Here is a 57,671-nt window from a genome sequence, read left to right as displayed (position 1 = left end):
GAGGTCGCCGCGATCGATGGCGTCGGCCAGGCCGTGGCAGGCGACGCCGGTGATGTCGGCGCCGTCGCCGAAGCGGGCGATGAGGTCGGCCTGGTAGGCGCTGGCGGTGGTGGCGGCGGTCGCCCAGACCGCGATTTTCCGGCAGGCCGCGGCGGCGGGTTTGATGGCGGGCACGGTGCCGATGACCGGCACGCCGGGACCGACCATGCCGCGGACGTGCTCGAGGGCGGTCACGCTGGCCGTATTGCAGGGCAGCACAATGACTTCGGCGCCTTCGTCGAGCGCGAGGCGCGCGGTATCCAGCACCCGGTCGATGACCCACTGCTCCGGTTTCGGCCCCCACGGTGCGCCGTCGGGATCGTTGAGCAGCAGCAGGTCGAGATCGGGCCGCAGCTTCCGCAACCAGGCGGCAGTGGGCAGCAGCCCAAATCCGGAGTCGATGAGCGCGACGATCACACCCTGCACGGTAGTGAAAGCCCCCGCCGGATCGCGAACCGCGGGGTCGAAAGGACCGGCGGCCGGGGCCCGCGGGAGCGGCCCGCCGAGTTGCGGGCCGAGGGTGGCTACGCCTGGCCGACCGTGGCCCGGGGGTGCAGGGCCGCGGCGAGTTGGGCGCGGGCCTTCATGACCTTGCCTGCCATGCCGGCGCCCACGACGGCGACGAGTTCGCCCCCGCGCAGGTAGTGGGCGAGGAACTTGCGTCCCTTGTCCTCGACGATCTGCACCTCGTCGGCGAGCGCCGGGATGCCGAGCACCTGGATCTTCATGTCGTACTGGTCGCTCCACACGTAGGGCACCTGTACCTCGGCGGCCTGGTCGGCGCCCAGGAGGGCGGCGGCCAGCAGCTGGGCCTGTTCGCCGGCGTTGGTCCAGTGTTCGACGCGCTTGTTGCGTCCGGCGGCGTGTGGCCAGGCCGCGACGTCGCCGACCGCCCAGACGCCGGGGACGCTGGTGCGCCCGGTGGCGTCGGTGCGCACGCCGCCACCCTCGGCGGGCGGGATGAGCGGGATGCCGGAGTCGTTGAGCCAGCCGGTGACCGGCACCGATCCGATGCCGACGACGACCAGGTCGGCGTCGATCACGGTGCCGTCGGTGAGCCGAACCCCGTGGACCGAATCATCTTCTGTGACAAGCGATTCCACGCTGATCCCGCAGCGCAGCTCGACGCCTTCGGTTTCGTGCAGCCGGGCCACGAGCGTCCCGACCTGTTCGCCGAGTGCGGCGAACAGGGGAGTGGGCTGGGGTTCGACGATGGTCACCGAGAGTCCGCGCGCGCGGAAGCTGGCGGCCAGTTCGCAGCCGATGAAGCCGGCGCCGACGATGACGGCGTTGCGCGCGCTGTCGAGGTGTTCGCGCAGGGCCTGGGCGTCGGCGTGCGAGCGCAGGACATGGACGCCGGAGACTTCGGGGAATCCGGGGATCCGGCGCGGCCGCAAACCCGTGGCGATCACGAGGGCGTCGTATCCGGCGGTGCTGCCGTCGGAGAGCCGGACCTGCCGGGCGGCGGTGTCGACGCCGGTGGCGGCGACGCCCAGGCGTAGCCGGATGTCGTGCTCGGTGAAGAATTCGGCGGGCCGCAGGGCGGTGTCGTCGACTTCCCCGCGGACGTACTGCTTGGACAGCGGCGGCCGGTCGTAGGGCGCGCGGTTCTCGTCGCCCAGCAGGGTGAGTTCGCCGGCGTAACCCCCACGTCGCAGCTCTTCGGCCGTGCGCAGTCCCGCGAGCCCCGCGCCGACAATTAGAACGTGTTCTACCGAGTGCGACATGCGCCAACTTTAGCGGTTCCCGGCGTCGCCCGCCGACGTGTCGACTGTCACACCCGAGATGCGGCCCAATCGTATCCGGGCATTCATTGATCGGGCGGTCAATCAGGAATACAACGGGATCAGGACATACTCCCTGGCCTTTAAGGAGGCATTCCATGTTCACCGTGAATCGCGCGGAGCAGGCCCTGGCGGTCGTGCTCGGCGCAATCGCCGCGCTCTCTCCGATCTGGGTGGCGCACAACGACCGTGCACTGTGGACCCTCGTGGTGCTCGGCGTGCTGATCGCGCTCGCGGGCCTGGCGCAGATCGCGGACATGGCGACCGGAATGGTCGGCTACGCGCTCGGCGTGCTGGGCGTCCTGATGTTCATCTCCCCGTGGGTGATGAACTTCCACTCCTTCAGCGGCGCTTCGTGGGTCGCGTGGATCGTGGGTGCGTTGACGGTCGTGGTCGCGCTGGCGGAGATGCCCGAGGTGTCGGGCCGCTTCGGCGCGGCGGCACATCACTGACCGATTCGCGGCGGGTCGGCCTCGGCGCTCCGTGACCACCGGCGCACAGCCCCGGTGGCCGCGGAAGATGCGGCGAGGTCGGCGCGTCCGCGCGTTATGCTGGTCGTCTACGTCCGCCCGGCCGGTGGCGGCCGCCTCCGCGTCATAGCGTGAGGAGGAAGTCGAGCAGTGCCCACACCACGGCGTCGTCGCAGCAAGAAGGTCGACGGGGACGCTCGCCAGCTCATTCTGGATGCGGCCGAAAAGCTTTTCGCGGCACATGGTTTCGACGCGACCGCCACGGCGTCCATCGCCGGGGCGGCCGGCGTGCCCAAGGGCCTGATCTTCTACTACTTCCCGACCAAGGACGCGATTCTGTCGGCGCTCATGGCCGAGCGCGTCCCGTCGCAGCCGCTGGACGACATCGAGTCCGTGGTGGTGCCAGGAGATCCGGCCAAGAGCCTGGTCAATATGGATGCCGCGCTGAATCTGCGCGAGAACAATTCCTCGGTGCTGCGCGTGATCATGTGGCGTGAGGCCGATACCCATCCGGATGTGCGGAAACAGTTGCGCCGCATGCGAGATCAGCTGCTGGACGCCACGGCGCGGGTGCTGGCGGCGAGCGCGCCGGTTCCGGTGCAGCCGGGGACGTTGCGGGCGTGTGCGGCGGCGTGGGTGTCGGCGATGCTGGCCATCGCGAGTACGGATCGGTTGCACGCCCTGGACGGGGTGCCGCTGCCGACGGCCGACGAGATTCTGAATGTGGCGCAGGTGGTCGCGGCGGGCATGACCCACCTGGGCTGAGCGCTCACGAAATGTTTGCTGGCGTGTCGCTGTGTCTTCTGGCGAGCTCTCGGACCACACTCTTTTGGGGCAAACGTGTGATTCTCACTGCGATGTGCGTGGAGGAACCGTTGAAGGCCAAATTGTTGCTGCGTGGTTTCGGAATCCTGGCGGCGGGTCTGACGATCGCGGGCGTGACGCCCGCGGCGCACGCGGATCCGATCTATCCGGCCCCCGACCCGGACCCGTTCTACGCGCAACCGGGCGACATCGCCGACCACGATCCGGGCGACATCCTCGCGGTACGGCCCATGCCGCCGCTGCTGATGTTCCCCGAGACCACGGTCACCATGGTGAAATTCCGTTCCACCAATTCCGAAGGCGGCCCGATCGCGGCGGTCACCACCGTGCTCACCCCGCGTGAGCATCAGCCGGACGGGCCGCTGCTGTCGTATCAGCACATCATCAACGGCCTGGGCGCGGAATGCGCGGTGTCGCGGGTGCTGTACACCAACGACCCGAATCTCCAGGTGCGCGAGGCGGTTGCGCTGAATGTGGCGCTGCGGCGCGGCTGGTCGGTGGCGCTGCCGGATCACCTGGGCCCGAATTTCTCCTACGGCGCCGCCCGATTGGGCGGGATGATCACCCTCGACGGCATTCGGGCGGTGAAGCGGCTGCCGGAATTGGCGGTGGCGAACAGCCGGGTGGCGATGGCCGGATATTCCGGCGGCGGCATGGCGACCGCGTGGGCGGCGGCGCTGCAGCCGAGCTACGCACCGGAATTGGATATCGCGGGCGCGGCCACGGGCGGCGTGCCGATGAATATGGTGTCGATGGTGAGCGCGCTGGGCTGGCAACCGCATCCGGCGTTCGGGCTGGCGATGGCGGCGGCGATCGGATTGGAGCGAGAGTATCCGGACCGGTTGCCGATCAGTTCCCAGATGAACCCGGTGGGGCTGGCGGCGCGCAATGCCATGGCCAATGGCTGCACCAACGAGATCATGGCGATCGGGGCGGGGCACAGCGCGCGGGAATTCGCGGCCAGCACCTCGATGATCGACGATCCGACGGTGCTGTCGGTGCTGCAGGAGAACAGCCTGGAACTGTACGACGGGGTGCCGAATATGCCGATCTTCGAATGGCATTCGTCGAGTGATCCGCTGATTCCGGTCGACGCCATCGTGAATACCGATCGTCGCTATTGCGCGGCCGGGGTGCGGCTGGAGATGGATATGAATCCGTCGCCGGAGCATCTGTCGGCGGCCGTGCTGGGGATGCCGTCCGCACTGGCGTGGGTGGACGCGCGGCTGCGCGGAGAGCCCGCTCCGAGCAATTGCTGAGCGGCGTCAATACCCCAATACCGTTGATCGTGAGCCGGTTTCGCGATGACCTTGTTCACGCCTTCATCACAACCCGAGTCGCACCCGCTCCCGCCGGCCGGTAAGAATGTCGGCCATGGATGCCGATTTCACCACCGGCTCGGGGGATTCGCGCCCCGCGCGCCAGCCGGGCTACCGACTCACCCACCCGGACACCCCCTCACCGGGCACGTCGCCGAACCCGGTGCTGACCGGCATCGACACCGGCGGCCAGGCCGTGCAGTGGTCCACCGCGCCCGTAACCCTGCGCGCCACACCGGAACCCGATGCCCTGCCGCGCCGGATCGCTCCCGATCTGCCGCAGCGCACCGCGGACCCGGAGGCGGTGGCCGCGCGGCTCGCCGCCGAGGGTGAGCCGTTCTCGGCTCGGATCACCACCGACAGCGAAGTGTTCGCGATGCCCGACACCAATGGCGAGCCGTTCGGTGGGCGCAACGGCGAGTCCTACGCGGGCCGCAACGGCGAGTCCTACGCGGGGCACTCTGTGACGAACGGGTCGCCCTATGCCCGCTCCGTGCCGGAGAGCGCGTCGTTCAGCAATGCCGCCCTGGACGCCGAGATGTACGCGGCGGCGCCCATGGTGGACAACGAGACGATCGCGGTGCGGCCCGCCGTCAACGGCTCGGCGTACGCCCATTCCGGCGTGCACGAGGATGTGCTCGCGGCGAGTGCGGCCGGCGCGGCCGTCGACGTCGAGGCTCCCACCGGTCGCCGGCACGCGCCGGATCCCGAGCCGCCCGCCCGTGTGGAGAGTCCCGCCCGGTTGGAGGCTCCGGCCCGGCTGGAGAGCATGGAGGCCGTCGCGGCGTCGTTGCGGGACAGCGTCCAGGACGCGGCGCGGGTGTCCGAGCGGCCGGCGAGCGCCCCATCCCGGCGTCGCGCGGCTCCGGAACCCACTGTGGCGCAGCCCGACCCGGTTCCCGTCGGGGCCCAGGCCAAGGCCGAGGGCGAGACCAAGGCCGGCGCCGAGTTCCGCACCTCCGACGCCACCATCGATCTGCACCACATCATGCGGCTGCTGGTCGCCAGCCACGATCTGGAGGTGGCGGCCGCGGCCGTCGAGTCCGGTGAGATGACGGCCGCCGAATTGGCGGAGACGGCGCGCCGCACCCGCACGGCGGCGGTGGAATTGGTGGCCGCCTGGTACGGCGGAGCGGATCACATGCGCAAGTTCGGCGAGGTGCTGTTACAGGCCGCGGCTGAAACCGCTTGAGGGAGATTCAGGATTCGATCGGAGGACTCTCCGGCTCACGGACGCGGGAGGCGCGATGAGCGGAACCGGCGTGCCGGCGCGGGACCTGACCGCGGCTGCGGTGCAGGCGGATCTGGCGGAACTCGCCGATCCGGCCGACGCGGTGCAGTTGCAGCGGTTCTTCAAGACCGGGCCGGGGGAGTACGGGGAAGGGGATGTGTTCATCGGAGTCCGGGTCCCGCAGACCCGGAAGGTGGTGAAACGCTTTGCCGGCCTGCCGCTTTCGGAGATCGATGTGCTGCTGGACAGTCCGGTGCACGAGCACCGGCTGGCCGGGCTGGTGATCCTGAACGGTGAAATGGCCCGGGCGACAAGCAAACGCGGGGCCGATGCGGCGCGGCAGCGGGAGATCGTCGAGCTGTATGTGGCGGCGGTGCGCCGCGGCCGGGTGAACAACTGGGATCTGGTGGATGCCTCGGCGGAGTTCGTTCTCGGCCCGTGGCTGTTCGAGCGGCCGCGGGAGCTGCTCGACCAATTCGCGGCGGGGGATTCGCTGTGGGAGCGGCGGGTGGCCCTGCTGACCACGTTCGCGTTCATCAAGCGGGGCGATACCGCGACCACGCTCGCGCTCTGTGAGCGCCTGCTGTCGGATCGCCGTGATTTGATCCAGAAGGCGGTGGGCTGGATGCTGCGGGAGATCGGCAAGCGGGTGGATCCCGCGATTCTGACCGGGTTTCTGGATGTGCACGCGGCCGATATGGGCCGCACCGCGTTGAGTTACGCGACGGAGCAGCTCACCGGCGAACAGCGGGCGAAATATCGCGCCCAGCGCTGATCGGCGCCGAACCCGGTGCTGATTCGAAGGGTGAAACGGCTACGCTGCTGGGTTGCTGTGACCAACCACTCGAGTTTTTCGCACTAATTGTTCACCTTGTGTTGTGTTTACGTTCATTTGGCGAGATCAGTCTGTGATCAGTCGGCGATGGCCGATACCAGCTCGAAACGATCTGGTGACCCGCACGCGGAGACCGCCGCCTTCGGCGAGAGCGTCAATGAACGGTGATAGCTGGGAAGTCTCCCGGATCTCGTTCTGCCACTTGCACATCACAACCCATGCAGCGCATCGATGGGTCCCTCCGGGTACCCGTCGTGGTCAGCACTGCGCCTGTTATCGCCATGAGCAAACGCAGCATTTTCTCCCAGCCCGTCAAAACCATCACCGGTGCCGCCGCCGCGGCCCTCGCTGTCTCGGCCGTGATCGCCGCCGGCCCGGCCTCCGCCGATGTCAACGGAGTGCCGCCGGAATTCCAGGCCACCGCCCAGCAGGTCCAGCAGCAGGCCGTCCAGCTCAACAACGGCCTCCCCGCCCCTGCGCAGGACCAGGTCCGCGCCGCTGTCCAGGGCCTCCCGGCCCCCTTCAATCAGGTCCTCCCGCCGGCCTTCTCCAACGACCTGAACGGGTGGATCCAGAACGCCCTCTTCGTCATGGGCCAGCACGGCATCCCCGGCAGCTACGACGGCATTTTCCGCAATATTCAGCGCGAGTCGGGTGGCAATCCCCGGGCCATCAACCTCTACGACTCGAATGCCGCCAAGGGCATCCCGTCCAAGGGCCTGCTCCAGGTCATCGACCCCACCTTCCAGGCGTACCACGTCGACGGTACCTCGTGGGACATCTACGACCCGGTCGCCAACATCTCGGCCGCCTGCAATTACGCGGCCCACCGTTACGGCTCCATCGACAACGTCTTCTCGGCGTACTGACGGACTCTCGGTCTTCAACGATCGATTCCCGGTGTCCGGCGGGTCCCATCGGGACTCGCCGGACACCGGACCCATCTAGACCGAAACCTGCTGGCAGCCAAGCGAAGTCGTGAACCATGACTACATGCCGGCTGCCGGGGTGACACCACCTTTACTCGCCGTGGATGGCTGTCGTACGACGAGTTCGGCGACGATGAAGAAACACTCGGCTTCAACCCTTGGTCCGGCCGCAGCGAGTGGACGCACATCAAAGCCATCCGATACTTCGATGACGCGGAGGTCTGGTGTATCGGCAATACGCACTGGCGAGTTCGTTCGACACCCGATCAGCTCTGGATCTCCGATACGCGGGTCGAACGGAGCCCCGAACTCTTGACGGCCTGCCCGGAATGTGGCCGATCGGGTACGCCCCGCGGGATCTCAACCCACCGCGGCCGCATGCACAGTGTGCGGAAACAAGGGGTGACGACTTTTGAGCGCACCCAGTTCATCCGGACGCGGGATCTGGGCCACCGACATCGCCTTCGCACCTCGGCTCCGGCGCGTACCGGCGAGACAATCGACATCAGCGGTAACGAGGCGGCCATCCCCGGCCGGCTGATGGGGGATGGCAATCTGCGTCGCGATCCAGCCACCCGCCGATGGGACGGGTGCATTTATCGAGCCAAGCCCGCTCGGATCCGAGAGCTACCGGCCGGAATGGAATTCGGCGAAGGCGTCCGTGATCGCGGCGGGAACAGGCAGGGGCCCGAGCATGCGTTCCGATTGCGGCGTGCCTATGTGACCGGGCTGTTGATGCGAGCGAATCTCGATAGCGGTGCGGCCGATCTCGAAGGATGGATCGCGGTGCTGAATCCGGTTCAGCGTCGGGAGTGGTTGCGCGCGATCATCGACGCCGAAGGTCATACCAGGGACGGCTTTACCTGAATTACCCAGGTGGAAGGCAACCTTCAGGACGCGATACGGCTCGCCGGGTATTCGGAGGGGAACCGGCCGACGTATTCGCGGCTTCGGGCAGCGGAGCGCGGATACCGCCCTGCAGGGAATGTGGGAATTGCACGGGCGCACGTCGTGCCCTCGATGTTCCCTGCGCCGAAGGAACTCGAACGGCAGTCGGTGTGGTGTGCGGACATGGTTCTGGGTTCCTGGACGATGCGGCAGGGACACCTTGTCATGCTGACCGGTTCCGGTAATGCCGGTTCGGTGCCGGCGGCTGGTTGTCCGGTCCGAACGCCGGTCGGCGCAACCCCAATGCGATCGGCCGCCGCGTGAACCATGCGGCGGCCGGATCGGTTACGAGATCTCTCTCAGAACTGGATCTTGAGGTGGTCGGTGACGGGGCGGGCCTGGCAGCCGAGGATGTAGCCGTTGGCGATGTCCTCGGGGTCGAGGATTTCGGCGTTTTCCATTTCGACTTCGCCTTCGAGGACGGTGCAGGCGCAGGAGCCGCATTCGCCTTCGAGGCAGGAGTAGGGGACGTCGAGGCCCTTGGAAAGCATGATGTCGACCAGAGTTTGGCTGCGGGGCCAGGTCATTTCGTGGGTTTCGCCGTCGAGTTCGACCTCGACGCTGGCGGCGTCGGCGGCTTCCTCCGCGGTGATCTCGGTGGGGGCGACCTCCGCGAAGGGGTCGCCGGAGAGCGAGTTGAAGACCTCGGCGTGGGTGCGGTTGCGGGGCATGCCGAGCTGGCCGAGGGCGTCGTGGACGCGGTCCATGAACGGCTTGGGGCCGCACATGAACGCCTCGTGGGACGCGTAGGGGGCGACCAGGGTGGCGAAGGCGTCCGCAGTGGGCAGGCCCTGCAGATGCTCGAGCCAGTGGATGACGACAAGTCGCTGCGGGTGCTTGTCGGCCAGTTCGCGCAGTTCCCGGGCGAAGATGACCGAGTCGTGGTCGCGGTTGGCGTAGACGACCACGATGCGGCCGCTGCCGCGGGACAGCGCCGACTTGAGGATCGACATCACCGGGGTGATGCCGCTGCCGGCCGCGAACAGCAGCAGGTCCTCGTCGAGGTTCTTGGGTGTGAAGACGCCCGACGGCGGCAGCACCTCGACGGTGTCGCCGGCTTTCACGTTGTCGCACACCCAGTTCGACGCGTAGCCGTCGACGGTGCGCTTGATGGTCACCTTGGGCTTGTCGTCGGTGTGCGGCGAGCTGGCCAGCGAGTAGCAGCGGGCGACGGACCCGGTGAGGTCGCTGGGGATGCGCAGGGTCAGGAACTGGCCCGGCTGGTAGGTGAAGCGCTCACGCAGGTCCTCGGGCACGTCGAATACCAGCGAGCAGGAGTCGGCCGTCTCGTTGATGACCGCGGAGACCCGCAGCACGGCCGATCGCGAGCTGTGCGGTACGTCGACGGTGGTCATAGTGTCCTCTCGAACCCGGCGGAGATGGTCAGCCGGTGCAGTCTACCGAAACTAGAACGTGTTCTAGTTTGACTATACGTGGCTGTCCCGCTGCCGGACAAGCTGAGCTTCCAGCCCCGCGATCAGGACGTCCATCGAGAAGTCGTAGGAGTACCGGCCGCGCAGATCCGCCAGGTGCTTGGTGGCCCGCTCCACCGCCTCGGGCAGCACCCGGTCCTGCAGGTTCGCGCGGTCGCGCGGGTTCACCTTGGACCGCCCGAACAGATAGGTGTGGATGGTGGCGTAGGCGGAGAGCACATTGCGCTCGTCGAATCCGGCGTCGAAGAGGATTTCCATGATGGCCGCGATCAGATCGAGTTGTTTGCCGAGCATCTGCTCGATCAGGACGTCGCCCAGACCGGGATGCTTGCGCAATTTCTCGTCGATCTGGTCGATCAGATCCCGCAATCGCATTTGCCACGTACCGAATTCGGGTGGCGGCTTGCGCACCCCGGTCAGCGCCGCGGTGGCGACCAGATCGAGTAGCTCGCGCTTGTCGGCGACGTAGTAATACGGGGCCATCGGCGAAACTCCGAGTTCGCGGGAGAGCCGTCGCATGGACAGCTTCTCCACTCCGTCCTGCCGGACCACCCGCAGGGCGGCCTCGACGATCTCGGATTCCGAGAGGGTGTTACCGCCCCCGCCTGTCTGCATGCGCCCGACTCCCATACCGCCTCGACCACCACGGGCACGGATTTCCGTCCCCTACCTGTTCAACTGCCGATTTTCCTCCCGCAGTGTAGAGCGCCGGATGCGTTGCCGGTCGCGGTGCGGGCGGATGAGCGCGGTTATCGGACGTTCCGGATAGCGAGCGGCGCGCCAATCATCATTGCTACTGGTTGGCTGACTTAGCATTCGGGAATGCGCCATGATCGCCTTCCCGATGGTTTCGGGGTGCGAATCGATCCCAGGGTGCGCACTTATTCCGGTGGACGGCTCCTGGTTGGCGGCACGCCGACGAGGTTGCTACGGCTAGCTCCGGAAGCTGCGGCCTTGATCGGTGACGGGTACCTCGAGGTGACCGACCCCGCGTCGGCTCGGGTTGCCAGACGTCTTCTCGATTCCGGCGTCGCGAATCCGCGCCCGCGCCTGTTGCCGGCGCTGGAGGACGTCACCGTGATCGTGCCGGTGCACAACAACACTCCCGAGCTGTCGCGGTTGCTGTCGGCGCTGCGCGGCCACACGGTGATCGTGGTGGACGACGGTTCGGATCAACCGGTGCGGATTCCGGACGCCCGCAGCCGCTGCCGGATCACGGTGCTGCGGCGCGATCGCCGGCACGGGGCGGCGGCCGCCCGCAATTTCGGATTGCGGGCCGCGTCAACCGAATTCGTGGCCTTCCTGGATCCGGAGGTGGTGCCCCGGACCGGCTGGCTGGAGGTCATGCTCGGGCATTTCAGCGATCCGAAGGTGGCGCTGGTGGCTCCGCGCATCCTGGCCATGGACCCTGAGTCGACGCTGCTGGCCCGCTACGAGCACACCCGCGGTTCGGTGCATCGCGGCCGCCGCGAGTCGGCGGTGCACGCGCACGGCCCGGTGCCGTACGTGCCGAGTTCGGCGGTGCTGGTGCGCCGGCTGGCGTTGCTCGGTGAGGGCGGGTTCGACGAGACCATGGCGGCGGGCGGCGATGTCGACCTGTGCTGGCGCTTGGATCGCGCGGGCTGGCGGTTGCGCTACGAGCCGGCCGCCCGGGTCGCGCACAGCAATCCGGTGTCGCTGCGAAAGTGGTTCGCTCACAAGGTCACCCACGGGACAGGGGTGGCCCCGCTGGCGCAGCGGCATCCCGGTCTGGCCGCGCCGCTGTCCATGCCGATCTGGACCGCGGTGGCGGCGGTGGCGCTGGGCACGATGTCGCGCTGGGGCGTGTTCGGCGGTCTGCTGACCTTGAGCGCGACCATGATCCGGCTGCGCCGGGTCTTCGCCGGGCTGGATAATCCGACCCGGGTGGCGGCCATTTACATGACGCGCGGTTTCACCGGCGGCGTGTGGCGGCTGGCGACGGCCATGTGCCGGCACTACTGGCCGATCACGCTGCTGGGCATGCTGTGCTCGCGCCGGGTCCGCCATATCGCGTTCACCCTGGCGATGGCCGAGGGCCTGGCGGATTGGTTCACCCATCGGGAGCCGGGCAGCCTGGACCCGGTCCGGTATGTGCTGTGCCGGCGGCTGGACGATGTCGCCTACGGGACGGGTCTGTGGTGGGGCGCGGCCCGTATCCGCAGCGCGGCGGCGCTGAAGCCGACCCTGCCGACGAGCTGAACCCGCTCAGCGGGGTGTCAGGCGGACCGGCATGTGCCGCACGCCGGTGTGCTTGTTGCTGCGGGTGTATTCGACGGGGGCGGTGAGTTCGGCGGTGCCGACGCGGTCGAGGAGAGCGTCGAAGATGACCCGCATCTCCATGCGGGCCAGGTTGGATCCCAGGCAGAAGTGGCCGCCGCGCCCGAAGGCGAGGTGCGGGTTGGGCCTGCGGGTGATGTCGAAGCGGTGTGGTTCCGGGAAGACGTTCGCGTCGCGGTTGGCGGAGGCCCACCACAGGGTGACCTTGTCCCCGGCCCGGATTCGCTGCTCGCCGAGCGCGGTGTCGCGGGTGGCGGTGCGGCGGTTGTACGAGGTGGAGGAGGCCCACCGCAGCATTTCCTCGACGGCGCCGTCCAATTGGGTGCGATCGTCCTGCAGCGTCCGCCAGATCTCGGGCCGTTCGATGAGCGCGAGCATGCCGACCGCGATGGAGTTGCGGGTGGTTTCGCTGCCGGCCGCGATGAGCAGGCTGAACAGCATGGCCTTCTCCATATCGGTGAGCGGCTGCCCGTCGATGGTGGCGTGCGCGGCGAGTGACATCAGATCGTCGGCGGGCGCGGCGGTCTTGGCGGCGAGGAGTCCGGTGCCGTAGGCCCGGGTTTCGGCGACGGCCCGCTGGCTGCGGGCGGTGGCCTCGCCGAGGTCTCGATCGTCGTAGTCCAGGGCCACGTTCGCCCAGCCGAACAGCTGGTGGCGATCCTCCTGCGGTACCCCGAGCAGTTGGGCGACGGCCTGCAGCGGTAGTTCGGCGGCGAGATCGAGCAGAAAGTCGCAGTCGCCCTCGGCGAGTGCCGCGTCCACGATGGCGGCGGCCCGGTGCCGCAGATCGTCCTCGATGAGTCTGAGCGTGCGCGGTGCGACGCTGGGCATGAGCAGCTTCCGCACGCCCGCGTGCCGGGGGTCGTCCATCATGTTGAGCAGCACCCCGACCGCCCAGTCCACCGGCAGATCCTCGATGAGCGTTCCGCCGCCGGCGCGCCCGCCGCCGCTCTCGGAGGAGTACGTGGCCGAATCCCCGGCTACGGCAACGATGTCCGCGTACCGGCTGATCACCCAGAATCCTTCGCCGGCGGGGGTGTGCGCGGTGGGCGGATGCCACCACACCGGTTGTTCGGCGCGGAGGTGATCGAAGACCGCGTGCGGGAAGCCGTGCGCGAAGCGGCCGAGGTCGGTCAGGTCGATGTCCTCCACGGACCCACCCTGACACAGCCTGCAATGTCACGGCAGCGCATTCGGTGAACGGGACAGGGGCGAAAGGCAGAGCGCTGCAGTCTGATTCGCCATTGCCACGGACGCGCTCGAAACTAGCAAACGCTGGGAGTTCGCGGCCCGGCTCGATTCTGGACCGCGCTCCGCCTCCCCGCGCTTGGAGCGGGGGAGCGAAGCGGGGGAGCGAAGCGGGGGAGCGAAGGAGGGAAGAATCGAGCTTGCAGGGCCGCGAAGAGCCGGAGCGTAGCGAAGGCAAATAGACACAGCTCACATTTTGCGGGCGGGCTGTTGGCGTGTGACCTGTCGGACAAACGTCCGGCTTCCGCCTTGGGGTCTTGGGTGCGCCGGTACTCTTTGGGGCGGAAAGAAAGGCAAATGGTCAGCAATCTCGCAGGTGGTGGGCAACCCAACCACGGCGTCGAACCGGGCAGTCAACTCGGGGCGCTCGAAACTTATGCCGCCCAGGCACACGGATACCTCAGTGTGGGCGGGGATCAACTGGGGCAGTTGCCCGGCCTGCTGCGGCCGATGGTGCTCGAGTCATGGCTGCGCAGTCTGCGCGGCGGCGTCGATCCGATGGACGACGGAGACGGTCGTGGCCTGCGCGGCGCCGACCTGGAGCGTTACCGTGACGCCCATCCGATCGCCGCGGTGATGCCCCTGGTGGACAAGCTGTTGCTGCGTGACGCCACCAGTACGGGACTGATCGTGGTGGTGGCCGACCAGTTCGGCCGCGTGCTCTCGGTGCACGGCAATGCCGATCGGGTGCAGGCGGCCGCGGAGGCGGGCCTGCGTGAGGGCAATGACCTGAGCGAGCGCCGGGTCGGCACCAATGCGGTGGGCCTGGTGGTGCGCACCGGCCGCGCGGCCTGGATTCACGGGCCGGAGCATTTCCTGCATCGCATGCACCAGATCACCGGAGCGGCTGCGCCGGTGCACGATCCTGACGGCCGTCTGGTGGGCGTGCTGATGATCGCCGGCGGGGTGCGGGTGGCGCGCCCGGAGATCCTGGCGCTGGTGAAGGCGGCGGCCACGGCCGCGGAGATGGACCTGCTGCTGGCCGCGGTCCGTTCGGGCCAGGATCGGCGCGCGAATGCCGGTGCGCCGGCACCGGAGCGGCTGGGCCTGGAGGTACTCGGGCTGGGGCAACCGCAGTTGACGGTGGCGGGGGAGCGAGTCCCGTTGTCGCAGCGGCACGCCGAGATCCTGCTGCTGCTGGCCGAGCACACCGAGGGCCTGTCGGCCGATCACCTGGCGCTGCTGCTCGACGACGCCGATCTGGACAACGCTACGATTCGCGCGGCCATGTCGCGGCTGCGTTCGGTGGTCGGGTCGAATGTGTTCGGCTCGCGCCCGTACCGGCTGCGGGTGCCGATCGCCACGGATGTGGAGGCGCTGCGCGCCGCACTGGACTCCGGGGATGTGGATTCGGCCGTGCGTTTGTACGCGGGTCCGGTTCTGCCGCGTTCCACCGCGCCGGGAGTTATAGACATTCGCGATGAATTGCGAGTGCGCCTGCGCACCGCCGTATTACGTTCCGGCGACACTTCGGTCTTGAGTCGGTGGACATCCGGTGCCGAGGGTCGTGATGATGCGGCCGCGTGGGCCGCCTATCGGGCCACCGTCGATCGTGAGTCTCCGCTGTATGCGCAGATCGAGGCCAAGATTCGCGTGCTGGATCGGCGCATGGGCGCAGATGCAACGCAGTTGCAACGTTTCGACTCATAGTCTCCACATCCGAAAGTGTGGTCGGTCACACGTTTGGCTTGTCATGTGGTCGTACCCACATTCATCGCGATCTTCGCGTGCTGCTGCCGGTCAACTAGACGCTCGTCCAACTTTTTTTCGGGAAAAAGTTCCTTTTTATTGTGTAAACGCCTAGTGTCCACATGCATGAACGGCATCCCTGTGATGCAGGTGACAGTTGGAGGAGATCGGCAGCAGGACATCCCGGACGCGATGACCCGGAGGCAATCGCGTCCCGGCCGGAGAGCCAGCAGGCCCGGCCGCTTCGAGCACTAGTTGGATCACGCGCGGACTTCGCCGCGCATTCGTCGAATCACCCAGGGCGGTGCGATTTTTCGCGGCCTGGTGCGCCCTCGTCAGCCGAGCGCACCCAGGTCTATTTCGTGATGCCCGAAACCGTTGGTCGACATAGCAATTCGCCATGACAAGGGAGGCTCTGGTGCAGGGTACGGACTCGAGTGGTCTCGGACCGAGTGAAATTCCGACGTCGGATGTCTCAGCGCCCTTTCCCCTCGGACCCGCGCAGATCGGCGTCTGGTACGCCCAGCTGCTGAACCCCGACGTGCCGTGCAGCATGGCCCAGTACGTCGATATCCAGGGCGATTTCGATGTCGACCTGCTGCTGCGGGTGTCCCAGGACGGCGTGCCCATCTGGCGTTCCTCCCAGCTGCGCTTCACCGAGATCGACGGTCAGCCGTTCCAGTACATCGACGAATCCGCCGGTCACAACACCCGTCTCATGGACCTGCGGTCCGAAGCCGATCCCATCGCGGCCGCGCACGAATGGATGCGCACGCAGGTCGTCCAGCCGGTGGACGTCCTCCGCGACGCCGAGCGGCTCTTCGCGCCCGCCCTCATCCAGGTCGCCGATCAGCGCTGGTTCTGGTTCGTGGTCGGCCACCACATCGTGGGCGACGGCTATGCCGCCATGAACACCATGCAGTGGACGGCTCGGCGCTACACCGCCCTGAAGCGCGGCCTGGAACCGGAGACGGTGAAGGTCGGGACCCAGCAGGAGCTGGTCGAGTCCGAGCTGGCCTATCGCGAGAGCAGCCGCTTCCGGACCGACCGCGCGCACTGGGCCGCGCGCACCGCCGGCCTGGAGGGCGGCACCACGCTCAAGGGCCGTTCCGCGCCGCCGCGGGCCGGCAATATGAGCTACGGGCAGATCCTGCCCGAGGAGCTGCAGCGCCGCATCGAAAAGTGCGGTGAGCAGCACGATTCCGGTCTGCCCGGGGTGATCATCGCGGCCTTCGCCGCCTACCTGGCCCGGCTCACCGGCAAGGACGAGGCGGTGCTGAGCCTGCCGGTGACGGCCCGCACCACCGCGGTCATGCGGCGCTCGACGGGCATGCTGTCCAATATCGTGCCGCTGCGGATTCCCGTCCGCGACGAGACCACCTGGGGTGAGCTGCTCACCTCGGCGCGGGTGGAGATCTCGGGCGCGCTGCGCCATCAGCGCTACCGCCACGAGGACATTCACCGTGATGCGGAGCAGCAGGGCAGCCCGGCCTCGCGCGCGCTGTTCGGCCCGATGGTCAATGTCATGCTGTTCCATCCCCAGCTGGAGTTCGGGGATATCCAGGCGCGGCTGCACCTGTTGTCCTCCAGCCCGATCGAGGACATGAGCCTCAACCTCATCTACGGGGACGGCGACCGGATCCGCCTCGATCTCGAGGTGAACCCGAACCTGTACACCAGCGCGGAGAACGTCCGTCACCACCGGCGTTTCCTGAATTTCCTGGAGCACCTGGTCGGCCTGGGGTCGGAGGAGCGCCTCGCGGGTGTGGACATCTGCACCGAGCTGGAACGCGATGTGGTGCTGCGGTTGTGGAACGACACCGCGTACCCGGTGGATGCCGACGCGACGCTGGTGTCGATGTTCGAAGCGCAGGCGGCCCGCACGCCGGCGGCTCCAGCGGTGGTCTTCGCCGGTGAGCCCGCCCGCGACCTGACCTACGGCGCGCTGGCGGAGCGTGTGAATCGCCTTGCCCGCCACCTGATCTCCCTGGGCGTCGGCCCGGAGTCGCTGGTCGCGCTGCATCTGCGCCGGTCGCCGGAGCTGGTGGTGGCCATGTACGCCGTGCAGGCCGCCGGTGCGGCCTACGTGCCGCTGGATCCGGATCATCCGGCCGAGCGCACCGCGCACATCCTGAAGACGGCCGCGCCCGCCCTGGTGCTGACCACCTCGGCCGATCGCCCCGAAACCACTGTCACCGCACTGGATCTGGACCAGCTGAGCGGCGACGCGCTGGCCGGCTACTCGGCCGCGCCGGTGACCGATGCGGAGCGCCCGGCGCCGCTGCGGGCCGCGAACACCGCCTACGTCATCTTCACCTCGGGTTCCACCGGACGCCCCAAGGGTGTGGCGGTGACCCACGCGGCGATCGTGAACCGCCTGGTGTGGATGCAGCAGACCTACCGGCTCGCGGCCACCGACGTGGTGTTGCAGAAGACGCCCGCCACCTTCGACGTTTCGGTGTGGGAGTTCTTCTGGCCGTTGCAGATCGGCGCCACCCTGGTGCTGGCGCAGCCCGACGGCCACCGCGACCCCGCCTACCTGCGGGCCGTGATCGCCGAATACGGCGTCACCACCGCGCATTTCGTGCCTTCGATGCTGGAAGCGTATGTATCCGAGTTGGAGCAGTCCCCGCCGGAGCGGAGCGGAGGCAAATTGAACACAGTGTTCGCCTCCGGTGAGGCGCTGCCGGCTCGGACCGCCCAGCGGCTGGGCGCGCTGACCGGCGCCGCCCTGCACAATCTCTACGGTCCTACCGAAGCTGCGGTCGATGTCACCTTCCACGAGGTGACCGCCGCGGACACCGTTTCCGTGCCGATCGGCGCACCGGTGTTCAATACCCGGCTGTACGTGCTCGACGCACGCCTGCGGCCGGTCCCCGTAGGGACCCCGGGTGAGCTGTATCTGTCGGGGGTTCAGCTCGCCCGGGGCTACGTGGCGCGTCCGGGCCTGACGTCCGAGCGCTTCGTCGCCGATCCCTTCGCCGCCGGGTCCGGCGAGCTCATGTACCGGACCGGCGACCTGGTCAGCTGGACCGACAATGGTGAGCTGGAGTACCTGGGCCGCACCGATTTCCAGGTGAAGGTGCGCGGTCTGCGCATCGAACTCGGTGAGATCGAGTCGGTGCTGGCGGGGGTGGCGGGCGTGTCCCGCGCGGTGGTGATCGTGCGTGACGATCAGCTGGTGGCCTACGTGGTCGCGGCCGCCGAGGTGGATGCCACCCGGTTGAAGGCGGCCGCGGCGCGGGCGCTGCCGGCCTACATGGTGCCGAGTGCCTTCGTGGTGCTGGATGCGCTGCCCGTCAATGCCTCCGGCAAGCTGGATCGGGCCGCGCTACCCGAGCCGGTGCGGGTGGCGGTGCGGCACGAGGCGCCGGTCACCGTGACCGAGCAGGCGGTGGCGCGGGTCTTCGGCGAGGTGCTGGGTGCGACCGAGGTCGGCCGGACCGACGATTTCTTCGCCCTGGGCGGCAACAGCCTGATCGCCACCCAGGTGGCGGCGCGGCTGAACGCCGAGCTGGGCTGCCGGCTCACCGTGCGCGAGATGTTCTCCGCCACCGGCGTTTCCGAGCTGGCGGCAGTCATCGACGACCAGTTCCTGGACGCGGACGCGGCGGCGGGCAGCGCGGTCGCGCTGGTGCGCCGCGAGCGCCCGGAGGCGCTGCCGCTGTCGCCGGCGCAGCAGCGCATCTGGTTCCTGAACCGTTTCGACACCGGCAGCGCCGGCTACAACATGCCGTTCGTGGTGCGCCTGCGCGGCGAGGCGGACGAGGCGGCCATGCGGGCCGCGCTGATGGATGTGCTGGACCGGCACGAGGTGCTGCGCACCGTATTCCCTTCGACGGCTTCGGGTTTCGCGTGCCAGCAGGTGCTGACCGTCGCCGCGGCGGCGGAGCCGGTGGCGCAGGAGGCGTGCGACGCTGACGAACTGGACGCACGGTTGCGCGAGTTCGCGGCGCATGGCTTCGACCTGGAGAGCGAGATCCCGTTCCGGGCAAGGCTGTTCACCGTCACCGGTGCGGTCGCCTCGGATTGCGGACTGGGCGGTCCGGTAGTGGTGGACGCCGCCGATCTGGACGTGCCCGAGTACGCCGTCGCGATCGTGCTGCACCACATCGCCGCTGACGGCCTGTCGCTCCCGGTCCTGGCCCGCGACCTGATCACCGCCTACCTGGCGCGGTCCCAGGGGCAGGCCCCGGGCTGGCAGCCGCTGGCCGTGCAGTACGCGGATTACACGCTGTGGCAGCGTGATCGCCTCGGCGCGGCCGGCGATCCGGACTCGCTGCTGTCGCGTCAGCTGGACTTCTGGCGGCAGGCCCTGGCGGGCGCCCCGGACCTGCTGGAGCTCCCCTCCGACCGCCCGCGCCCGGTGGCCGCCACCGGCCGCGGCGCCAAGCTGGCCGTCGAGCTGTCCGCCGAGTTGCATGCGAGCATTTCGGAAACGGCTCGGGCCGAGGGTGTTTCGACCTTCATGCTCATGCACGCCGCGCTGGCGGTGCTGCTGTCCCGCCTTTCCGGCGAATCGGACATCGTCATCGGCACCCCGGTGGGCGGCCGTGGCGCGCGCGAACTCGACGACCTGATCGGCATGTTCGTCAATACGCTGCCGCTGCGCACCGAGATCGACGGCGCGCTGAGCTTCCGCGAATTCGCGCACCGGGTCCGCGACACCGACCTCGCGGCCTTCGCGCACGCCGACGTGCCCTTCGAACAGCTTGTCGAGGCACTGAATCCGGCTCGCTCGCAATCACGGCATCCGCTGTTCCAGGTGGCCCTGTCCTTCACCGCCACCGGAGACATCAACCTCGAACTGCCCGGGCTGCTTGCCACGACGGGTACCCTGGACACCGAGGTGACCAAGTTCGACCTGTCGGTCGCGGTCACCGAAAGCTTCGCCGGTGCCGGTCCCGGGGAAGGTCCGGCACCGGCGGGGATCCACGCGGAGTTCGAGTTCGCGGTGGATCTGTTCGACCCCGCCACCATCGAGGTCTTCGCGCACCGGTTCGTGCGCCTGCTCGAGGCCGTCACCAGCGATCCCACCACCATCGTGGACGCGCTGCCGCTGCTGGACCCCGCCGAATACGCCGATCTGACAACCCGTTCGGGCGGCATGGTGCAGGCCACCCGCCTGCTGCCGGACATGATGGCGCGCGCCGTCGCGGTCGGCGCGGACCGCCCGGCGCTGACCGCCGGCGAAACCACGCTCAGTTACGGCGAACTCGACGCGACCACCAGCCGCCTGGCCCGCCTGCTGATCGACCGCGGCATCGGCCCGGATGATCTGGTGGCGGTCGGCCTGCCCCGCTCGCTGGAAGCCGTACTCGCGGTGTGGGCGATCGTGAAGACCGGCGCGGCCTGGCTGCCGGTGGATCCCGCGTTCCCGGCCGAGCGTATCGCGCACATGGTGCGTGATTCGGGCGCGGCGCTCGGCGTGACCACCGCCGCGGTGGCCGAGTCGCTGCCGGATGTGCTGTCGTGGCTGGTGCTCGACGAGCCCGGATTCCGTACCGATTGGGCCGGATTCGCGGCCGAGCCGATCACCGACGCCGACCGGGTGCGCCCGCTGCGCGCCGGGAATGTCGCCTACACCATCTACACCTCCGGGTCGACCGGCGTGCCCAAGGGCGTGCTGGTCACGCACGCGGGCGTGCCGGGTCTGGCCGCCTCCCAGTACGAGCGCTATGTCGGTTCGCCGTCGGCGCGGGTGCTGCAGGGCTCCACCCCGAACTTCGACATCTCGGTCGCCGAACTGCTGATGGCCGTCGAGTCGGCCGGCACGCTGGTGATCGCGCCGCCCGGGGCCACCGTGGGCCCGGAGCTGGCGGAAGTGATTCGCGCGCAACAGGTGACGCACGTCCTGATGACGCCGTCGGCGATCGGCACCATCGATCCCGCCGACGTGCCGGGTCTGCGCCACATCGCGGTGGGCGGCGAGGCCGTCCCGGCGGAGCTGGTGCGGCGCTGGGCCGAGGCCGGGCGCACCCTGGTCGACGCCTACGGGCCCACCGAGACCACCGTGGTCGTGAATGCCAGTGCGCCCCTGCCCGCCAACGGTCCGGTGACCATCGGCCGTCCGCTGGCCGGGGTGCGCGAGTGGGTGCTCGACGCCCGGCTGCGTCCGGTGCCGGTGGGCATGATCGGCGAACTGTACGTGGCCGGTCCGCAGCTGGCCCGCGGCTACCGCGGCCGCGCCGCCCTCACCGCCGACCGCTTCGTGGCCTGCCCGTGGGCGCCCGGTGAGCGCATGTACCGCACCGGCGACCTGGTGCGCTGGACCGCCGACGGCGCCGTGGATTACCTGGGCCGCAACGACTCCCAGGTCAAGGTGCGCGGCTTCCGCATCGAGCTGGGCGAGATCGAGTCCGCGGTGGCGGCGCATCCGCTGGTGCGCAGCGCCGCGGTGATCGTGCACCGCGACGCCGTGCGCGGCGACCAGATCGTCGCCTACCTGGTGCCCGAATCCGAGGGCCTCGACCTGGCCGAGCTGAAGTCCGGACTGTCGAATCGCCTGTCCGCGTACATGATTCCGGCCGCCTTCATGGTGCTCGACGCCCTGCCGATGACCATCAACGGCAAGCTGGACTACCGCGCGCTGCCCGCGCCGGTCTTCCCCAAGCGCGAATTCCGCGCGCCCGTTACGCCGGTCGAGCAGCTGGTCGCGGATGTCTTCGCCGAGGTGCTGGGCCTGGCCCCGGCCGTCGTGGAGACCGCCGTGGAGACCGTGCCGCCGCGTCCCCGGCCGGCCTCGGCCGATGCGGGCGAGGCCGATTCGGCCGCGCACGCGGTGGGCGCGGACGACGACTTCTTCGAGCTGGGCGGCAATTCGCTGATCGCCACCCAGGTGACCGCCCGCCTGGGCGCCGCCCTCGACACCCAGATCCCGGTGCGGCTGGTCTTCGAGGCATCCAGCGTGGCCGAGCTGGCCGCGCGGGTGGCCGAGCTGGCCGGATCCGGTTCCCGCGCACCGCTGGTGGCGGGCGAGCGGCCCGAGGTGGTGCCGCTGTCCTACGCGCAGCAGCGCATGTGGTTCCTCAACCGCTTCGACAACAGCTCGATCGCGGACAACCTGGTCGCGGCCATCCGGCTGGACGGCCCGCTGGACGTCGGCGCGCTGGCCGCGGCGGTCACCGATGTGGTGTCCCGGCACGAAACGCTGCGCACGGTGTACCCGGCCGTGGACGGTGTCGGCCGGCAGCTGGTGCTGTCCGCCGAGGCGGCGGGCGTCGTCCTGGCGCCCGAGCAGGTCGGCCCGGACGAGCTGGAAGCCCGCATCCTCGAGCTGGCCGTGCTGCCCTTCGCGGTGGACGAGCAGGCGCCCGCCCGGCTGACCCTGCTGCGCCTGGCGGAGCACACCCACGTGCTGGTGGTCGCCGTGCACCACATCAGCGCCGACGGCTGGTCCATCGCGCCGCTTACCCGGGATCTCATGGTGGCCTACACCGCTCGCCGCGCCGGCGCCGCGCCGCAGTGGACGCCGCTGCCGGTGCAGTACGCCGACTACACGCTGTGGCAGCGCGCGGTCCTGGGCGACGAGGACGATCCGGAATCGATGCTGGCGGAGCAGATTCGCTTCTGGCGCGCCGAATTGTCCGGTCAGCCCGACACTCTGGAGCTGCCCAGCGACCGGCCCCGGCCGGCGGTCGCCACCCGTCGCGGCGCACAGTACCGCTTCACCATCTCCGCCGAGCGGCACCGCCGCCTGCGCGAGCTGGCCGAGCGCGATCACGCCACGGTGTTCATGGTGCTGCACGCGGCGTTCGCCACCCTGCTCGCGAAACTGTCCGGCACCACGGACATCTCGATCGGGTCGCCGGTCGCGGGCCGCGGCGAGCAGGCGCTCGACGACCTGGTCGGCATGTTCGTCAACACCCTGGTGCTGCGCACCGAGGTGACCCCGCACCGCTCGTTCCGAGAGCTGCTGACCCGGGTGCGCGAGGCCGATCTGCGGGCCTTCGCGCACGCCGACGTGCCCTTCGAGCGGCTGGTGGAGGTGATCGCCCCGATGCGCTCGCAGGCCCGCCACCCGCTGTTCCAGGTGGCCCTGGACCTGGCCAATGTCACCCAGCCGACGCTGGAGCTGGACGGGCTGACAGTGTCGCGCCTCGATCTGGATCCGGGCGCCGCCAAGTTCGATCTGCAGCTGTCGGTCGGTGACGACCCCGCGACCGGCGCGCTGAACGCCCAGTTCACCTATGCCACCGACATTTTCGACGAGGCCACCGTGGCGGCCTTCGCACGCCGGCTGGACGTGGTGCTCGAGGCTGTCACCGACGAGCCGGACCGGCTGGTCGGCGAGATCGACCTGCTCATCGGCGACGAGCGCTCCCGGGTGCTCATGTCCTGGAACGACACCACCCGGGACACGCGAGAGCTGCTGCCCGCCGGCGGTTCCGCGACCCTGGTCGACCTGTTCGAGTCCAGGGCGCTGACCTGCCCCGACGCCCCCGCCATCGAATTCGAGCACGCCGATACCTCCCAACCGGCTACGACTCTGTCCTACGGCGAGTTCGCCGGCCGGGTGCACCGCCTGGCCCGCAAGCTGGCCGACTGCGGCGTGACCGCCGAATCCCGCGTGGCCCTGGCCATGCGGCGTTCGGACCACATGGTCGTGGCCATGTACGCGGTGCTCGCCGCGGGCGGCGCGTACGTGCCGGTGGACCCGGACCAGCCGCGCCTGCGTATCGACCACGTGCTCGACGCCGCCGCCCCGGTGGCCGTCCTCACCACCGTGCGCGACGGTTTCACCACCGACCGCGACCTGCCGGTCCTCGCCGTGGACGCCCTCGACCTCGACGAGTACTCCAGCGCCCCGCTCACCGACGCGGATCGCCTGGCGCCGCTCCGTGATTCGAACACCGCCTACGTGATCTTCACCTCGGGTTCGACCGGCCGCCCGAAGGGTGTGATCGTGCCGCACGCGGCCATCGTGAACCGCCTGGTGTGGATGCAGGCCGAGTACGGCCTCACCGCCGCGGACGTCGTCCTCCAGAAGACCCCCTACACCTTCGACGTGTCGGTGTGGGAGTTCTTCTGGCCCTTGCAGGTCGGCGCCAAGCTGGTGGTCGCCGCCCCCGACGGCCACCGCGATCCGAAGTACCTCGTCGACACCATCGTCCGCACCGGCGTCACCGTCGCCCACTTCGTGCCGTCCATGCTGGCCGTCTTCGTCGCCGAACTCGAATCATCCGCCCGCCGAGCCCCGGAACCCTCGCTGGTTCGCGGCGCAAGCGCGGGGAGGCGGAGCGCTCGTTCTGGACTGAGTGGAGCGGGGGAGCGAAGCGGAGGAGCGGAGGGAGGGAAGATCGAGACCTTCAGCGCCGCGAATCCGCCGGAGCGCAGCGGAGGCAGATTGAACACTGTGTTCGCCTCCGGTGAGGCGCTTCCCGCGCCTACCGCGCAGCGGCTGCGTGAGCTGACCGGCGCGCGCCTGCACAACCTGTATGGTCCGACCGAGGCCGCGATCGACGTCACCTATCACGAGGTGGGCGACGCGGATACGGCGTTCGTGCCGATCGGCCGGCCGGTCTGGAACACCCGCACCTACGTGCTGGACGCCCGCCTGAACCCGGTCGCGCCGGGTGTCGCGGGTGAGCTCTATCTGGCGGGCGATCAGCTGGCCCGGGGTTACCTGGGTCGCGCGGACCTGTCCGCGGATCGCTTCGTGGCCAACCCCTTCGGCACCTCCGAGCGCATGTACCGCACGGGTGACCTGGTCACCTGGACGGCCGAGGGCGAGCTGAACTACCTGGGCCGCACCGACTTCCAGGTGAAGCTGCGCGGTCTGCGCATCGAGCTGGGCGAGATCGAGGCCGCGCTGCTGGCGCAGCCGGGCGTCGCCCAGTCCGTGGTCGTGGTGCACGCCGACGCCCACGCCGGTGACCAGCTGGCCGGCTACGTGGTCCGGGAACCGGAGGCCGTGGTCGACCTCGACGCGATCAAAGCCGCCCTGGCCGCCGCGCTGCCGGGCTACATGGTCCCGGCCGCGCTGGTGGTGCTGGATGCCTTCCCGCTCAACGCCTCCGGCAAGCTCGATCGCACCGCCCTGCCGGCTCCCGTCTTCGAGACCGCGGTCTACCGCGCGCCCGAGACGGTCGCCGAGGAGGTCGTGGCCGGTGTGTTCGCGGATCTGCTCGGGGTCGAGCGGGTCGGCGCCCACGACGACTTCTTCGCCCGCGGCGGCAGTTCGCTGCTCGCGGCCCGCGCCGTGGCCCGCGTGGGCGCGGCCCTGGACGCCGAGCTGTCGGTGCGCGACCTGTTCGACGCCCCGACGGTCGCCGGTCTGGCCGCCATCGCGGAGGCCAAGGCGGGCACCGGAACCCACCTGCCGTTGACCGCGCGGCCTCGCCCCGAGCAGGTGCCGCTGTCGGATGCCCAGCGCCGCATGTGGTTCCTCAACCGCTACCACGCCGATGTGATCGGCACGGGCCCCGGCGCGGCGTCGGACAACATCCCGCTGGTGCTGCGCGTGTCCGGTGTCCTGGACGCCGACGCCATGAATGCCGCACTGCGGGACGTGGTTTCGCGCCACGAGACCCTGCGTACCGTCTACCCCGACGGCCCGGACGGCCCCGAACAGCAGGTGCTGGCGACGGCCGGCGCCGAGCTGCTCACCGCCCGCGTCACCGCTGACGAGGTCCCCGGCCGGGTGGCCGGGGTCATCGGCCACGCCTTCGACCTGACCAGCGAAACCCCGCTGCGCGCGGCGCTGTTCAGCCTGTCGGACACCGATCATGTGCTGGTGCTGGTGGTTCACCACATCAGCGCGGACGGCTTCTCGCTGGGCCCGCTGGCCACCGACTTCATGACCGCCTACCAGGCCCGCCGCGCGGGCGCGGCGCCCGCGTGGGCCCCGCTGCCCGTGCAGTACGCCGACTACACGCTGTGGCAGGCCGAGCGCCGCGGCGACGACTCCGACCCGAAGTCCCTGGCACACCGGCAGCTGGAGTTCTGGCGGCAGCGCCTGGCCGGGCTGCCCGAACAGCTGGAACTGCCCGCGGACCGGCCGCGTCCGGCGATCGCCTCGCTGCGCGGCGGCACCCACCGCCTGAGCATCGACTCCGATCTGCACAGCCAGCTGGGCGAATTGGCGCGCAAGCACGACACCACCCTGTTCAGCACCGTGCACGCGGCGCTGGCGGTGCTGCTGGCGCGGGTGTCGAACAGCACCGACATCGCGATCGGCACCCCGGTCGCGGGCCGTGGCGAGCAGGAGCTCGACGGCCTGGTCGGCATGTTCGTCAACACCCTGGTGCTGCGCAGCGAGATCGACCCGCGCGCTCGCTTCGAGGCCGTGCTGGACGCGGTCCGCGAGGACGACATCGCGGCGCTCTCGCACGCCGAGGTGCCGTTCGAGCGCCTGGTCGAGGTGCTGTCCCCGGCCCGTTCCCAGGCCCGGCATCCGCTGTTCCAGGTCGCCCTGACCTTCCACAACTACGCGCTGCCCACGGTGGAACTGCCGGAACTGCGGGTGCGCCCGGAGACCCTCGACTCCGGCGTCGCCAAGTTCGATCTTCAGTTCACCGTGCTCGAGACCCACGCCGAGGACGGGCGCGCGGGCGGTATGGACATCGAGATCACCTACGCCAGTGAGCTTTTCGACGCCGGCACCATCGCCGAGCTGGCGGGCCGGTTCAGCCGGGTGCTGGCCGCGGTGGCCGCCGACCACACCGTGGTGGTGGGCGACATCCAGCTGCTGAGCAGCGAGGAGAGCGCCCGGGTCCTGCACGAGTGGTCGAGCACCGGTCCCGATGTGGCCGAGTTCGCCACGCTCGCCGACCGATTCGCGACCGCGGCCGCTCTCGACCCGGCGGCCCCGGCCGTCCGCGCCGGCGATGTGACCCTCGGCTACGCCGAGCTCGACGCCCGTTCCAACCGCCTGGCCCGCTACCTCATCGCGGCCGGTGTCGGCCCGGAATCCCTGGTGGCCGTGGCGCTTCCGCGCACCGCTGACCTGGCGGTGGCGCTGCTGGCCGTGGTGAAGGCGGGCGGCGGCTACCTGCCGATCGACCCGAACTACCCGGCCGACCGCATCGAGTACATGATCGACGACGCCCGCCCGGTGTGCGCGATCAGCAGCGGCGACGCCCAGCTGCCGGCCGGCTGGTTCGGCGGACCGGTCGTCTGCCTCGACACCATCGACCTCGACGGCTACGCCGCGACCCCGGTCACCGACCGCGACCGGCGCGCGCCGCTGCGCCCGGCCGACACCGCCTACGTCATCTACACCTCCGGTTCCACCGGCCGCCCCAAGGGCGTGGTGGTCCCGCACCGCAATGTCATCCGCCTGTTCGACAACGCGCAGGGGCACTACGGTTTCGGGCCCGCCGATGTGTGGACCATGTTCCACTCCTACGCCTTCGACTTCTCGGTCTGGGAGCTGTGGGGCGCGCTGCTGTACGGCGGCAGCGTGGTGGTGGTCGACTACTTCACCTCGCGCTCGCCGCAGCAGTTCCGGGAACTGCTCGCCACCGCGGGCGTGACCGTCCTCAACCAGACCCCGTCGGCGTTCTACCAGCTGATCTCCGCCGACGCCGAGGTCGATTCCGAGCTCGCGCTGCGCTATGTGATCTTCGGTGGCGAGGCGCTGGAACCGCAGCGGCTGGCCGGTTGGTTCGCCCGCCACCCGCAGACCCCGGCGCTGATCAACATGTACGGCATCACCGAGACCACGGTGCACGTGTCCTACCGCCCGATCACTCCGGACACCGGCTCCGCCAGCGTCATCGGCGGCGCGCTGCCGGGTCTGAAGGTGCGCGTGCTGGATTCGCGGCTGCGCCCGGTCCCGGTCGGCGTCCCCGGCGAAATCTATGTCTCCGGTGGGCAGTTGGCGCGCGGCTACCTGAACCGCCCGGCGCTCACCGCCGGCCGCTTCGTGGCCGACCCGTACGGCGCTCCCGGCGAATCCGCCTACCGCACCGGCGATCTGGCGCGCTGGACCGCCACCGGCGATCTCGAGTACCTGGGTCGCATCGACCAGCAGGTGAACCTGCACGGCTTCCGCGTCGAGCTCGGCGAGATCGAAGCCGCGCTGCTGCGGGATCCGCGGGTGCGTGAGGCCGCGGTCATCGTGCGCCACGACGCCGCGGTGGACGCCTCCCGCATCGTCGGCTACGTCGTCCCGGCCGCGGACTCGGCCCCGTCCACCGCCGACCTGCGCGCCTTCGTCGCCCAGGAGCTGCCCGAGCACATGGTGCCCGCCGCGGTGGTGCTCGTGGACCGGATCCCGTTGACCGTCAACGGAAAACTCGACCGCGCGGCCCTGCCCGCCCCGGTCTTCGAGGGCACCGGGTACCGGCAGCCGGCGACCGTCGCCGAGGAGCTCATCGCCAACGTCTACGCCGACCTGCTCGGCATCGAGCGGGTGGGCGCGGACGACGACTTCTTCGCCCTCGGCGGCTCCTCGCTGCTCGCGGCCAAGGCGGTCGCCCGCATCGGCGCCCTGTTCGACACCACGGTCGGCGTGCGCGCCCTGTTCGAGGCGCCCACCGTGACCGCGCTGGCCGCCCGCGTGCAGGCCGAGGCCGACGGGCCGAAGCGTCCGGTGCTGGCCGCCGGCGCCCGCCCCGAGCACCTGCCGCTCTCGCCGGCCCAGCAGCGCATGTGGTTCCTGAACCGCTTCGATCCCACGTCGACGGCTTACAACATCCCGCTCGCCCTGCGCCTGACCGGCGAGCTGGACGCCCCCGCGCTGGAGGCCGCCTTCGCCGCGGTGGTGGAACGGCACGAGACCCTGCGCACCGTCTACCCGGAGACCGCGGACGGGCCCGCGCAGGTGATTCTGCCTGCGGGAGCGCAGGTGGTTTCGGAGCTCGAACCGGTCGACCTGACCGAGGCCGAGCTGGTGGGCCGGATCACCGAGTTCGCCACCACCACCTTCGACGTGACCGTCGACGTGCCGGTGCGGGTGCTGCTGCTGCGCGTGGTCGACGCCGAGGGCACGCCCACCGGTGATCACGTGCTCGCCGGTGTGCTGCACCACATCTCGGCCGACGGCTCCTCGGTGGTGCCGTTCGTGCGTGACCTGATGGTCGCCTACGACGCCCACCTGTCCGGTGCCCGGCCGTCGTGGACGCCGCTGGCCGTGCAGTATGCCGACTACGCGCTGTGGCAGCGTGCCCTGCTCGGCTCCGAGGACGATCCGGAGTCGGTGGCTGCGGGCCAGCTCGCCTTCTGGCGGGAAACCCTGGCCGGTCTGCCCGACCAGCTGGAACTGCCCGCCGACCACCCGCGTCCGGCGCGGCAGAGCCTGCGCGGCAGCTATATCCGGCTCCCGCTCGACGCCGAGCTGCACGCCGGTCTCACCGAGCTGGGCCGCCGTCGCGGCGCGACCCTGTTCATGGTGGTGCACGCCGCCTTCGCGGCCCTGCTGTCGCGGCTGTCGGGCACGACCGACATCGCGGTCGGCACCCCGATCGCGGGCCGCGGCGACGCCGCCCTCGACAACGTGATCGGCATGTTCGTCAACACGCTGGTGCTGCGCACCCGCACCGACGGCGGCGAACCGTTCACCGACCTGCTGAGCCGCGTGCGCTCCGGCGACATCGCCGCCTTCGGCAATGCCGACGTGCCCTTCGAACGACTGGTGGAGGTGCTCAACCCGGCCCGCTCCACCGCCCGGCACCCGCTGGTCCAGGTGGGCCTGTCCTTCCAGAACCACGATCGCGCCGAGCTGCGACTGCCCGGCCTGACCGTGTCGGAGGTCGAATTCGACACCCACGTGGCGCAATTCGATCTGCACCTGTTCGCGGTGGACCACTACACCGAGACCGGCGCGCCCGCCGGGCTGGAGCTGACCCTCGGCTACGCCCACGACCTGTTCACCGAGGGCACCGCGCAGCGCTTCACCGCCGCCCTGGCCCGGCTGCTGGAAACCGTCTCGGTGCAGCCGGACACCATCATCGGCGATATCGATCTGCTGGGCGCGGGCCAGCGGCAGCGCATCCTGCACGACTGGAACGCGACCGCGCACCAGCTCGCCCCGGCCACCCTGGCCCATCTGGTCGACGCCCAGGTGGCGGTCGCGCCGGGCGCGGTCGCCCTGCTGGACGGCGCTGGAACACGGCTCACCTACGCGGAATTCGACGCCCGGGTGAACCGGCTGGCCCGGCGGCTCATCGCCGCCGGCGTCGGCCCCGAGACCGGCGTGGTGCTCGCCATGCGGCGTGGCATCGATCTGGTGGTCGCCATGTACGCGGTGGTCAAGGCGGGCGGCGCGTATGTGCCGATCGACCCGGACCACCCGGCCGACCGCATCGCCTACATCGTCGAAACCGCCGCTCCGGCAGTGGTTCTCACTACCGCGGCCGACGGCGTGCCGTTCCCGGCCACGGTCCCGGTGCTCGAGGTGGACCGGCTGGAGCTGTCCGGCCTGTCCGCCGCCCCGATCACCGACGGTGAGCGCGTCCGCCCGCTGCGCCCGCAGCACCCGGCGTACATCATCTTCACCTCGGGATCGACCGGCCTGCCCAAGGGCGTGGCGGTGCCGCACGCGGCCATCGTCAACCAGTTGCGCTGGCTGCGCGCCACTTTCGAGCTCGACGCGGGCGACCGCGCGCTGCTGAAGACCCCCGCCACCTTCGACCTGTCGGTGTGGGAGTTCTGGTCCACGCTGACCACCGGCGGCAGCCTGGTGGTGTCCGCGGCGGGCGACGAACGCGATCCCGACCGCCTGCGCGCCCTGATCGACACCCACGCTGTCACCGTCCTGCACCCGGTGCCCTCGCTGCTGGGCATGCTGCTGGCGGGCGGTCCGCTGCCCGCCTCGGTGCGCGCGGTGCTGGCCATCGGTGAGGCGCTGCCCGCCGCGACGGCCGCGGAGTTCCTCGACCGGCACGCCGAGAACGCCGACGGCGCACGCCTTTTCAACCTCTACGGCCCCACCGAGGCGGCGGTCTCGATCACCTCCTACGAGGTGCGCGAGCGGCACCGGCAGGCGGTGCCGATCGGCTCGCCCGCCTGGAACAGCCGCGTCTACGTGCTCGATGCCCGCCTCTCGCCGGTCCCGATCGGCGTGCCCGGCGAGCTGTACCTGTCGGGCGCTCAGCTGGCGCGTGGCTATCACGGCCGCCCGGCGCTGACCGCCGACCGTTTCGTCGCGGACCCGTTCGCGGGCGGGCGCATGTACCGCACCGGCGATATCGTCCGCTGGCGCGCGGACGGCGCGCTCGAGTACATCGACCGGGCCGACTTCCAGGTCAAGATCGGTGGTTTCCGCATCGAACTCGGTGAGGTGGAGACCGCGCTGTACCGGCAGCCCGGCGTGAGCGCCGCGGTCGCCGTCGCCCGCACCACCGCGGACGCGGGCGCCCGCCTGGTCGCCTACGCCGCGGTCCCCGGCACGGACCCGGAGCGGCGTGACGAGGTGTCGGCCGCGCTGCGCGCCGCGCTCGCCGCGGAGCTGCCCAGCTACATGGTCCCGGCCGCGCTGGTCGTGCTGGACGCCCTGCCGCTGAACACCAACGGCAAGGTGGACCGGGCCCGGCTGCCCGAACCGGTCTTCGCCGTCGCCGCCTACCGAGAGCCGGTGACCCCGCTCGAGCGGGCCGTCGCGGCGGGCTTCGCGGAGGTCATCGGCGCGGCCGAGGGCGCACAAGCGCAGGGCGGTGGAGCGATCGGCCTGGACACCGATTTCTTCGCCCTGGGCGGCAATTCGCTCATGGCGACGCGCCTGGCCGCCCGGCTGGGTTCGGATCTCGGTGTGCGGGTGCCGGTCTCGGCCCTGTTCGAGGCCCCGACCGTGGGCGGGCTGGCGGGCTGGATCGCCACCGCCGACCCGGCCGAGCTGCTGCCCGCGCTGACCCGCCGCACCGACGCGGGCCCGGCCCCGCTGTCGCTGGCCCAGCAGCGCATGTGGGTGCTCAACCGCCTGCACCCGGAGTCGGGCGCCTACAACGTGCCCGCCGCCGTCCGGCTCACCGGCGCGCTCGACAAGGTCGCGCTCACCGCCGCCCTGCGGGATGTGCTGGAGCGTCACGAGATTCTGCGCACCCGCTATCCCGAGATCGACGGCGAGCCCGTGCAGGTGGTGCTGGAGTTGGGTGACCTCGACGGCGAACTCACCACGATCCCGGTGCCGGAGAACGAGATCCAGGCCCGTCTGGTCGAGGCGGTCACCGCCGGTTTCGATGTCACCGTCGCGCCGCCGGTGCGGGTGACCCTGTTCGAACTCGGTCCCGCCGATCACGTGCTGCTGGTGGTGCTGCACCACATCAGCGCCGACGGCTACTCGGTGCTGCCCATGACCCGGGATCTGGTGCTGGCCTACACCTCTCGCCTGGCCGGGGACGCGCCCGCCTGGGCGCCGCTGGAGATCCAGTACGGCGACTTCGCCGCCTGGCAGCGCCGGGTGCTCGGCTCCGACGCCGACCCGGACAGCCTGCTGTCGCGGCAGCTGCGCTTCTGGGTGGACGAGCTGGCCTCCGCGCCCGAGCAGCTGGCGCTGCCCACCGACCGCCCGCGGCCGGCCCGGCGCGAGATGCTCGGCGAGACGGTCGATTTCGCGGTCGACGCGGAGACCGTCGAGCGGCTCTCGGAGCTGGCCCGCGCGCACGGCGCCACCCTGTTCGGGGTCGTGCACGCCGCCTTCGCGGTGCTGCTGGCCAAACTGTCCGGCCAGCGCGACATCTCGATCGGCGTCCCGCTCGCCGGTCGCGGCGAGCGGGCGCTGGACGACCTGATCGGCATGTTCGTCAACACCGTGGTGCTGCGCGCCGAGGTGGACGGCAAGCTCGCTTTCACGGACCTGCTGCGGCAGGTGCGCGACCGCGATCTGGCGGCGTTCGAGCAGGCCGATGTCCCGTTCGAGCGCGTGGTGGAGGCCGTGCTGGCCGCCACCGGCCGGGCTCGATCGGCGTCGGTGAGCCCGCTGTTCCAGGTGGCCTTCGCCTTCCAGAACATGGCGCCGGTCTCGGCGGCACTGCCGGGTCTCACCGTCGAGGCGCTCGATCCGGAGCTCACCGAGGCCAAGTTCGACCTCCAGCTCACCGGTATCGAGCGGCACGACGACGCCGGCCGCGTGGTGGGCCTGGACATGCGATTCGGTTACGCCACCGACATTTTCGGCGCGGACAGCGTGCGGCTGCTGGCGCAGCGCCTGCTGCTGGTGCTGCACACCGTGGTGGCCGCTCCGGATGCGCCGGTGCGCGACATCGACATTCGCACCGAGGCGGAACGCACCCGCCGCCCCGCCGGAACGGTCAAGGTCGAAGCGTCGGCACAGCAGCCGGCCGATCTGCCCGCCCTGCTCGCCGCCGCCGCGGCGGTCGCGCCCGAGACGGTCGCCCTCACGCACGGCGAGCATGCCGTCACCTATCGGGATCTCGCCGAGAAGATCGCCGTCACCGCCCGCGCCATGGGCGCCGCCGCGAAGCCGGAGGCGCTGGTGAACGTGGCACTCGCCGGATTGGTACCCGGCATTCTGGCCGCTCTCGGCGCGGCCGGACTCCAACAGGCCCTGAGCACGCTCACCGCGGACGCGCAGGCCCTGGTTCTTCGCTCGGAGAGCACGTCGGAAGGAAGCCTCTGATGCACTACGCAGAGTCGATCGCCACCAGCCGGAACGGACGGGTCACGGCCTTGCGCCGGGCCTACGGCGTGGGCGACCTACCTGGTCTCATCGCCGTCGTGGCCGAGCTGGACGCGGACCGAATAGCGCTGCGGGACGCGGGCGACACCGTCGCCTACGGCGCCCTGGCCTCGGAGATCGCCATGCTCAGCGAGGCCATGGGCGGCGCGCTGGAACCCGAGGCGCTCATGCAGGTGGTGGTGTCGGGCCAGCTGCCGGGACTCATGAGCGGCGAGGCGGGCGGCCTGACCGCGGCCCTGGAGGCGCTGGTCGACGACGCCGTGCTGGTCGCCTCCGACGTCCTGGACCCGAAGCTGGCCCCGATCGAGACCCTCAGCACGCAGTTCCGCGCCCAGGTGCAGCGCACCCCCGACGCGGTGGCCATGGAGTTCGAGGGCGCGACCCTCACCTACGCCGAATTCGCCACCCGCGTCACGGTTCTCGCCCGGCACCTGCGCGGTCTGGGCGTCGGCCCGGACGTTTTGGTGGCGCTGTCGGTGCGCCGCTCCTTCGAGCTGATGGTCGGCATGTTCGCCATCCTCGAGGCGGGCGGTGCGTACGTGCCCGTCGATCCGGACCACCCGGCCGAGCGCACCTCCTACGTACTCGAGGTGGCCCAGCCCGCGGTGGTGCTCACCACCACGGCCGACCAGCCCGCCTTCGACATCGCGGCGCCGGTACTGCGCATCGACGAATTCGAGCGCAACGCACGGGAATACGGCATGGACGGTGACCGGCTGCTGTCCCCGGCCGACGATCCGGAGCTGCCGCAGCCGGGTCCGGACAATCTCGCGTACGTCATCTTCACCTCGGGTTCCACCGGCCGCCCCAAGGGCGTGGCCATCCCGCACCGCGCCGTCATCGCCTTCCTGCGGTGGCAGCAGCGGCAGTTCCGGATCACCGCCGACGACGCGGTGCTGTTCAAGACCAGCACCACCTTCGACGCGTCGGTGTGGGAGATCTTCTGGCCCCTGCAGACCGGGGCGCGGCTGGTCATCACCACCCCGGACGGCCACCTGGACCCCGCCTACCTGGTGCGCGTCATTCGCGAATCCCGGGTCACCACCGCGTTCTTCGTCCCGTCGATGCTGTCCGCGCTGATGGGCGAGGTCATGGGCGCGGGCGAGGAACTGCCAGATTCCCTGCGTTATCTGCTCACCGGTGGCGAGACCGTCCCCGTCGGCACCGCCGCTGACTTCCGCAGCGTCAGCGGCGCGACCCTGTTCGACGCGTACGGTCCCACCGAGTCCACCGTGCTGGCCACCACCCACGAGGTCACCGCCGCCGATGTCGACACCATTCCGATCGGCAGCCCCGGCGACGATGTCGAACTGCTGGTCCTGGACGCGGATCTGCGCCCGGTGCCGGTCGGCGTGGTGGGCGAGCTGTATGTGGCCGGCACGCAGCTGGCCCGCGGCTATGTGGGCCGCGCGGGGCTGACCGCGGAACGGTTCGTGGCAAATCCCGATGGCCCCTCGGGCGATCGCATGTACCGCACCGGCGATCTGGTGCGCTGGGTCTCCGGTGTGGACGGCGGCCCGGACGAGCTGGAGTACGTGGGTCGCAGCGACTTCCAGGTGAAGATGCGCGGCCTGCGCATCGAACTCGGCGAGGTCGAGTCCGCGCTGCGCCGCGACGCCGCGGTCGCGCAGGCGGCCGTGCTCATGCACACCCGCCCCAACGGCGAGCAGGCGCTGGTCGGCTACGTGGTCGCTGCGGATGACGCCGAGATCGACAGTGCCGCAGTGCTTTCCACCGTGCGGGCGCACGTGCCCGAGTACATGGTGCCGTCGCTGCTGGTGCCGCTGGCCGCCATGCCGATGAACGTGAACGGCAAACTGGACCGGCGCGCGCTGCCCGACCCGGTCTTCGCCGACACCGCCACCGCCTACCGGGCCCCGGCCACCCCCGCCGAGGTGGCGGTCGCGGCCATCTTCGCCGACCTGCTCGACCTCTCGGTGGTCGGCGCGGACGACGACTTCTTCACCCTGGGCGGCAATTCGCTGATCGCCACCCGCGCCATCGCCCGGATCCGGGAGACGCTCGGCGTCACCGTCGACGTGCGGGACTTCTTCGAGCGCCCGACCGTGTCCGCGCTGGCGGAGCTGGGCGCCGGCGCCGGCCCGGGCGCCCGGCCGCCGCTGACCGCCGGTCCGCGCCCGGACCACATTCCGCTCTCACCCGCCCAGCAGCGCATGTGGTTCCTCAACCACTTCGCGCGCAGCGAATATGACCCGGCCGCCGATGATTTCGATCCGTCGGCGGTGGACAACATGCCGTTCGCGCTGCGCCTGCGCGGCGAGCTCGACACCACGGCGCTGGCGGCCGCCTTCGCCGACGTCATCGAGCGGCACGAGTCGCTGCGCACCTACTACCCGGCCGCCGATCAGGGTCCCGCCCAGGTGGTGCTGCCCGCCGCCGCGGTGGACCTGACCCCGCGCGAGGTGCCCGAGGACAAGCTGGCCGCGACCGTACTCGCGCTGGCCGCACAGGGATTCGACGTCACCGCCGAGGTGCCGCTGCGCGCCCGGCTGCTGCGCTCGGGCCCCGGCGACCACACGCTGGTGGTGGTGGCCCACCACATCGCCGCCGACGGCGCGTCCATCGGACCGCTGGTGCGCGACCTGGTGATGGCCTACGTGGCCCGGCAGTCGGGCCAGCGACCCTCCTACGAGCCGCTGGCCGTGCAGTACGCCGACTACGCCCTGTGGCAGCGCGCCTGGATGGGCGACGAGGCCGATCCGGAGTCGGTGTCGGCCCGCCAGATCGCCTTCTGGGCAAGCGAACTCGCGGACCTGCCCGCCCAGATCGACCTGCCTTCGGACCGTCCGCGCCCGGCCGTGTCCACCTTCCGCGGCACCTCGTTCGAGACCGTGCTCGACGCCGACCTGCGCGCCGCCGTCGACGCGGTGGCCGCCGCCCACCGCGCCACCCCGTTCATGGTGCTGCACGCGGCGCTGGCCGCGGTGCTGGCCCGGCTCTCGGGCACCGGCGACATCGCCATCGGCACCCCGGTCGCCGGGCGCGGCGATCAGGCCCTCGACGACCTGGTCGGCATGTTCGTCAACACCCTGGTGCTGCGCGCCTCGGTGCGCGGCGCGGACTCCTTCGCCGACCTGATCGCCCATGTGCGCGACCGGGATCTGCGCGCCTTCGCCCACCGCGACGTGCCCTTCGAGCGCCTGGTGGAGGTGCTCAATCCGGCGCGCGCCCGCAACCGCCACCCGCTGTTCCAGGTCGCGCTGTTCATGCAGAACCTCGGCGACCTCACCGCCGCGCTGCCGGGCTTGACCGCTGAGGAACTGGACTTCGATCCGGGCATCGCCAAGTTCGACCTGCAGCTGACCGTCGTCTCCGACGGCGACCGCTACCGGGTCCAATACACCTACGCCACCGACCTTTTCGACGAACACACGGTGCGCGAGTTCGCCGCCAAGTTCACCCGCCTGCTGAGCGCCGCCACCGCCGACGCCGCGGTGCCGGTCGGCGATATCGAACTGCTGGACGCCGGCGAGCGCGACTACGTCACCTCCAGCTGGAACGCCACCGGCTCCCGGGTCCCGGACCAGTTCCTGCACCAGGGTTTCGACGGGCAGGCGGCCCGCACCCCGAACGCCCGTGCCCTGGTCTTCGGCGACACCGAACTCACCTACAAGGAGTTCTCGGAGCGCGCGAACCGGCTGGCGCGCTACCTCATCGAGGCCGGGGTGGGCCCGGAATCGCTGGTGGTGCTGGCCATGGCCCGCTCGGTGGAGCTGGTGGTCGCCATGTACGCCGTGCTGCGCGCGGGCGGCGCGTACGTGCCGGTGGATCCGGCCCACCCGGCCGAACGCATCGGCCACATCCTCGCCACCGCCGGCCCGCACGCCGTGCTCACCACCCGCCGCGATGGCTTCACCCTGCCCGAAAACGTCGACGTGCCACTGCACCACCTCGACGAGCTGGACCTCGCGGAGTACTCCGCGGCCAAGATCGGCGACCGCGAGCGGCGCGCCGTGCTGCATCCGGAGCACCCGGCCTACGTGCTGTTCACCTCCGGCTCCACCGGCAAGCCCAAGGGCGTCGCGGTCACCCACCGCGCCATCGCCAACCAGCTGGCCTGGATGCAAGCCGAGTACGGGGTGCGCGGTCAGGACATCTACCTGCAGAAGACCGCCACCACCTTCGACGTCTCGCTGTGGGGCTACTTCCTGCCGCTGCGCGCGGGCGCGACCCTGGTGGTCGCCACCCCCGACGGCCACCGCGACCCTCGCTACATCGCCGAAACCATTGCCCGGCACCAGGTCACGCTCACCGACTTCGTGCCCTCCATGCTCGCGGTGTTCGCCGCGCACGCCGAGGCGGGCGAACTCGACTCGCTGCGCGAGGTCTTCGTGATCGGCGAGGCGCTGCCGCCGGAGACCGTCACCGCGTTCTGGGCGGTCAGCGACGCCGGGGTGCACAACCTCTACGGCCCCACCGAGGCGGCCGTGTCCATCACCTTCCGCGAGGCGCACCGCTCCGACACCCTCACGGTGCCGATCGGCGAGCCGGAGTGGAATTCCCAGGTGTACGTGCTGGATTCGCGCCTGCACCCGGTGGCCATCGGCGTGCCGGGCGAACTCTATCTGGCCGGCGTGCAGCTGGCCCGCGGGTATCACGGCCGGGTCGACCTGACCTCGGATCGCTTCGTGGCCAACCCCTTCGGCCGCCCCGGCGAGCGCATGTACCGCACCGGCGACCTCGTGAAGTGGACCGAGGACGGCGAGCTGGTCTACCTCGAGCGCCTCGACTTCCAGATCAAGTTCCGCGGCCAGCGCATCGAACTGGCCGAGATCGAGAGCGCCCTGCTGCTGGCGCCCGAGGTGGCGCAGGCCGCGGTGCGGCTGATCGCCGCCGACTCCGGCGACTACCTGGCCGGCTACGTGGTCGCGGCCCCCGGTGTCGAGCTGGACCCGGAGACCCTGCGCGACGGCCTGACCCGGGTGCTGCCCCCGTACATGGTGCCGACCGCCCTGATGGCGCTGCCCGAACTGCCGCTCAACTCCAGCGGCAAGCTGGACCGCAAGGCGCTGCCCGTTCCGGAGCTGCGCGCCAAGGACTTCCGCGCGCCCGTCGACGCCGCCCAGCGACTGGTGGCGGCCGTGTTCGCCGAGGTGCTGACCGCCGAGCGGGTCGGCCTGGACGACGACTTCTTCGCCCTCGGCGGCAGCTCGCTCGACGCCGCCCGGGTGACCTCGCGCATCGGCGCGGAGCTCGGCGCCCGGGTGCCGGTGCGCCTGCTCTTCGAAGCCTCCACCGTCGAGGGCCTGGCCGCCGCGCTGGTCGCCGCCAACCCCGACGCCGCCCGGCCGGTGCTGGCCGCGCGCCCGCGCCCGGACCGCATTCCGCTCTCGCCCGCCCAGCAGCGCCTGTGGTTCCTGAATCGGATCGAGGCCGAGGACGGCGAGCACAGCGTCTACAACCTGCCGATCGTCCTCCGTCTGCGGGGCACGCTGCACATCGCGGCGCTCGAACAGGCGACGCTGGACGTGCTGGCCCGCCACGAATCCCTCCGCACCACCTACCCTGACTCGGAATCCGGTCCCTACCAGCACATTCTGGATGTGGCGGACATCGGTCTGAGCCTGAGCCCGGTCCCGGTGGCCGCCGCGGAGATGACCGGCGCGCTCGCCGCCTTCGCCTCGGCCGGATTCGACGTCACCGCCGAACTGCCCTCGCGCATCGGGCTTTTCGTGGTCGACGAGGAGACCACGGACCCGGAGTACGTGCTGGCCGTGGTCGTGCACCACATCGCCGCCGACGCCCTCTCACTGACGCCGCTGATCACCGACCTCATGCGCGCCTACACCGCCCGCCTCGCCGGCGCCGAGCCCGGCTGGGAGCCGCTGGCGGTGCAGTACGCGGACTACAGCCTCTGGCAGCACGAACTGCTCGGCGACGACCGGGAACCCGGCTCGGTGGCCCACCAGCAGCTCGACTTCTGGCGCACCACGCTGGCGGGCCTGCCGCCGCAGCTGGCGCTCCCGGCCGACCGCCCCCGGCCCGCGTCGCCCGCCAATACCGGTGCCTCCGTGGCGTTCTCGATCGACGAGACCGTCGCCGCCGGCCTGCGGGAGCTGGCCCGGGCCAATGGCGTGACCATGTTCATGGTCGTGCATGCCGCCTTCGCGGCCCTGCTGGCGCGCAGCAGCGGCACCGCCGACGTGGCCGTGGCCTCGCCGATCGGCGGCCGTGGCGAACGTGAACTCGACGCTCTCATCGGCATGTTCGTCAACACCCTGGTGCTGCGCACCCAGGTCGAGGACGAGCTGTCCTTCACCGACCTGCTGGGCCGCGTGCGCACCGCCGACCTGGCCGCCTTCGCACACGCCGAACTGCCCTTCGAGCGCATCGTCGACGCCCTGGCCGTGGACCGCACCACCGGTGCGCCGCCGCTGGCCCAGGTCATGCTGACCTTCACCGACGCGGACCGCATGGGCGGCGCCCAGTCCTTCGCCCTGCCCGGGCTGACCGTGGCCCCCGTCGAGATCGACGACCCCACCGTCAAATTCGACCTGCACCTGGTCGTCGGCGAATTGGGAGAACAGCACTCCGCCTCCCCGCGCTTCGGCCTGGCCGGCAACCTGCGCTACGCGACCGAACTCTTCGACGCCGCCACCGCCGCCGCCCTCGCCGAGCGCCTGCGCCGGGTGCTGGCGGCCGTGGCTGCCGATCCGGCCGTGCGGGTCGGGGACATCGACCTGCTCGACGCCGCCGAGCGGACTCGGATCCTGCACGAGTGGAACGACACCGCCGCCAGGCTCGACCTGCCCGGCGACGACGCCATCACGCTGGTGTCGCTGTTCGAGGCCCAGGTGGCGCAGACCCCCGACGCGACCGCCCTCACCTTCGAGGGCACTGGTCTGTCCTACGCCGAGTTCGCCGTACGCGTGCGGCGGCTGGCGCGCTGGCTGATCGGCGAGGGCGTCGGCCCGGGTTCCTTCGTGGCCCTGGGCATGCGCCGCTCCCTCGACCTGCTGGTCGGCATGTACGCGGTGGCCGCCGCCGGCGCCGCGTATGTGCCGCTGGACCCGGACCACCCGGCCGAGCGCATCGAGTACATCCTCGACACCGCCGACCCGGTCACCGTGCTGACCGCCGGCGAGGACCTGCGGCTGGATGTCGCGCAGGTGCGGATCGACCTGCTGGATCTGACCGGATTCTCCGACGAGCCGCTCACCGACGCGGATCGCATGCTGCCGCTGCGCGCTTCTAACAATGCCTACGTCATCTTCACCTCGGGTTCGACCGGCCGCCCCAAGGGTGTGGCCGTGTCGCACGCGGCCATCGTCAATCGCCTGGTGTGGATGCAGGCCGAGTACGGCCTGACCGCGGACGACGTGGTGCTGCAGAAGACTCCGGCCACCTTCGACGTGTCGGTGTGGGAGTTCTTCTGGCCCTTGCAGATCGGCGCCACGCTCGCGGTGGCGCGACCGGACGCGCACCGGGATCCGGCCCAGCTCGCGGAGATCATCGCCCGCGAGGGGGTCACGGTCACCCACTTCGTGCCGTCCATGCTGGCGGTGTTCGTGGCGGAGCTCGAGAGTCGGGCCGGAGAAACCCCGGTGGTTCGCGGCGCGTCGCGTTCTGGACTGAGCGGAGCGGGGGAGCGAAGCGGAGGAGCGGAGGGAGGGAAGAACGCGACCTCCAGCGCCGCGAACCCGCTCCGGAGCGAAGCGGAGGGGCAAATCGGACAGAGCCTGCGCATGGTCTTCGCTTCCGGCGAGGCCCTGTCGCCGAAGTCCGCGCACCGACTACGGGAGCTGACCGGCGCCGAGCTGCACAACCTCTACGGCCCCACCGAGGCCGCCGTCGACGTCACCTACCACGAGGTCACCGATGCGGACATCGACTCGGTGCCGATCGGCCGCCCGGTGTTCAACACCGAGGTCTACGTGCTGGATTCGCGGCTGCGGCCGGTTCCGGTCGGCATCGCAGGTGAGCTCTATCTCGCGGGCAATCAGCTCGCCGTCGGCTACGTGGCGCGCCCGGACCTCACCGCGGATCGCTTCGTGGCCAACCCCTTCGGTGACTCCGAGCGCATGTACCGCACCGGCGACCTGGTCAAGTGGCTCGGCACCGGTGAACTGGAATACCTGGGCCGCACCGACTTCCAGGTGAAGCTGCGCGGCCTGCGCATCGAGCTCGGTGAGATCGAGTCCGCCCTCGCCGAACTGGCGCCGGTCGCCCAGGCGGCAGTCGTGGTGCGCGGTTCCGGCCGCGACGCCGACCCACAGCTGGTCGCCTACCTGGTGCCCGCGCCGGGCGCGGAGATCTCGCCCCTCGAACTGAAAGCGGCGCTGGCGCAGCGGCTTCCGGCCTACATGGTGCCCGCCGTCTATTTGCCGCTGGACGCCCTCCCGCTCAATGCCTCCGGCAAGCTGGACCGCGCCGCGCTGCCCGCGCCGTCGGCCGCCGCCTCCGCCTTCCGCGCCCCCACCGGTCCCGAGGAGCGGATCGTCGCCGAGGTCTTCGCCGCCCTGCTGGGGGTCGAGCGGGCCGGCGCCGACGACGACTTCTTCGCCCTGGGCGGCAACTCGCTCATCGCCACCCAGCTGGTGGCCCGGCTGGGCAAGGCCGCGGGCGTGCGGATCCCGTTGCGCGCCATCTTCGAGGACGCCACCGTCGCGGGCCTGGCCGCCCGGATCTCCGCGGCCGACGCCGAGACCGTCGTCGAGCTGCCGCCGGTCTCGGTGCAGGAGCGCGGCGACCGCATCCCGCTGTCCATCGCGCAGCAGCGCATGTGGTTCCTGAACCGCTTCGACAACCGGGACGGATACACCATCCCGTTCGCGCTGCGGCTCACCGGCGCACTGAATCTCGAGGCCCTGCAGGCCGCGGTCGCCGATGTGGTGGACCGGCACGAGACCCTGCGCACCATCTATCCCGAGCACGACGGCGAGGCCAGCCAGCTGATCCTGCCCGTCGGCACCCGCCTGATCGACCTGGTGCCCGAACCGGTCGCGGCCGCCGAGCTGCCCGGCCTGGTGGAAGCGGTGGCGCGCACCGCCTTCGACGTGACCGCCGAGGTGCCCTTCCGGGTCCGCCTGCTCGAGCTCACCGACGAACCCGGCGCCTATCTGCTGGTCATGGTGGTGCATCACATCGCCGCCGACGGCTGGTCCTTCGGCCCGCTCACCCGCGACATCGCCAACGCCTACGTGGCCCGCTGCGCGGGGGAGAACCCCAACTTCGCGCCGCTGCCGGTGCAGTACGCCGATTTCGCGCTGTGGCAGCGTGCCGCCCTGGGCGGTCCCGACGACGCGGACTCGGTGCTGGCCCGTCAGCTGGCGCACTGGACCCGCCGGCTGCGCGGGGTGCCCGACGTACTGGCCCTGCCCACCGACCGTCCCCGCCCGGCGGTCGCCAGCGGCCGCGGCGCGGGCTTCGGCGGCCGCTTCGATGCCGAATTGCACGCCGCCGTCCTGGATTTCGCGGCCGCCCGCCGGGTGACGCCGTTCATGGTGCTGCACACCGCCCTGGCCGTCACCCTGGCCCGGCTGTCCGGCACCGGCGACATCGTCATCGGCACCCCGGTCGCCGGCCGCGGTGACGAGGCCCTCGACGACCTGGTCGGCATGTTCGTCAACACCCTGGTGCTGCGCACCGAGGTGCGCCCGGACGCGCCGCTGTCGGAGCTGCTCACCCAGGTCCGCGACACCGACCTGACCGCCTTCGAGCACGCCGTGGTCCCCTTCGAGATGCTGGTCGACGCGGTGAATCCGGTGCGCTCCCAGGCGCATTCGCCGCTGTGTCAGGTCACCCTGACGCTGCAGAACCACACCCGGCCCAGCATCCGCCTCAACCGGCTGGCCATCGAGGCGCTCACCGTCGACGCCACCGCCGCCCAGTTCGACCTGGACTGGACCCTGGCCGAGACCACCGACGCCGCGGGCGCGCCCGCCGGCATCGAGGTCTACATCACCTACGCCACCGACCTGTTCGACGCCGAGACCGTCGGCGCCTTCCAGGACACCTACGAGCGGGTGCTGCGCGCCCTGCTCGCCGACCCCCGCACCCCCGCCGGTGGTGTCGAGATCATGGCCCGCGCCGAACGCGGTGTGCTGCTGGTCGATCGCAATGCCACCACCCGGATGCTGCCCGCCGAGACCCTGGCCGGGCTGCTCGACGCCCGCGCCGCGCAGGATCCCGACGCGGACGCGCTCGTCTTCGAGGGTGAGCGCGTCGCCTACGCCGACCTGGCGCGGCGCGTGAACCGCCTGGGCCGCCTGCTGATCTCGCAGGGCGTCGGCCCGGACGACATCGTCGGCGTCACCGCCCAGCGCTCGATCGACATGGTGGTGGCCCTGCACGCCGTCGTGGCCGCCGGCGCCGCCTACGTGCCCGTCGATCCGTCGCATCCGGCCGACCGCATCGCGCACGTCCTCGGCACCTCCGCCGCCACCCTGGTGCTCACCGTCGGCGGCGCGGAACTGCCCGCACTCGACGGCGTGCGCGTCGTCGACGTCAGTGAGCTGTCGGAATCCGGTGCCCTGGAGGAGCTTTCGGACCAGCCGATCACCGACGCGGACCGGCGCGGCGCGCTGCGCCCGGACAATCTCGCCTACGTCCTCTACACCTCCGGCTCCACCGGCCTGCCCAAGGGCGTGGCGACCAGCCACCGCGCCATCACGAACCAGCTGCGCTGGCTCGAGGAGCGCTACGGTGTCACGCACGCCGACCGCATCATGCAGCGCGCCCCGCTGGCCTTCGACGTGTCGGTGTGGGAGTGCTTCCTGCCCGCCATGGTCGGTGCGCCCCTGGTGATTCCGCGCCCCGGCGGCCACCAGGACCTGGACTACCTGGCCGGGCTCATGCGCGAGTTCGGCGTCACCATCGCCGAGCACGTGCCGTCGGTGCTGGCGGCCCTGGTCGCGGAGGGCCACGGCGACGCGCTGCGCTCGTTCCGGCACCTGCACACCGGTGGCGAGGCGCTGCCCGTCGAACTGCTCGGCAAGCTGCGCGAGCTGGTGAGCGGCTCGGTGCACAACGCCTACGGCCCCACCGAGGCCGCGATTTCGACCATCTACCACGAATTCTCCGACGCCGACCCGGATTTCGAGGTCGCCATCGGCCGCCCGAACTGGAACACCCGCGCCTACGTGCTCGACGCCCGGCTGCGCCCGGTGCCGACCGGCGTCATCGGCGAGCTCTACCTGGCCGGCGCCCAGCTGGCCCGCGGCTACCAGGGCCGGGGCGGGCTCACCGCCGACCGCTTCGTGGCCGACCCGTTCGGGGTGCCCGGCGCGCGCATGTACCGCACCGGCGACCTGGTGCGCTGGAACCGCGCCGGCGACCTGGTGTACGTGGGCCGTAACGACTTCCAGGTGAAGCTGCGTGGTCAGCGCATCGAGCTGGGGGAGATCGAGGCCGCGCTGATGGCCGCGCCCGGCGTCGCACACGCCGTCGTGCTGCTGGCCCGCGACACCGCCGGGACCGACTGCCTGATCGGCTACGTGTCCGGCGCCGGACTCGACGCCGAGACCGTGCTCGAGCACGCCCGCACCCAACTGCCCTCCTACATGCTGCCCGCCCACTTGGCGGTGCTGGCCGAGATGCCGCTCACCAGCGTCGGCAAGCTGGACCGGAACGCCCTGCCCCCGGTCGAATTCACGGCCGCCACCGTCGCCTACCGCGCGCCCGCGCCGGGCACCGAGACCACGCTGGCCGCCCTGATCGGCGATCTGCTCGGCGGCGTCACCATCGGCGCGGACGACGACTTCTTCGCGCGCGGCGGCAACTCGCTGCTGGCCATGCGCCTGGTGGCGCGCGCCAATGCCGCGCTGGGCGCGGAGCTGAGTGTCCGTCAGCTGTTCGAGGCGCCGACCGTGGCCGAACTGGCGGCCCGCATCCGCGGCGCCGGGCAGCGCCTGCCGCTGCGCCGCATGCCGCGCCCCGAGCGAATCCCGCTGTCGCTGGCCCAGACTCGGATGTGGCTGCTCAACCGCCTGGACCCGGAATCCGCGGCCTACAACGTGCCCGCGGCCGTCCGCGTCACCGGCGAGCTCGACACCGGCGTGCTGAGCGCCGCCTTCGCCGACGTGATCGGCCGCCACGAGTCGCTGCGCACCATCTACCCGGCCGACGCGGACGGCGTCGGCTACCAGCTGGTCCTGCCCGTCGAGAGCGCGCTGCCGACCCTGGAGATGCGGACCGGCGCCGACGCCGCCGACCTCTCCTGGATCGAGAGCTTCGTGGCGCGCGGCTTCGACGTCACCACCACGGTTCCGGTGCGCGCCGCGCTGATTCGCGAATCCGCGCACAGCCACGTGCTGGTGGTGGTGCTGCACCACATCGCCGGTGACGGCCAGTCGCAGGATCCGCTGCTGCGCGACACCATCACCGCCTACCTGTCCCGCGCCGCGGGCCATGCCCCGGTGTGGACCGAACTGCCGGTGCAGTACGCCGATTACACGCTCTGGCAGCGCGCCGCCCTGGAACAGTCCGGCCCGCGCGAGCTGGCGTACTGGACCGAGACGCTGGCCGATGTGCCCGAGGAACTGCCGCTGCCGACCGACCGGCCCCGCCCGGCCGTCGCCTCCGGCCGCGGCGCGCGAGTCCAGGCGCGCCTGGACGGCGGCCTGGCCGCCGCCATCAAGCGAATCGCGGAGGCGCACAGCGTCACCCCGTTCATGGTGTGGCACGCCGCGCTGGCCGTGCTGCTGGCCCGGATGTCGGGAACGTCCGACATCACCATCGGCACCCCGCTCGAGGGCCGCGGCAATGCCGCCCTCGACGATCTGGTCGGCATGTTCGTCAACACCCTGGCGCTGCGCACCCGGCCGGAACCCGGCCTCGGATTCGACGCGCTGCTGGCCCAGACCCGCGAAGCGGACCTGGCCGCCTTCGACCACGCGACGGTCCCGTTCGACCAGGTGGTCGAGGCCCTCGGCGTGCCGCGCACGCAGGCCCGCAACCCGCTGTTCACCGTGGTCCTGAGCTACATGAACCTGGGCGCGCAGACCTACGCGGTGCCCGGCCTGGTGCTGGAGCCGGTCGACTTCGAACACCGGGTGGCCCGGTTCGACCTGCAGTTCACCATCTCCGACGAACCCGACGTCGACGGCCACCTGGCCATCGAATTGAACTACGCCACCGATCTTTTCGACGAGGCCACCGCGGCCGGCCTGCTGCGCCGTCTGGGCCGCGTGCTCGGCGCCATCGCCGCCGACGCCACCGTGCGGATCGGCGAGATCGACCTGATGTCCCCGTCGGAACGCGCGGGACTGCTGGATCGGTCCGGCACCGAGCCGGTCACGCTGCGCACCCTGGGGGAGGTCCTCGCCGAGGCCGCCGCGAGCTTCCCGGACAACATCGCCGCGCGGTACCGGGACCGGGAGCTCACCTACCGCGAACTGGATGCCGAGTCCTCGCGCCTGGCCCGCGTGCTCATCGACCGCGGTCTCGGAGCGGAAGACTATGTCGCCCTGGCGATTCCGCGGTCCGACACCACCCTGCTGGCGGTGTGGGCGGTCGCCAAGACCGGCGCCGCCTTCGTCCCGGTCGACCCGAACTATCCGGCCGACCGCATCGAGCACATGCTGACCGACTCGGGCGCGACCTTCGGCCTGACCGTCGCCGCGAGCCGGGACCGGCTGCCCGGCACTGCCGAGTGGCTGGTCATCGACGCGCCCGAATTCCTGGACACCATGCGGGAATTCGACGCGACCCCGATCGTGCCCGGCGAGTTGCGCCGCCCGGTCCGGGTGTCCAACCCGGCCTGGATGGTGTACACCTCCGGCTCCACGGGCCTGCCCAAGGGCGTCGTCGCGACCCACGCCGGCGTGGCGGGCGTCGCGATCTCGCAGCGGGAGCGGTACCGCCTCGGCGCCGACGCCCGCGTCCTGCAGGTCTCCTCGCCGAGTTTCGACGCCTATCAGCTGGAGATCCTGATGGCCACGCCGGTCGGCGCGCGCCTGGTGATCACCCCGCCCGAGGTGTTCGGCGGCGCCGAGCTCACCGACCTGATGGCCGCCGAGGGCGCCACCCACGCCTTCATCACCCCGGCCGTCCTGCAGACGCTCGATCCGGAGCGGCTGCCGGAATTCCGCGAATTGGCGATCGGCGGCGAGTCCTTCGGCCCGGAGCTGGTGGCCCGCTGGTCCACCGGCGCCCGCGCCGTGCACAACGCCTACGGTCCGACCGAGACCACAATCACCTCCAATATCGGCGCCCCGATGCTGCCGGGCGAGCCGGTGGTCCTGGGCGCCCTGACCGCGGGCATGACGGCGGTCGTGCTGGACGCCCGGCTGCGGCCGGTCCCGGCCGGCGTGACCGGTGAGCTGTACCTGAACGGTCCGGGCGTGGCCCGCGGTTACCATGCGCGGCCGGGACTCTCGGCCGAACGCTTCGTGGCCGACCCGTACGGCGCGCCGGGCGAGCGGCTCTACCGCACCGGTGACCTGGTGCGCTGGACGGCGCGGGCGGACGGCCGCCGCGGGCTCGAATACGTCGGCCGCGCCGACCATCAGGTGAAGGTGCGCGGTCTGCGCATCGAGCTCGGCGAGATCGACGCGGTGCTGACCGCGCACGAGTCGGTCGAATTCGCCGTCACCCTCGGCCACACCGACGCCGCCGGCGCGGTCGCGCTGGTGTCGTACGTGGTGGCCGCGCCCGGCCACACCGTCGACGTGGACGAGCTGGTGGCCCACGCGGGCCGCTCGCTGGCCGCGTACATGGTGCCCGCGTCGGTCATGGTGCTGGACGCCGTCCCGCTCAACCCGGTCGGCAAGCTGGATCGAAAGGCGCTGCCGGAGCCGGTTTTCCGCACCGTCGAGTTCCGGGCCCCGCGCACCGACGCCGAGCGCACGGTCGCCGGGGTGGTCGCCGCGGTGCTCGGCACCGTGGACGCGGAGCGGGTCGGCCTCGCCGACGACTTCTTCGCGCTCGGCGGTAACTCGCTCACCGCGACTCAGCTGGCCGCGCGCCTGAGCGCCGCGTTCGGCGTGCAGGTGCCGGTGCGGGCGGTGTTCGAGCACTCGACCGTGGAGGCGCTGGCCGTGGCGGTGCTCGCGGCCGACCCGGACGCTCCGGCCCGCCCGCCGCTGCTGCCCCGGACCGTCACCGGACCGGTCCCGGTTTCCCTTGCGCAGCAGCGCATGTGGTTCCTGAACCGGCTGGATCCCGACTCCACCGCCTACAACATCCCGCTCCCCATCCGCCTGACCGGACCGCTGGACGTGGCGGCGCTGACCGCCGCCATCGCCGACGTGGTGGTCCGGCACGAGGTGCTGCGCACCGTCTACCCGGAGACCGAGTCGGGTCCGGTGCAGGTGGTGCTGCCCGCCACGGCGGCCACGGATCTCCCCGCGCTGGAAGCGATTCCGGTCACCGAGGAGACGGTCATGGCGGCCGTGCTCGAGGTGATCGGCCAGGGCTTCGACGTCACCGCCGCGGTGCCGCTGCGGGCGGCGCTGTTCCAGCTGGCCCCCGAGGACCACGTCTTCGTGGTCGTGATGCACCACATCGCCGGTGACGGCAGCTCGCTGGTGCCGCTGGCCCGCGATGTCATGACGGCCTACGCGGCGCGCAAGTCCGGCGCCGCCCCGGCGTGGACGCCGCTGCCGGTGCAGTACGCCGACTACGCGGTCTGGCAGCGCGAACTGCTGGGCTCCGAGGACGATCCGGCCTCGCTGGTCTCGCGGCAGCTGGGCTTCTGGACCGAGACCCTGGCCGGACTGCCCCCGCTGCTCACCCTGCCCGCCGACCGGCCCCGGCCGGTGGTGCTGGACACCGACGGCCGCCGCGTCGACTTCACCCTCGACGCCGAAACCCACGCGGCCCTGGCCGAATTGGGTCGCTCCGGCGGCGCGACGCTGTTCATGACCGTGCACGCGGCCTTCGCGGCCCTGCTGTCCCGGTTGACCGGTACCACCGATATCGCGGTCGGCACCCCGGTCGCCGGCCGCGGTGACGCGGCGCTGGACGATCTGGTCGGCATGTTCGTCAACACCCTGGTGCTGCGCACCGAGGTCGCCCCGGCCGAGAGCTTCACCGACCTGGTGCGACGGGTCCGGGCCCGCGACGTCGCCGCCTTCGATCACGTGGACGTGCCCTTCGAGCGACTGGTCGAGGTGCTCAACCCGGAGCGCTCGACCGCGCGGCACCCGCTGGTACAGGTCGGCTTCTCCTTCCACAACCAGGACCGGGCGGCCTTCGACCTGGACGGGCTGCGGGTCGGCGCCATCGAATTCGACACCGACGTCTCGCAGTTCGACCTGCACCTGGTGGTCATGGACCGCTACGACGCCGACGGCGCGCCGGCCGGCATGACCGCGACCATGACCTACGCGACCGCCCTGTTCGACGAGGTCACGGTGGCCGGATTCGCCGAACGCCTGCAGCGGCTGCTGGCGAGCGTGATCGCCGATCCGCACGGCCCGATCGGGGACGTGGACATCCTCGGCGACACGGAATCCGAACGCCTGCTGCGGTCCTGGAACGCGGCCGACAGCGGATTCCCGGCGCGCGGGCTGCTCGACGAGTTCGACGCCCAGGTGCGGCGCACGCCGTTCGCTCTCGCGGTCGTCGAGGAGGGCCGGGCGCTGAGCTACCGCGACTTCGCCGAGCGGGTCGACCGGCTGGCCCGGGTCCTGCTCGGCGCGGGCGTCGGCCCGGAAACGCTGGTGGCGCTGGCGCTTCCGCGCAGCATCGAACTGCTGATCGCCATGTACGCGGTGGTGCGGGCGGGCGGTGCGTACGTCCCGCTGGACCCCGCCCACCCGATCGAGCGCACCGCGATGGTCCTCGAGACGGCGGCGCCGGCCGTGGTGCTCACCAGCGCCGCCCGGCGCATGACGCTGCCGGACGCGCTGCCGGCCGCCACCACCGTGCTGGATGTCGCGCTCGCCGACGATCCCACCCTGCCGGGCACCGCGATTCGCGATGACGAGCGCCGCGCCCTGCCCTCGCCCGCCGACCCGGCCTACGTGATCTTCACCTCGGGCTCCACCGGCAAGCCCAAGGGCGTGGCCCTGCCGCACGCGGCGGTCGCGCACCAGCTGGACTGGATGCAGTCCGAATACGCCCTCGCCGAGGGGGATTCGGTGCTGTGGATGACCTCCGCGGCCTTCGACCTGTCGGTGTGGGAACTCTGGTGGGCGCTGCGCACCGGGGCCCGAGTCGTGCTGGCCTCCGAAGGCGCGCAACACGATCCGGAAGGACTGCTCGACCAGATCCGCCGCGAGTCCGTCACCACCCTCACCCTGGTGCCGTCGCTGCTGGCCATGCTGGCGGAGGTCGCCGGAACCGGCGGGCTGCCCGCGTCACTGCGCCGCCTGCTGGTCATCGGTGAGGCGCTGCCCGCCGAGACGCTCCGGCGCGCACGGGCCGCGACCGGCGCGCGCATCGACAACCTGTACGGCCCGACCGAGGCGGCGGTGTCGGTCACCCGATTCCGCACCGACGCCGAGCTCCGCCAGGCCGTGGTGCCGATCGGCACGCCGGAGGCGGGCAACCGGGTGTACGTGCTCGACGACCGGCTGCGGCCGGTGCCGGTCGGCGTCGCCGGTGAGCTGTACCTGGGCGGCGCGCAGCTGGCCCGCGGCTACCACGACCGCCCGGACCTGACGGCGGAACGCTTCGTGGCCGACCCCTTCGGCCCGGCCGGTTCGCGGCTCTACCGCACCGGCGACCTGGTGCGCTGGGTGCGGTCCGCCGACGCCGGCGTCCTGGAGTTCGTGGAGCGCCGCGACTTCCAGGTGAAGGTGCGCGGCTACCGCATCGAGCTGGCCGAGATCGAGCACGCCCTGCGCGCGCAGCCCGGCGTGACCGACGCGGTCGTGGTCGTCGACGGCGCCGGTGACGCGGCGCGGCTGGTCGGCTACTTCAGCATCGCCGCCGAGGCCGACGCCACCCAGCTGCGCTCGCGGCTGGCCGGACTGCTGCCCAGCTACATGGTGCCCGAGGCGCTGGTGTGCCTGGACGCGGTGCCGCGCAACGCCAATGGCAAGGTCGATCGCGCCGCCCTGCCCGCACCGGACTTCGCCCCGCGCGAATACCGTGCCCCCGCAACCGAAATCGAGACCACCGTGTGCGCGGTGTTCGCGGAGGTCGTGGGCGTGGACCGGGTCGGCCTGGACGACAACTTCTTCGAGCTGGGCGGCAACTCCCTGCTCGCGGTCCGGCTGGCGACCCGGCTCGGGGAAGCACTCGGCCAGCAGGTTCCGGTCGTGCTGGTCTTCGCCGCGCCGACGCCCGCCGAACTCGCCGGACCGCTGAGCGCGCCGGGTGGCATCGACACGGAGGCCGCGTTCGGCGTCCTGCTGCCGCTGCGGCCGTCCGGCACGGGCGCACCGCTGTTCTGCGTCCACCCGGTCGGCGGCATCTCCTGGTCGTTCGCCGGGCTGGCCCCCTACCTGACGGAGGACCGCCCGATCTACGGCCTGCAGTCGCCGACCCTGGCCGCCGATGTGCCGCTGCCGGATTCGATCGAGGAGTGGGCGGCGCGCTACGTGAGCGAGATCCGCGCGGTGCAGCCCGAGGGCCCGTACCACCTGCTCGGCTGGTCGCTCGGCGGTGTGCTGGCCCACGCGATGGCGGTGCGGCTCCAGGACGACGGTCAGGAGGTCGCGACGCTGGCCATGCTGGACAGCTCCCTCGAGAGCGACGTCGACGTCGAGTCGGCCGTGCCGGTGGCCGACCTGCTCGGCGAAGCCGCCGGACTGGTCGACGCCGAATCGGAGGTCGGCGCGGATCGGATCGCCCGGATCGTGGACGGCGCGTACGCGGCCTTCCCGCTCATCGGCGCCTACCGGCCCCGCCGTTTCAAGGGCGACCTGGTGTATTTCCATGCCGCGCTGGACGATCCGAGCGGTGACTGGGGCATCTCCAGCTGGACCGACGCCATCGACGGCGTGCTGGAGAACCACGCCGTCCCGGCCACTCACTGGCGGATGACCTCGCCCGACGCACTCGCCCACATCGCCCGCGTGCTGAACGCCCGCACTCCCCAGGCTTAGAAAGGCAACCCGAATGAGCAATCCCTTCGATGACGAAAACGCGCAGTTCTACGTACTTGTCAACGAGGAGGCCCAGCATTCGCTGTGGCCGGTGTTCGCCGCCGTGCCCGGCGGCTGGACCGTCGCGCACGGTCCGGCCCGCCGGCAGAGCTGCCTGGACTATGTCGAAGCGCACTGGACCGATATGCGGCCGGCGTCCCTGGTCCAGGCGATGGCGGCCGAAACCGAATAGTTCTGCGGCACAGCAGTTCACAGTCCGGTGGCACTGCAGTTCCGCATCAGAGACCCGGGGTCACATCGGCCCCGTGCGGCGGTCCCGAGAAGAAACAACGAATCGAGGGGGTCTGTCCGCGTCGTGAAAGAAAGGGAAACACCATGACCACCACTCCTCCCCCCACCGGCGGCGGCACCACCGTCGACATCGGCGCCCTGATGACCCAGGTGCTGCAGTTCCTCGGCGCCGGCTCCACCGCGAGCTACAACCCCAAGGGCCCGAAGGCCAAGCGCCGCAACGCGAAGTAATTCGCACTGCCGCTTCGCGAAGAAATTCGCACTGAAGAAAACAATCTCGAAAGGATTCACCCCATGCCTATCTACTCGGGCAGTGGCTTCACCGACCTCCTGATCGCCTTCGCTCACCTCGTGACTTCTGGATCGTCGACGTCGATCACCCAGCCGGGCGCGGGCACCACCACGCCGGTCGTCTAGGAGGCGCGATGTTCAGCGGCAGTGCAATCAACGACCTCTTCGCGATGATGGCGAAGGCGTTGGGCACCGGCTCCTCGTACACCTTCCCGCCGCAGACCACTACGACAACCGCGTAGCGGCCGGTCGGCAGGTGTGACGGCCGCCAGGATCTACCGGTCCTGGCGGCCCCGGGCCCACGACTCCCGGCCGCCGGCGCTCAGTCGACGGCAGGCCAGTCCCAGCCCAGCTGAAGAAACATGCCCAGCCGGTCGCTGACCGCGCGGATCTCGCTGATGCGCGAGTCGGTCAGGGTGAAGATCCAGATCTGCTCGACATCGCGGGTGCGCCCGGTCGGTTCCGGCATCCGGGCGTGCGCGCCGGTGTGGCGGCCGACCACCCGTAGCCGCGCCACGATCCGATCGTCCTCACCGATCAACTCCTGCACCAGGATTCCGCTCTCCTGCTCGCCGGTCGCACTGAAGGCCGCGAGCTGCTGACGGAATCCCTCGATGGCGGCGCCCGGTGCGTCCTCCTCGCCGAAGATCACCTTGTTGTGGTCGATCACCTGCGGGGACAGGTAGCGGACCCATTCGGTCCCGCCCTCGAGGCCGTGGTCGAGCGCGTCGATGAACGCGGTGACGACGGTCCTGTTGCCGGCCGCGGCGGTGGTGGTCATGCGGTTCTCCCTTTCACGATGACTCTTACGTCGTAAGAGTTCGTTGCTGTGGGCTATCGTTCACTTACGACGTAAGAGTTGTCAACCCTGGAAGGAAACCGATGGCCGCCAAGCGCACCCGAGCCGAACGAGCAGGAATTTCCCGCGAGCAGGTGCTCGACGCGGCTCTCGCGTTCGCTGATCGGGACGGACTGGCCGCGCTGTCCATGCGCAAGCTCGGCGCCGAACTCGGCGTCGAGGCCATGACGCTCTACCACTACGTGCCCAACAAGGACGCCCTGCTCGACGGCATGGTCGAACGCGTCATGTCGCAGGCCGACGCCGGATTCGCCGCCGGCCCTTGGCAATCGGCGCTCGGCGACTACGCCCGCGCCCTGCGCGCCGCACTCCTGGAACACCCCGGCGCGCTGCCGCTCATCGCCACGCGCCCCGCCGTCACCCCGAAGACTCTGCACACCGCCGAGCGCGGCCTGAAACTGTTGGTGGCGGCCGGTTTCGAACTCGCCCCCGCCCTCGACGCCCTGAACGCGCTCACCTTGTTCGTGGTGGCCCATGCCAATTCCGAAGCCCGCACCGCCCCGATCGACGAGGCGGGCGAACCGGGCTCGGTCGACTTCCTGAAAACCCTGGACCCGGAGGAATTCCCACTCATCCTGCGGGCCGCGCGCACCGGCGCGGGCACCGACGACAGCGCCCGGTTCGAGTTCGCCGTGACCGCCCTCGTCCACGGGTTCGCCGCCGCCGCGGGACTGCCGGCGATACGCCAGGGGTGACCGCCACACTCGGTCCGGGCAACCGCCTCGGCCACCCCTCGGACATCGCACCCGTGGTCGGCTGGCTGCTCTCCGACGAGGCCGGTCGGGTCTCCGGCCGGACCGGCCGCGCCAACGGGGCCATGTGCTGAGCGGTCGTGGCCCGGGGGCGGTCAGCGTTGCAACTGCTGCAGGACCCAGCCCGCGGTGTTCGTGCTGGACCGGATCAGGGAGTGATCCACCGCCTCCGCATCGGGGAACAGATCCTCGTACACCGCGTTGACGACGCCCGGCTCGTCCAGCGTCGAGCAGGCGGGGGCGGGGGTGGCGAGCTGATCGCGGCGAGTGGCGATCACCGAGTAGGTGACGCCGGGCTGGGTGACCGCGGTGTCGAAAACGGCGTGGTACAGCGCCGACGTCGGGGCCATCTGCATGGCGACGGCCAGATCCTGGGAGCCGGCCGCCAGTAAGGGGGCCAGGAACGGCATCGAGGTCAGCATCTGCACCGGGGTGATCGGCGGATTCGGGATTCCGAGTACGCCGGCGCCGTCGCAGCCGCGCACCTCCGGGGTGAGGAAGACCGCGTGGCTGACCGTCGGTGCTCCGCCGAGCACCTTCAGGTAGTAGTTCGACATGATGCTTCCCGCCGAGTGCGCCACGATCTCGACCTTGTCGGCCCCGGTGGTCTGCCGCACCTTCGCGATGAAATCCGCGACCTGCCGCGCCTCGGCGGCCATGTCGCCGTTCCACCGCTTGTCGTTCGCTATACCGCCCTGGAACAGCAGGGCGCAGTATCCGGCCCCGCGCAGCGCGCCGAGCATGGTGTCCCATTGCGCGGCAGTCTGTTCCGGTGTGCCGTCCGCACCCGGCAGCACCACCACCGGTTCCGGATGCGCCGCCGTCGGCGCGCAATCGATGGCGGGTTCGATGGTGGTCCCCGCCGGGAGCGTGGCGCCGCCGGATCCGGTGTCCGGTGCGGCCTGCGCCGTTCCCGCCGACACCTGCGTCATCCCTGCGGACAGCAGCGCGGTCCCGAGAACGGCAGCGGCGACCTTCGTGGTGATTCCCATGTGCAACAACGCCTTCCGGCCCATATCGTTCAACCCGCCCCGACCGTGCGTGAATGCGCACGCGCACAGCACGATACCGCCGTCCCGAGGCATACGCGTTGCACTGAAGCGAACCGCTTGGTCTTATATCCTGAGTCGAATCGGGCCGGCAATTATTCACCGTCGACCGGTCGCGCTCGTCGGAATCCGGCGCGCGAATTCGACTCGCGCATGCGGAATGCTCCAGAGGCGAATGCGAGGCAAATATATTTGCTCAGAAGAGAAGCCCGATCACCCCGAGAAAGTCCCCGAAACGTGGCGGCGAATGCTTTTGCGGCACGGTCGCTACACCGGGATCGCCAATGGTGACAGTTGTGAGCAGGAGCGAGGATTACGAGGCCGTGCTCGCCGCGTTCACGCGCGCCGGTGCCCGGCCGCCCGATGCCGAGCAATCGCTCACGGGTAGCTATGAGAGGAAGACCATGAGCCGGAGTGACACGGTCGAACCGCACAACAGCGGCCTCTATTGGGACCGCGACGGCGACATCTGGCAGCGGGAGGACGGTGGCTGGCGGCTCATTCTGCAGAGCGGCGTGGCCGTCGATCCGATTTCGCTGTGGGACTGGGACCAGGGCCATGTGTGCGACTACGCGCCCTTCACCCCGATGCGAGCCCTGAGCAGTTAGGCGTCAGGATTCCGGCGTTCCGGCGCCGAAGAGAGTGGCCTCCATCAGCCGGATCACCCTGGGCTGCGGGCAGATCGACGGATGGCCGCCGAACTCCCGGCCCAGGTCCACCACCAGGCCGAAGGCGGCCTGCACCAGGATGCGCGCCTCGCCGTCGGACAGTTCCGGGCGCACCGCCACCAGCAGCCGCACCCACTCGGTCACGATGAGCCGCTGCACATTGCGCAGCATGGTGCGCTCCTCGGGCGCCACATGGCCGAATTCGGCGTAGTACACGAAGGTCAGCTCGCGCTCGGCGAACGACCCCGCGACATACAGGTCCACCAGCTTGCTCATCGCCTCGGCCGGACTCGACGAGGACGCCACCGCCGGGCCGATCGCCCCCGACACCCGATCCGCCGCCCGGCGGAACGCGGCGGCCAGCAGATCGCCCTTGCTGCGGTAATACCTGTACACCGCCGAGGCCGCCGACAGATCAGCCGCCGCCGCGATGTCCTCGACGCTCACATTCGGATAGCCGCGCGCGTGGAACAGTTCGACGGCCTTCTTGAGCAGCAGCTCATGCTTGAAACTCTGCGGGATCTCGACCGCCCGCGGCGCCTCGGCGACGGTCCCCTCCGGCGGCAGCTCGGTCGCGACGATGGCGTCGCAGGCCGAATGCAGCAGGGCCGTCAGCGATTTCGCGGGCAGCGTGGCGTGGTGGTCGCCGATGCTGGAGATGACACTGAGCAGCGACACCGCCCGCACCGCGCGACTGTGCCCGTCGAGTTCGGGCCGCACGTCCGCGATGAGCGCACGCAGCGTGGCCAGCGCCGCGGTGAACTGCTCCTCCAGCGTTCGCCGGTCGGTGTCGTCGAGGTAGCGGCGCTCCCAGCGCACCAGGGTCACGGTGGCGCGATTGGCGATGGTCTCGGCGATCAACCGGTCCAGCACCCGGTCCAGCCGCTCGCGCGGGGACAGGCCCTCGGACTCGTCCGGCGGGGTGGCGGCCGCCGCGGTCAGCTGGGCCAGCCGTAGCAGTTCCTCCCGGAAGAGCGCGTATTTGCTCGGATAGTGGCGATACAGCGCGGCCGAGGAGATGCCGAGCCGCGCGGCGATATCCTCCATGCTCACGCCGTGATAACCGAGCGAACCGAAGGCAGCGGCCGAGGTGGCGGCGATCTGCGCCCGCCGGTTCTTCGGGCGGCGGCGGATCACGCGCTGCGGCTGCTCCTCGACGGTCATAACGCAATGG

General features: G+C 70.7%; 25 protein-coding genes (1 of these 25 cut by a window edge). 17 read left to right on the top strand and 8 right to left on the bottom strand.

What is annotated here, in order from left to right; genetic code table 11:
* Both ON33_RS26235 and ON33_RS26230 read right to left on the bottom strand, forming a co-directional pair.
* Positions 1–456, bottom strand: partial view of a glutamate racemase gene (locus ON33_RS26235; RefSeq protein WP_040861778.1) — the 5' portion only. The gene continues 327 nt to the left of window position 1, outside the view; 456 of the gene's 783 nt are visible here — the first part of the coding sequence; it begins with the start codon at positions 454–456; its stop codon lies beyond the left edge, outside the window.
* Between the two features lie 107 nt (positions 457–563).
* Positions 564–1,766, bottom strand: a complete 1,203-nt coding sequence (locus ON33_RS26230; RefSeq protein ID WP_040861758.1) for an NAD(P)/FAD-dependent oxidoreductase — start codon at positions 1,764–1,766, stop codon at positions 564–566.
* Positions 1,767–1,921: 155 nt separating this feature from the next.
* Here ON33_RS26230 and ON33_RS26225 point away from each other — a divergent pair, with 155 nt between their 5' ends.
* From ON33_RS26225 to ON33_RS41660, 7 genes are all read left to right on the top strand, one after another.
* Positions 1,922–2,275, top strand: coding sequence for an SPW repeat domain-containing protein (locus tag ON33_RS26225; protein WP_040861757.1), 354 nt, complete (start codon positions 1,922–1,924; stop codon positions 2,273–2,275).
* 168 nt (positions 2,276–2,443) lie between these two features.
* Positions 2,444–3,058, top strand: coding sequence for a TetR/AcrR family transcriptional regulator (locus ON33_RS26220; protein ID WP_040861756.1), 615 nt, complete (start codon positions 2,444–2,446; stop codon positions 3,056–3,058).
* 143 nt (positions 3,059–3,201) lie between these two features.
* Positions 3,202–4,377 (top strand): lipase family protein, encoded by a 1,176-nt coding sequence (locus ON33_RS26215; protein WP_444543767.1) that lies wholly within the window; start codon positions 3,202–3,204, stop codon positions 4,375–4,377.
* A gap of 115 nt (positions 4,378–4,492) precedes the next feature.
* Positions 4,493–5,629, top strand: coding sequence for a hypothetical protein (locus ON33_RS26210; RefSeq protein WP_157184739.1), 1,137 nt, complete (start codon positions 4,493–4,495; stop codon positions 5,627–5,629).
* Between the two features lie 55 nt (positions 5,630–5,684).
* Positions 5,685–6,443 carry a DNA alkylation repair protein gene (locus ON33_RS26205; RefSeq protein WP_040861754.1) on the top strand — a complete coding sequence of 253 codons (759 nt, stop codon included), beginning with the start codon at positions 5,685–5,687 and terminating at the stop codon, positions 6,441–6,443.
* Positions 6,444–6,757: 314 nt separating this feature from the next.
* Positions 6,758–7,372 (top strand): transglycosylase SLT domain-containing protein, encoded by a 615-nt coding sequence (locus ON33_RS26200; RefSeq protein WP_245550712.1) that lies wholly within the window; start codon positions 6,758–6,760, stop codon positions 7,370–7,372.
* 462 nt (positions 7,373–7,834) lie between these two features.
* Positions 7,835–8,299: a hypothetical protein gene (locus ON33_RS41660; RefSeq protein ID WP_157184738.1), complete on the top strand. Its 465-nt coding sequence runs from the start codon at positions 7,835–7,837 to the stop codon at positions 8,297–8,299.
* A gap of 380 nt (positions 8,300–8,679) precedes the next feature.
* On the opposite strand, the gene ON33_RS26190 is transcribed toward ON33_RS41660, so the two are convergent.
* Both ON33_RS26190 and mftR2 read right to left on the bottom strand, forming a co-directional pair.
* Positions 8,680–9,735, bottom strand: a complete 1,056-nt coding sequence (locus tag ON33_RS26190) for a ferredoxin--NADP reductase (RefSeq protein ID WP_040861751.1) — start codon at positions 9,733–9,735, stop codon at positions 8,680–8,682.
* Positions 9,736–9,807: 72 nt separating this feature from the next.
* Positions 9,808–10,428, bottom strand: a complete 621-nt coding sequence (gene mftR2, locus ON33_RS26185) for a mycofactocin system transcriptional regulator MftR2 (RefSeq protein WP_051152816.1) — start codon at positions 10,426–10,428, stop codon at positions 9,808–9,810.
* Between the two features lie 207 nt (positions 10,429–10,635).
* Between mftR2 and mftF the strand changes: the two genes are divergently transcribed.
* Entirely contained in the window at positions 10,636–12,033 is a 1,398-nt protein-coding gene (mftF, locus tag ON33_RS26180) for a mycofactocin biosynthesis glycosyltransferase MftF (protein WP_040861750.1), read from the top strand.
* 6 nt (positions 12,034–12,039) lie between these two features.
* Here the strand turns inward: mftF and ON33_RS26175 are convergent, their stop codons facing one another.
* Positions 12,040–13,281, bottom strand: coding sequence for a cytochrome P450 (locus ON33_RS26175; RefSeq protein WP_040861749.1), 1,242 nt, complete (start codon positions 13,279–13,281; stop codon positions 12,040–12,042).
* A gap of 375 nt (positions 13,282–13,656) precedes the next feature.
* On the opposite strand from ON33_RS26175, the gene ON33_RS26170 reads away from it, so the two are divergent.
* The 6 genes from ON33_RS26170 to ON33_RS44085 all read left to right on the top strand — a co-directional run bounded on the left by ON33_RS26170 (position 13,657) and on the right by ON33_RS44085 (position 53,295).
* Entirely contained in the window at positions 13,657–15,009 is a 1,353-nt protein-coding gene (locus tag ON33_RS26170) for a GAF domain-containing protein (protein ID WP_040861748.1), read from the top strand.
* A gap of 439 nt (positions 15,010–15,448) precedes the next feature.
* The gene (locus tag ON33_RS26165; protein ID WP_083869312.1) at positions 15,449–33,568 is read left to right on the top strand and encodes a non-ribosomal peptide synthetase; all 18,120 of its coding nucleotides are present in this window, start codon (positions 15,449–15,451) and stop codon (positions 33,566–33,568) included.
* Positions 33,568–52,587, top strand: a complete 19,020-nt coding sequence (locus ON33_RS26160) for a non-ribosomal peptide synthase/polyketide synthase (RefSeq protein WP_040861746.1) — start codon at positions 33,568–33,570, stop codon at positions 52,585–52,587. Before ON33_RS26165 ends, ON33_RS26160 begins: the two co-directional genes overlap by 1 nt.
* Before the next feature lie 13 nt (positions 52,588–52,600).
* On the top strand, positions 52,601–52,819 hold the full coding sequence (locus tag ON33_RS26155; protein ID WP_040861745.1) for an MbtH family protein: 219 nt from the start codon (positions 52,601–52,603) through the stop codon (positions 52,817–52,819).
* Between the two features lie 143 nt (positions 52,820–52,962).
* Entirely contained in the window at positions 52,963–53,109 is a 147-nt protein-coding gene (locus tag ON33_RS41655; RefSeq protein WP_157184737.1) for a hypothetical protein, read from the top strand.
* Between the two features lie 63 nt (positions 53,110–53,172).
* Positions 53,173–53,295: a hypothetical protein gene (locus tag ON33_RS44085; protein ID WP_281033237.1), complete on the top strand. Its 123-nt coding sequence runs from the start codon at positions 53,173–53,175 to the stop codon at positions 53,293–53,295.
* A 196-nt stretch (positions 53,296–53,491) separates the two neighbouring features.
* Here ON33_RS44085 and ON33_RS26150 read toward each other — a convergent pair whose 3' ends face one another.
* Complete coding sequence (locus ON33_RS26150) at positions 53,492–53,950, bottom strand: ester cyclase (protein ID WP_040861744.1); 459 nt, start codon at positions 53,948–53,950, stop codon at positions 53,492–53,494.
* Positions 53,951–54,051: 101 nt separating this feature from the next.
* Between ON33_RS26150 and ON33_RS26145 the strand changes: the two genes are divergently transcribed.
* Both ON33_RS26145 and ON33_RS44080 read left to right on the top strand, forming a co-directional pair.
* A complete protein-coding gene (locus tag ON33_RS26145) occupies positions 54,052–54,723 on the top strand; it encodes a TetR/AcrR family transcriptional regulator C-terminal domain-containing protein (protein WP_040861743.1) in 672 nt (223 codons plus the stop codon).
* Positions 54,720–54,854: a hypothetical protein gene (locus ON33_RS44080; protein ID WP_281033236.1), complete on the top strand. Its 135-nt coding sequence runs from the start codon at positions 54,720–54,722 to the stop codon at positions 54,852–54,854. Before ON33_RS26145 ends, ON33_RS44080 begins: the two co-directional genes overlap by 4 nt.
* Before the next feature lie 21 nt (positions 54,855–54,875).
* Here ON33_RS44080 and ON33_RS26140 read toward each other — a convergent pair whose 3' ends face one another.
* On the bottom strand, positions 54,876–55,772 hold the full coding sequence (locus ON33_RS26140) for an esterase/lipase family protein (protein WP_157184736.1): 897 nt from the start codon (positions 55,770–55,772) through the stop codon (positions 54,876–54,878).
* Positions 55,773–56,125: 353 nt separating this feature from the next.
* Between ON33_RS26140 and ON33_RS26135 the strand changes: the two genes are divergently transcribed.
* A complete protein-coding gene (locus ON33_RS26135; protein WP_157184735.1) occupies positions 56,126–56,437 on the top strand; it encodes a hypothetical protein in 312 nt (103 codons plus the stop codon).
* A gap of 3 nt (positions 56,438–56,440) precedes the next feature.
* Here the strand turns inward: ON33_RS26135 and ON33_RS26130 are convergent, their stop codons facing one another.
* Positions 56,441–57,661 carry a TetR/AcrR family transcriptional regulator gene (locus ON33_RS26130; protein WP_040861740.1) on the bottom strand — a complete coding sequence of 407 codons (1,221 nt, stop codon included), beginning with the start codon at positions 57,659–57,661 and terminating at the stop codon, positions 56,441–56,443.
* Between the last annotated feature and the right edge of the window lie 10 nt (positions 57,662–57,671).

The sequence above is a fragment of the Nocardia niigatensis NBRC 100131 genome, assembly GCF_000308655.1.
GTDB classification, from domain to species: Bacteria; Actinomycetota; Actinomycetes; order Mycobacteriales; family Mycobacteriaceae; genus Nocardia; species Nocardia niigatensis.
The sequence above is the reverse complement of the archived record's forward strand: the minus strand, read 5'-3'. Positions and strand labels throughout refer to the sequence as shown.

Excerpts from the sequence above, each read along its gene's own strand:
- ON33_RS26230 (WP_040861758.1), bottom strand. The coding sequence starts at position 1,766 with ATGTCGCACTCGGTAGAACACGTTCTAATTGTCGGCGCGGGGCTCGCG.
- ON33_RS26225 (WP_040861757.1), top strand. The coding sequence starts at position 1,922 with ATGTTCACCGTGAATCGCGCGGAGCAGGCCCTGGCGGTCGTGCTCGGC.
- ON33_RS26210 (WP_157184739.1), top strand. The coding sequence starts at position 4,493 with ATGGATGCCGATTTCACCACCGGCTCGGGGGATTCGCGCCCCGCGCGC.
- ON33_RS26205 (WP_040861754.1), top strand. The coding sequence starts at position 5,685 with ATGAGCGGAACCGGCGTGCCGGCGCGGGACCTGACCGCGGCTGCGGTG.
- ON33_RS26190 (WP_040861751.1), bottom strand. The coding sequence starts at position 9,735 with ATGACCACCGTCGACGTACCGCACAGCTCGCGATCGGCCGTGCTGCGG.
- mftR2 (WP_051152816.1), bottom strand. The coding sequence starts at position 10,428 with ATGCAGACAGGCGGGGGCGGTAACACCCTCTCGGAATCCGAGATCGTC.
- mftF (WP_040861750.1), top strand. The coding sequence starts at position 10,636 with ATGCGCCATGATCGCCTTCCCGATGGTTTCGGGGTGCGAATCGATCCC.
- ON33_RS26170 (WP_040861748.1), top strand. The coding sequence starts at position 13,657 with ATGGTCAGCAATCTCGCAGGTGGTGGGCAACCCAACCACGGCGTCGAA.
- ON33_RS26165 (WP_083869312.1), top strand. The coding sequence starts at position 15,449 with ATGACAAGGGAGGCTCTGGTGCAGGGTACGGACTCGAGTGGTCTCGGA.
- ON33_RS26160 (WP_040861746.1), top strand. The coding sequence starts at position 33,568 with ATGCACTACGCAGAGTCGATCGCCACCAGCCGGAACGGACGGGTCACG.
- ON33_RS26155 (WP_040861745.1), top strand. The coding sequence starts at position 52,601 with ATGAGCAATCCCTTCGATGACGAAAACGCGCAGTTCTACGTACTTGTC.
- ON33_RS41655 (WP_157184737.1), top strand. The coding sequence starts at position 52,963 with ATGACCACCACTCCTCCCCCCACCGGCGGCGGCACCACCGTCGACATC.
- ON33_RS44085 (WP_281033237.1), top strand. The coding sequence starts at position 53,173 with ATGCCTATCTACTCGGGCAGTGGCTTCACCGACCTCCTGATCGCCTTC.
- ON33_RS26150 (WP_040861744.1), bottom strand. The coding sequence starts at position 53,950 with ATGACCACCACCGCCGCGGCCGGCAACAGGACCGTCGTCACCGCGTTC.
- ON33_RS26145 (WP_040861743.1), top strand. The coding sequence starts at position 54,052 with ATGGCCGCCAAGCGCACCCGAGCCGAACGAGCAGGAATTTCCCGCGAG.
- ON33_RS26140 (WP_157184736.1), bottom strand. The coding sequence starts at position 55,772 with ATGGGAATCACCACGAAGGTCGCCGCTGCCGTTCTCGGGACCGCGCTG.
- ON33_RS26130 (WP_040861740.1), bottom strand. The coding sequence starts at position 57,661 with ATGACCGTCGAGGAGCAGCCGCAGCGCGTGATCCGCCGCCGCCCGAAG.